Source organism: Mesorhizobium sp. M0152 (assembly GCF_040322415.1).
In the GTDB taxonomy this organism is placed as follows: Bacteria; Pseudomonadota; Alphaproteobacteria; order Rhizobiales; family Rhizobiaceae; genus Mesorhizobium.
The window spans coordinates 1-55,326 of record NZ_JAMYTH010000002.1 but is presented as its reverse complement, the minus strand read 5'-3'; the positions used below and the strand labels follow the sequence as shown (position 1 = coordinate 55,326).

54 protein-coding genes, 2 pseudogenes and 1 riboswitch are annotated in these 55,326 nt (G+C 63.5%); of the genes and pseudogenes, 18 read left to right on the top strand and 38 right to left on the bottom strand.

Annotated features, from left to right (window positions below; all coding sequences use genetic code 11):
• Positions 1-30 precede the first annotated feature (30 nt).
• The 6 genes from NKJ26_RS02445 to coxB form a co-directional block, all read right to left on the bottom strand.
• Entirely contained in the window at positions 31-909 is an 879-nt protein-coding gene (locus NKJ26_RS02445; RefSeq protein ID WP_352598694.1) for a cytochrome c oxidase subunit 3, read from the bottom strand.
• A 1-nt stretch (position 910) separates the two neighbouring features.
• Complete coding sequence (locus NKJ26_RS02440; protein ID WP_352598695.1) at positions 911-1,543, bottom strand: cytochrome c oxidase assembly protein; 633 nt, start codon at positions 1,541-1,543, stop codon at positions 911-913.
• Complete coding sequence (locus NKJ26_RS02435; RefSeq protein WP_502903075.1) at positions 1,543-1,710, bottom strand: cytochrome c oxidase system small membrane protein; 168 nt, start codon at positions 1,708-1,710, stop codon at positions 1,543-1,545. Before NKJ26_RS02435 ends, NKJ26_RS02440 begins: the two co-directional genes overlap by 1 nt.
• Entirely contained in the window at positions 1,707-2,651 is a 945-nt protein-coding gene (locus NKJ26_RS02430) for a heme o synthase (RefSeq protein WP_352598696.1), read from the bottom strand. The genes NKJ26_RS02435 and NKJ26_RS02430 overlap by 4 nt, the downstream gene beginning before the upstream one ends.
• Positions 2,652-2,726: 75 nt before the next feature.
• Positions 2,727-4,379, bottom strand: coding sequence for a cytochrome c oxidase subunit I (gene ctaD, locus NKJ26_RS02425; protein ID WP_352598697.1), 1,653 nt, complete (start codon positions 4,377-4,379; stop codon positions 2,727-2,729).
• 38 nt (positions 4,380-4,417) lie between these two features.
• Entirely contained in the window at positions 4,418-5,434 is a 1,017-nt protein-coding gene (coxB, locus tag NKJ26_RS02420) for a cytochrome c oxidase subunit II (protein ID WP_352693389.1), read from the bottom strand.
• A gap of 259 nt (positions 5,435-5,693) precedes the next feature.
• Here coxB and NKJ26_RS02415 point away from each other — a divergent pair, with 259 nt between their 5' ends.
• From NKJ26_RS02415 to tldD, 3 genes are all read left to right on the top strand, one after another.
• On the top strand, positions 5,694-6,248 hold the full coding sequence (locus NKJ26_RS02415; protein WP_352598699.1) for an invasion associated locus B family protein: 555 nt from the start codon (positions 5,694-5,696) through the stop codon (positions 6,246-6,248).
• 10 nt (positions 6,249-6,258) lie between these two features.
• On the top strand, positions 6,259-6,750 hold the full coding sequence (locus tag NKJ26_RS02410; RefSeq protein ID WP_352693387.1) for a GNAT family N-acetyltransferase: 492 nt from the start codon (positions 6,259-6,261) through the stop codon (positions 6,748-6,750).
• Between the two features lie 86 nt (positions 6,751-6,836).
• Positions 6,837-8,249: a metalloprotease TldD gene (gene tldD, locus NKJ26_RS02405; protein ID WP_352693385.1), complete on the top strand. Its 1,413-nt coding sequence runs from the start codon at positions 6,837-6,839 to the stop codon at positions 8,247-8,249.
• Between the two features lie 252 nt (positions 8,250-8,501).
• Here the strand turns inward: tldD and NKJ26_RS02400 are convergent, their stop codons facing one another.
• Positions 8,502-9,743 (bottom strand): class I SAM-dependent RNA methyltransferase, encoded by a 1,242-nt coding sequence (locus NKJ26_RS02400; protein WP_352693383.1) that lies wholly within the window; start codon positions 9,741-9,743, stop codon positions 8,502-8,504.
• Positions 9,740-10,504: a TlyA family RNA methyltransferase gene (locus NKJ26_RS02395; RefSeq protein ID WP_352693381.1), complete on the bottom strand. Its 765-nt coding sequence runs from the start codon at positions 10,502-10,504 to the stop codon at positions 9,740-9,742. Before NKJ26_RS02395 ends, NKJ26_RS02400 begins: the two co-directional genes overlap by 4 nt.
• A gap of 334 nt (positions 10,505-10,838) precedes the next feature.
• On the opposite strand from NKJ26_RS02395, the gene NKJ26_RS02390 reads away from it, so the two are divergent.
• The 3 genes from NKJ26_RS02390 to NKJ26_RS02380 all read left to right on the top strand — a co-directional run bounded on the left by NKJ26_RS02390 (position 10,839) and on the right by NKJ26_RS02380 (position 13,491).
• A complete protein-coding gene (locus tag NKJ26_RS02390; protein WP_352693379.1) occupies positions 10,839-11,840 on the top strand; it encodes a sterol desaturase family protein in 1,002 nt (333 codons plus the stop codon).
• Positions 11,837-12,985, top strand: coding sequence for a GNAT family N-acetyltransferase (locus tag NKJ26_RS02385; RefSeq protein WP_352693377.1), 1,149 nt, complete (start codon positions 11,837-11,839; stop codon positions 12,983-12,985). Before NKJ26_RS02390 ends, NKJ26_RS02385 begins: the two co-directional genes overlap by 4 nt.
• A 104-nt stretch (positions 12,986-13,089) precedes the next feature.
• On the top strand, positions 13,090-13,491 hold the full coding sequence (locus NKJ26_RS02380) for a GFA family protein (RefSeq protein WP_352693375.1): 402 nt from the start codon (positions 13,090-13,092) through the stop codon (positions 13,489-13,491).
• A gap of 157 nt (positions 13,492-13,648) precedes the next feature.
• On the opposite strand, the gene NKJ26_RS02375 is transcribed toward NKJ26_RS02380, so the two are convergent.
• From NKJ26_RS02375 to NKJ26_RS02350, 6 genes are all read right to left on the bottom strand, one after another.
• Positions 13,649-13,924: a hypothetical protein gene (locus NKJ26_RS02375; RefSeq protein ID WP_352693373.1), complete on the bottom strand. Its 276-nt coding sequence runs from the start codon at positions 13,922-13,924 to the stop codon at positions 13,649-13,651.
• A 140-nt stretch (positions 13,925-14,064) separates the two neighbouring features.
• Complete coding sequence (gene dxs / locus NKJ26_RS02370) at positions 14,065-15,978, bottom strand: 1-deoxy-D-xylulose-5-phosphate synthase (RefSeq protein WP_352693371.1); 1,914 nt, start codon at positions 15,976-15,978, stop codon at positions 14,065-14,067.
• Between the two features lie 146 nt (positions 15,979-16,124).
• The gene (locus tag NKJ26_RS02365; protein WP_352693369.1) at positions 16,125-17,045 is read right to left on the bottom strand and encodes a pirin family protein; all 921 of its coding nucleotides are present in this window, start codon (positions 17,043-17,045) and stop codon (positions 16,125-16,127) included.
• 12 nt (positions 17,046-17,057) lie between these two features.
• Positions 17,058-17,351, bottom strand: a complete 294-nt coding sequence (locus NKJ26_RS02360) for a DUF2277 domain-containing protein (protein ID WP_352693367.1) — start codon at positions 17,349-17,351, stop codon at positions 17,058-17,060.
• 110 nt (positions 17,352-17,461) lie between these two features.
• Positions 17,462-17,713 (bottom strand): exodeoxyribonuclease VII small subunit, encoded by a 252-nt coding sequence (locus NKJ26_RS02355; RefSeq protein ID WP_352598710.1) that lies wholly within the window; start codon positions 17,711-17,713, stop codon positions 17,462-17,464.
• Positions 17,714-17,716: 3 nt separating this feature from the next.
• Complete coding sequence (locus tag NKJ26_RS02350; RefSeq protein ID WP_352693365.1) at positions 17,717-18,643, bottom strand: histone deacetylase family protein; 927 nt, start codon at positions 18,641-18,643, stop codon at positions 17,717-17,719.
• A 387-nt stretch (positions 18,644-19,030) separates the two neighbouring features.
• Positions 19,031-19,209: riboswitch (cobalamin riboswitch) on the top strand.
• Between the two features lie 47 nt (positions 19,210-19,256).
• Between NKJ26_RS02350 and bluB the strand changes: the two are divergent.
• Positions 19,257-19,925, top strand: a pseudogene (gene bluB, locus NKJ26_RS02345) (5,6-dimethylbenzimidazole synthase); the annotation flags it as partial.
• An 83-nt stretch (positions 19,926-20,008) separates the two neighbouring features.
• On the opposite strand, the gene NKJ26_RS02340 reads toward bluB, so the two are convergent.
• Positions 20,009-20,992, bottom strand: a complete 984-nt coding sequence (locus NKJ26_RS02340) for a hypothetical protein (protein WP_352693363.1) — start codon at positions 20,990-20,992, stop codon at positions 20,009-20,011.
• Positions 20,993-21,161: 169 nt separating this feature from the next.
• On the bottom strand, positions 21,162-21,851 hold the full coding sequence (locus NKJ26_RS02335; protein ID WP_352693361.1) for a TetR/AcrR family transcriptional regulator: 690 nt from the start codon (positions 21,849-21,851) through the stop codon (positions 21,162-21,164).
• A gap of 134 nt (positions 21,852-21,985) precedes the next feature.
• Here NKJ26_RS02335 and NKJ26_RS02330 point away from each other — a divergent pair, with 134 nt between their 5' ends.
• From NKJ26_RS02330 to NKJ26_RS02320, 3 genes are read left to right on the top strand one after another with little or no spacing between them, the layout of a single operon-like run.
• Positions 21,986-22,990: an efflux RND transporter periplasmic adaptor subunit gene (locus NKJ26_RS02330; RefSeq protein WP_352598714.1), complete on the top strand. Its 1,005-nt coding sequence runs from the start codon at positions 21,986-21,988 to the stop codon at positions 22,988-22,990.
• A 7-nt stretch (positions 22,991-22,997) separates the two neighbouring features.
• On the top strand, positions 22,998-24,239 hold the full coding sequence (locus NKJ26_RS02325; RefSeq protein ID WP_352693834.1) for an ABC transporter permease: 1,242 nt from the start codon (positions 22,998-23,000) through the stop codon (positions 24,237-24,239).
• Positions 24,236-24,907 (top strand): ABC transporter ATP-binding protein, encoded by a 672-nt coding sequence (locus tag NKJ26_RS02320; protein ID WP_352693359.1) that lies wholly within the window; start codon positions 24,236-24,238, stop codon positions 24,905-24,907. The genes NKJ26_RS02325 and NKJ26_RS02320 overlap by 4 nt, the downstream gene beginning before the upstream one ends.
• 78 nt (positions 24,908-24,985) lie before the next feature.
• On the opposite strand, the gene NKJ26_RS02315 is transcribed toward NKJ26_RS02320, so the two are convergent.
• Positions 24,986-25,594 carry a TetR/AcrR family transcriptional regulator gene (locus NKJ26_RS02315; RefSeq protein WP_352693357.1) on the bottom strand — a complete coding sequence of 203 codons (609 nt, stop codon included), beginning with the start codon at positions 25,592-25,594 and terminating at the stop codon, positions 24,986-24,988.
• Between the two features lie 119 nt (positions 25,595-25,713).
• Between NKJ26_RS02315 and NKJ26_RS02310 the strand changes: the two genes are divergently transcribed.
• Positions 25,714-26,937 (top strand): MFS transporter, encoded by a 1,224-nt coding sequence (locus tag NKJ26_RS02310; protein ID WP_352693355.1) that lies wholly within the window; start codon positions 25,714-25,716, stop codon positions 26,935-26,937.
• 49 nt (positions 26,938-26,986) lie between these two features.
• Here NKJ26_RS02310 and ribB read toward each other — a convergent pair whose 3' ends face one another.
• Both ribB and aroC read right to left on the bottom strand, forming a co-directional pair.
• A complete protein-coding gene (gene ribB / locus NKJ26_RS02305; RefSeq protein WP_352693353.1) occupies positions 26,987-28,087 on the bottom strand; it encodes a 3,4-dihydroxy-2-butanone-4-phosphate synthase in 1,101 nt (366 codons plus the stop codon).
• A 109-nt stretch (positions 28,088-28,196) separates the two neighbouring features.
• On the bottom strand, positions 28,197-29,318 hold the full coding sequence (aroC, locus tag NKJ26_RS02300) for a chorismate synthase (protein ID WP_352693351.1): 1,122 nt from the start codon (positions 29,316-29,318) through the stop codon (positions 28,197-28,199).
• 184 nt (positions 29,319-29,502) lie between these two features.
• Between aroC and NKJ26_RS02295 the strand changes: the two genes are divergently transcribed.
• The gene (locus NKJ26_RS02295; protein WP_352693349.1) at positions 29,503-29,763 is read left to right on the top strand and encodes a DUF1344 domain-containing protein; all 261 of its coding nucleotides are present in this window, start codon (positions 29,503-29,505) and stop codon (positions 29,761-29,763) included.
• Positions 29,764-29,842: 79 nt separating this feature from the next.
• Here the strand turns inward: NKJ26_RS02295 and NKJ26_RS02290 are convergent, their stop codons facing one another.
• The 4 genes from NKJ26_RS02290 to NKJ26_RS02275 form a co-directional block, all read right to left on the bottom strand.
• Positions 29,843-30,430 (bottom strand): histidine phosphatase family protein, encoded by a 588-nt coding sequence (locus NKJ26_RS02290; protein ID WP_352693347.1) that lies wholly within the window; start codon positions 30,428-30,430, stop codon positions 29,843-29,845.
• 52 nt (positions 30,431-30,482) lie between these two features.
• Entirely contained in the window at positions 30,483-31,301 is an 819-nt protein-coding gene (fabI, locus tag NKJ26_RS02285; RefSeq protein WP_027022971.1) for an enoyl-ACP reductase FabI, read from the bottom strand.
• 106 nt (positions 31,302-31,407) lie between these two features.
• Positions 31,408-32,340 (bottom strand): DnaJ C-terminal domain-containing protein, encoded by a 933-nt coding sequence (locus NKJ26_RS02280; protein ID WP_352693345.1) that lies wholly within the window; start codon positions 32,338-32,340, stop codon positions 31,408-31,410.
• Between the two features lie 142 nt (positions 32,341-32,482).
• Positions 32,483-32,944, bottom strand: coding sequence for an RT0821/Lpp0805 family surface protein (locus NKJ26_RS02275; protein WP_352598724.1), 462 nt, complete (start codon positions 32,942-32,944; stop codon positions 32,483-32,485).
• Positions 32,945-33,014: 70 nt separating this feature from the next.
• On the opposite strand from NKJ26_RS02275, the gene pdxH reads away from it, so the two are divergent.
• The gene (gene pdxH / locus NKJ26_RS02270) at positions 33,015-33,632 is read left to right on the top strand and encodes a pyridoxamine 5'-phosphate oxidase (RefSeq protein WP_352693343.1); all 618 of its coding nucleotides are present in this window, start codon (positions 33,015-33,017) and stop codon (positions 33,630-33,632) included.
• Between the two features lie 59 nt (positions 33,633-33,691).
• Here pdxH and NKJ26_RS02265 read toward each other — a convergent pair whose 3' ends face one another.
• Together NKJ26_RS02265 and NKJ26_RS02260 are read right to left on the bottom strand one after the other, a co-directional pair.
• Positions 33,692-34,444 (bottom strand): crotonase/enoyl-CoA hydratase family protein, encoded by a 753-nt coding sequence (locus tag NKJ26_RS02265; protein WP_352693341.1) that lies wholly within the window; start codon positions 34,442-34,444, stop codon positions 33,692-33,694.
• Positions 34,445-34,463: 19 nt separating this feature from the next.
• A complete protein-coding gene (locus NKJ26_RS02260; protein ID WP_352693340.1) occupies positions 34,464-36,233 on the bottom strand; it encodes an acyl-CoA dehydrogenase family protein in 1,770 nt (589 codons plus the stop codon).
• 381 nt (positions 36,234-36,614) lie between these two features.
• Here NKJ26_RS02260 and NKJ26_RS02255 point away from each other — a divergent pair, with 381 nt between their 5' ends.
• Entirely contained in the window at positions 36,615-37,724 is a 1,110-nt protein-coding gene (locus NKJ26_RS02255; RefSeq protein ID WP_352693832.1) for a glycoside hydrolase family 25 protein, read from the top strand.
• A gap of 17 nt (positions 37,725-37,741) precedes the next feature.
• Here the strand turns inward: NKJ26_RS02255 and purD are convergent, their stop codons facing one another.
• Together purD and NKJ26_RS02245 are read right to left on the bottom strand one after the other, a co-directional pair.
• The gene (gene purD / locus NKJ26_RS02250) at positions 37,742-39,019 is read right to left on the bottom strand and encodes a phosphoribosylamine--glycine ligase (protein ID WP_352693338.1); all 1,278 of its coding nucleotides are present in this window, start codon (positions 39,017-39,019) and stop codon (positions 37,742-37,744) included.
• Positions 39,020-39,146: 127 nt separating this feature from the next.
• Positions 39,147-39,968, bottom strand: coding sequence for a phytanoyl-CoA dioxygenase family protein (locus tag NKJ26_RS02245; RefSeq protein ID WP_352693336.1), 822 nt, complete (start codon positions 39,966-39,968; stop codon positions 39,147-39,149).
• A gap of 89 nt (positions 39,969-40,057) precedes the next feature.
• Here NKJ26_RS02245 and NKJ26_RS02240 point away from each other — a divergent pair.
• Together NKJ26_RS02240 and ubiA are read left to right on the top strand one after the other, a co-directional pair.
• Positions 40,058-40,968, top strand: a pseudogene (locus NKJ26_RS02240) (LysR family transcriptional regulator).
• Positions 40,969-41,028: 60 nt separating this feature from the next.
• Positions 41,029-42,012: a 4-hydroxybenzoate octaprenyltransferase gene (ubiA, locus tag NKJ26_RS02235; protein ID WP_352693830.1), complete on the top strand. Its 984-nt coding sequence runs from the start codon at positions 41,029-41,031 to the stop codon at positions 42,010-42,012.
• A gap of 77 nt (positions 42,013-42,089) precedes the next feature.
• Here the strand turns inward: ubiA and NKJ26_RS02230 are convergent, their stop codons facing one another.
• The 3 genes from NKJ26_RS02230 to NKJ26_RS02220 form a co-directional block, all read right to left on the bottom strand.
• Positions 42,090-42,656, bottom strand: a complete 567-nt coding sequence (locus NKJ26_RS02230) for a DUF6101 family protein (RefSeq protein ID WP_352693334.1) — start codon at positions 42,654-42,656, stop codon at positions 42,090-42,092.
• A 185-nt stretch (positions 42,657-42,841) separates the two neighbouring features.
• Positions 42,842-44,272, bottom strand: a complete 1,431-nt coding sequence (locus tag NKJ26_RS02225; RefSeq protein WP_352693332.1) for an FAD-binding oxidoreductase — start codon at positions 44,270-44,272, stop codon at positions 42,842-42,844.
• Between the two features lie 8 nt (positions 44,273-44,280).
• The gene (locus NKJ26_RS02220; RefSeq protein WP_352693331.1) at positions 44,281-45,255 is read right to left on the bottom strand and encodes an L-threonylcarbamoyladenylate synthase; all 975 of its coding nucleotides are present in this window, start codon (positions 45,253-45,255) and stop codon (positions 44,281-44,283) included.
• A gap of 192 nt (positions 45,256-45,447) precedes the next feature.
• On the opposite strand from NKJ26_RS02220, the gene NKJ26_RS02215 reads away from it, so the two are divergent.
• Both NKJ26_RS02215 and NKJ26_RS02210 read left to right on the top strand, forming a co-directional pair.
• The gene (locus NKJ26_RS02215; RefSeq protein WP_352693330.1) at positions 45,448-45,897 is read left to right on the top strand and encodes a hypothetical protein; all 450 of its coding nucleotides are present in this window, start codon (positions 45,448-45,450) and stop codon (positions 45,895-45,897) included.
• Positions 45,898-46,070: 173 nt separating this feature from the next.
• Positions 46,071-46,454 (top strand): hypothetical protein, encoded by a 384-nt coding sequence (locus NKJ26_RS02210; protein ID WP_352598735.1) that lies wholly within the window; start codon positions 46,071-46,073, stop codon positions 46,452-46,454.
• Positions 46,455-46,529: 75 nt separating this feature from the next.
• Here NKJ26_RS02210 and NKJ26_RS02205 read toward each other — a convergent pair whose 3' ends face one another.
• From NKJ26_RS02205 to NKJ26_RS02170, 8 genes are all read right to left on the bottom strand, one after another.
• On the bottom strand, positions 46,530-46,826 hold the full coding sequence (locus tag NKJ26_RS02205) for an ATPase (protein ID WP_352693328.1): 297 nt from the start codon (positions 46,824-46,826) through the stop codon (positions 46,530-46,532).
• 190 nt (positions 46,827-47,016) lie between these two features.
• Positions 47,017-49,719 (bottom strand): glycine--tRNA ligase subunit beta, encoded by a 2,703-nt coding sequence (locus NKJ26_RS02200; protein ID WP_352693327.1) that lies wholly within the window; start codon positions 49,717-49,719, stop codon positions 47,017-47,019.
• Between the two features lie 75 nt (positions 49,720-49,794).
• Positions 49,795-50,187 carry an endonuclease domain-containing protein gene (locus NKJ26_RS02195; RefSeq protein WP_352693326.1) on the bottom strand — a complete coding sequence of 131 codons (393 nt, stop codon included), beginning with the start codon at positions 50,185-50,187 and terminating at the stop codon, positions 49,795-49,797.
• 397 nt (positions 50,188-50,584) lie between these two features.
• Positions 50,585-51,505: a glycine--tRNA ligase subunit alpha gene (locus NKJ26_RS02190; protein ID WP_196807013.1), complete on the bottom strand. Its 921-nt coding sequence runs from the start codon at positions 51,503-51,505 to the stop codon at positions 50,585-50,587.
• Positions 51,506-51,688: 183 nt separating this feature from the next.
• Complete coding sequence (locus NKJ26_RS02185) at positions 51,689-53,464, bottom strand: tetratricopeptide repeat protein (protein ID WP_352693324.1); 1,776 nt, start codon at positions 53,462-53,464, stop codon at positions 51,689-51,691.
• 233 nt (positions 53,465-53,697) lie between these two features.
• Complete coding sequence (locus tag NKJ26_RS02180) at positions 53,698-54,141, bottom strand: DUF1284 domain-containing protein (RefSeq protein ID WP_352693322.1); 444 nt, start codon at positions 54,139-54,141, stop codon at positions 53,698-53,700.
• A 12-nt stretch (positions 54,142-54,153) separates the two neighbouring features.
• Positions 54,154-54,753 (bottom strand): biotin transporter BioY, encoded by a 600-nt coding sequence (locus tag NKJ26_RS02175; protein WP_352693320.1) that lies wholly within the window; start codon positions 54,751-54,753, stop codon positions 54,154-54,156.
• Positions 54,754-54,938: 185 nt separating this feature from the next.
• The coding region (locus tag NKJ26_RS02170) for a transposase (RefSeq protein WP_352693319.1) at positions 54,939-55,326 on the bottom strand (388 nt) is incomplete at its 5' end.

Genomic DNA, 55,326 nt, shown 5'->3' with positions numbered 1-55,326 from the left:
CCTCCCCGGATCGATATCAGCCGACTGGTATCAGTGGGCTTCGATGACCGCGCCGACCGATCCCCAGACGTAGATCGATGTGAACAGGAACAGCCAGACCACGTCGACGAAGTGCCAGTACCAGGCAGCCGCCTCGAAGCCGAAATGCTGCTTGGGGGTGAAGTCGCCCTTCATCGCCCGGATCAGGCAGACAGCCAGGAAGATGGTGCCGATGATGACGTGGAAACCGTGGAAGCCGGTCGCCATGAAGAAGGTGGCGCCGTAGATGGAATCCTTGAAGGCGAACGGAGCGTGCATGTACTCGTAGGCCTGGACCATGGTGAACAGCATGCCGAGGCCGACGGTCAGCACCAGGCCGTTGATCAGCCCCTTGCGGTCGCCGTGGATGAGCGAATGGTGCGCCCAGGTGACCGTGGTGCCCGACAGGAGCAGGATGACGGTATTGTAGAGCGGCAGATGGAAGGGATCGAGAACTTCCATGCCCTTCGGCGGCCAGACGCCGCCGGTAAACGCGGTTCGGGCATATTGCTGCGCCTCGCTCGGAAACAGGCTGGCGTCGAAATAGGCCCAGAACCAGGCAACGAAAAACATCACCTCCGAGGCGATGAACATGATCATGCCGTAGCGCAGGTGGAGCGATACGACGCGCGTGTGATGGCCCTCATGCGCTTCCTTGATCGTGTCGGACCACCAGGCGAACATGGTGTAGAGCACGATTACGAGGCCGATGAAGAACAGCCAGGGATTGGCGATGTTGAAGCCGAAGATCGGAAAGCTGCCGCCCTTCAGGTATTCCATCAGGCAAACGCCGCCGAATGCGGTAACAAGCGCCCCTACCGATCCCAGGAAAGGCCACGGGCTCGGATCGACGAGATGATAGTCGTGATTTTTTGCGTGCGCGTCTGCCATATCAACCCCCGAGATTTCCTTCGGTATCCGAAACTGTCTTGCTATTCACTTTGACCGGCTCCGACGAGGCGACCGGCTTGTTCTTCTCGACCGGGAACATCGTGTAGGACAAGGTAATCGTCTTGACGTCCTTCAGTTCGGGCACGTTCACGATGTCGGGGTCGACATAGAACAGGACCGGCATATCGAGCGTCTCGCCGGGCTTCAGCGTCGTATCGGTGAAGCAGAAGCACTCGACCTTGTTGAAATAGGGACCCGCCAGTTCCGGCTGCACGTTGAAAGTGGCGCGGCCGGTGACGGGGCGATCGAACTTGTTGGTGGCCTGATAATGCGCCTGTACGGTCTCACCGATCTTCATGGTCATCGAGCGCTGGACCGGCTGAAACTCCCAGGGCACGCCGGCAATATTGGCGTCGAAGCGCACCGTGATCTCGCGGTCGAGCACGCGGCCGGCATACTGCTTCTCGACGCGTTGCGTCGTGCCGCCATAGCCTGTCGCCTGGCAGAACATCTTGTAGAGCGGCACCGCCGCATAGGCCATGCCGATCATGCCGCTGAAGAAGGCAAGGCAGACCGCCGCGACGATGCGGTTGCTGTTCCTCCCGGCCGGCTTTTCAGACGTCTCGAGGCTCATCACATCGTGCCCGACAAATTGTGCCCGAACTTCACGATCGTCGCGACATAGAAGATGACGACCAGCACGGCCAGCGCCACGCCGATGGCAACGGAACGGCTGCGCCGGGCCTTCTTCTGACGCTCGGTCAACGTTACCGTCTCGAGCTTTTCCTCGATCATGGTCATACTCCACCCACGGCAAGCGCGCGCTCGAGGACGCTGTCCGCCAGATAGACGGCGAAGATGGCGAAGAGATAGAGCAGCGAATAACCGAACAAGGCCTTTGCCGGCTTCATGACGCGGTCGGTGTCGGCCATGCCGAGCACCTTCCACGCATACCAGACGAAGCCGACCCCAAGCAGCACAGCGGCCACGCCATAGACCGGCGTGGTATAGCCAAGCAGCCATGGCAGCACGCCGACCGGGGCCAGCACCAGCGCGTAGGCGAAGATCTGGCGGCGGGTCGAGGCGTGGCCGGCGATAACAGGCATCATCGGGATGCCGGCGCGTTGGTAGTCCTCGGACTTGAACAGCGCCAACGCCCAGAAATGCGGCGGCGTCCACAGGAAGATGATCAGGAACAGGATCAGGCTTTCGAGGCTGACCGTGCCGGTGACCGCGGCCCAGCCGATGACAGGCGGAATGGCGCCGGCGGCACCGCCGATGACGATGTTCTGCGGCGTCCAGCGTTTCAGCCACATTGTATAGACGACGGCATAGAAGAAGATGGTGAAGGCCAGCAGCGTCGCCGACAGCCAGTTGACCAGCACGCCGAGCGTCATCACCGACAGCACCGAAAGCACCAGGCCGAAGCTCAGCGCCTCGTGCGGCTGGATGCGGCCGGCCGGAACCGGACGGCTGGCGGTCCTGGTCATGACCGCGTCGATGTCGGCGTCGTACCACATGTTGAGAGCGCCCGACGCTCCGGCGCCGATGGCGATCGCCAGGATGGCGATCACCGCCAGCAGCGGATTGATGGTGACGGGCGCCGCGACCAGGCCGACAAAGGCGGTGAACACCACCAGCGACATGACGCGCGGCTTCAGCAGGGCGAAGAAATCGCCCGCCGTCGCTTCCGACATGCGGAAGCCCGCTTCGTCAATGCTGGTTTCGTCGACTAGGGCCATGCGTACTCAAGTCCATTATTCCGTTGGCCAAAACCGCCGGCGTGCCGGCGGTTTCGTATTCGAGCGGGCGCCGCTTCACCTGATCTTCGGCAACTGCTCCCACTGGTGGAAGGGCGGCGGCGAAGGCAACTGCCATTCGAGCGTCGTCGCGCCTTCGCCCCACGGATTGGCGCCGGCGATCCGCTTCTTCTGGAAGGCCTCGAACACGCCGTAGAGAAAGATCGCCACGCCGACGGCCGAAATATACGAACCGTAGGACGAAACCATGTTCCAGCCGGCAAACGCGTCCGGATAGTCGATGGTGCGGCGCGGCATGCCGGCCAGCCCGAGGAAATGCTGCGGGAAGAAGATCAGGTTGACGCCGACAAACGTGACCCAGAAGTGGGTGTTGGCGATAACCGGCGAATACATGTAGCCGGTCATCTTCGGGAACCAGTAGTACCAGCCGGCGAAGATGGCGAACACCGCACCCAGCGACAGCACGTAATGGAAGTGCGCGATGACGAAGTAGGTGTCATGCAGCGAGCGGTCGAGGCCGGCATTTGCCAGCTGAACGCCGGTGACGCCGCCGATGGTGAACAGGAAGATGAAGCCCAGCGCCCACAGCATGGGCGTCTTGAACGAGATCGACCCGCCCCACATCGTCGCGATCCACGAGAAGATCTTCACGCCCGTCGGCACCGCGATGACCATGGTGGCGAAGACGAAATAGCGCTGCGTGTCGAGCGACAGGCCGGTCGTGTACATGTGGTGCGCCCAGACGATGAAGCCGACGGCGCCGATCGCGACCATGGCATAGGCCATGCCGAGATAACCGAACACCGGCTTCCTCGAGAAGGTCGAGACGATATGGCTGATGATGCCGAAGCCCGGCAGGATCAGAATGTAGACTTCCGGATGGCCGAAGAACCAGAACAGGTGCTGGAACAGGAGCGGGTCGCCGCCGCCATCGGGAGCAAAGAAGGTGGTGCCGAAGTTGCGATCGGTGAGCAGCATGGTGATGCCGCCGGCCAGGACAGGCAACGACAAAAGCAGCAGGAAGGCGGTGATCAGCACCGACCAGGCAAACAGCGGCATCTTGTGCAGCGTCATGCCAGGCGCGCGCATATTGAAGATGGTGGTGATGAAGTTGATGGCGCCGAGGATCGAGGAAGCACCGGCGATGTGAATCGACAGGATCGCCAGATCCATGGCCGGTCCGGGCTGGCCGGAGGTCGAGAGCGGCGGATAAAGCGTCCAGCCGCCGCCGACGCCAAAGGCGCCCGGCGCGCTCGGCACGAACATCGAGGTGAGCAGCAAGATGAAAGCCGGAGGCAGAAGCCAGAACGAGATGTTGTTCATGCGCGGGAACGCCATGTCGGGCGCGCCGATCATGATCGGAACCATCCAGTTGGCAAAGCCGCCGATCAGTGCCGGCATGACCATGAAGAAGATCATGATCAGGGCGTGCGCGGTGGCGAAGGCATTGTACATGCTCTTGCCGCCGTCGACCGCGGCATCGCCGTTCATGCCGTAGACCATCTGCGCCAGACCGCTGAAGATCTGGATGCCGGGCTCCTGCAGCTCCATGCGGATGGCGACGGACAGGGCGCCGCCGATGACGCCGGCCATGATCGCGAAGATCAGATAGAGCGTGCCGATGTCCTTGTGGTTGGTCGAATAAACCCAGCGCACCCAACCACGGTAAGGTTTGTGGTCGTGCCCGTCGTGAGCTGCAGCGTCTGCCATGTTCCGCTCCGTTCCCTGATCTTTTCTGGCCGCAGGCTTCAGTTGCCGGCGACAGCTATCTTGTTCTGGCCGTCGACCGCAGCCATCAGCGTCCTGTTGGCGCCGGGCAGATCGGTCTTGGCCGCCGCCAGCCAGGTCTTGAACTGTGCGTCGGAGACCACGCGAATGGCGATCGGCATGAACGCATGGTCCTTGCCGCAGAGCTGCGAACACTGGCCGTAGTAAAGACCTTCCTTCTCCGCCTTGAACCAGGTCTCGTTGGTGCGTCCCGGAATGGCGTCGATCTTGATGCCGAAGGAGGGCATGGCGAAGGAGTGGATCACGTCGGTCGCGGTGACGAGCACGCGGGTCATCGTGTTGACCGGCACCACCAATTCATTGTCGACGGCGAGCAGGCGCGGATAGACCTTGCGATCTTCCTTGCCGGCGGCCGAACGGTCGCCGTCTTGCAGGATGGCGGAGTTGAAGGAGAGCGTGTTCTCGGTCTGATATTCGTAGTCCCAGTTCCACTGGTTTCCGGTCGCCTTGACCGTCAGCTTGGCTTCTTCCGGCGGCGTGTACTGCGCCGTCAGCAGCTGGAACGAGGGAATTGCGAGACACAGCAGGATCACGACCGGGCCGACGGTCCAGATCACCTCGATCAGCGTGTTGTGGCTTGTCTTGGAGGGAACCGGATTTGCGCTCGCGCGGAATTTCACGATGCAGTAGGCGAGGAGAAGCAACACCAGCACGGTGACCGGGACGATGAACCACATCGTGTAGTTCCCGAACCACTCGATCTGCCGCATCATATCGGTCGCCGGCGGCTGGAAGGTCGTCTCCCAATCCACGGGTTGATCGGCGTGAGCGGATGTGCCGGCGAAAAGCGTAATAGCGGCACAAGTGCTTAGAAACTTGGCACTTGCTGGAAACTTGGCGTTTGCCAGGAAATTTCTCATCGCCCTCTTCGTCTCCCAGTTCCTCGCGGCTGTGTGCGCGAGAATAACGAACAATGCCGGGACGGGAATCCCGACAGTTTCAAGCTGGTTCAAACCACACTCTTTTTCCCACCGCAAGAAAGGAGCGGGCGAAACCGTGCGGCATTTTTGCGCGCAAGCCACGATGCACCCTGAAAGGCTGCGGCGACAGCCTCGAATCGCGTATGGTCGGGCTATCACCACATTCCTGTGGGCTCTACGTGCGGGGCGTCGCAATTCGGGCGAAATTGGCAAGGAAAAGCGCCGGGTTGGCTTTTTCAGGGCAGACCGGCCGCGGTCTCGTCCTTTACTTGGCTTTGGCGCGGCTTAAAGTGCCGTGATTCGCAATGGAGCCGTCATGAACTCTTGGCTTTCGGGATTTGGGCTTTCGAGAAGCTTGGCGATGATCCGCTTCCTCGCCGCCCTGTCCGCAATCGGCCTGTCCGCAATGGTCTTTTCAGGCACGGCCAATGCGGCGCAGCCGAGCGGCACCGTGCGCTCGACGCATGGGGCGTGGTCGATCATCTGCGACACGCCCGCCGGCGCCACCTCGGAACAATGCGTGATGATGCAAAACGTCGTCGCCGAGGACCGCCCGGAGATGGGGCTGTCGGTCGTCGTGCTGCGCACAGCCGACAACAAGGCCGAGATCCTGCGCGTGCTGGCACCGCTCGGCGTGCTGTTGCCCAACGGGCTCGGCCTCAACGTCGACGGCAAGGATATCGGCCGCGCCTATTTCGTGCGCTGCTTCCAGGACGGCTGCTATGCCGAGGTCATTCTCGAAAAGCCGCTGCTCGACACGTTGAAGACCGGCACGTCCGCCACCTTCATCGTCTTCCAGACCCCCGAAGAAGGCATCGGCATCCCGGTCGACCTCAAGGGTTTCGCCGACGGTTTTGCCGCCCTGCCCTGAGGCTCCCCGTTTGGCCTTGAAACTGCTCGATCCGGACGACTTCGAGATCTTCAAGCGAATTCGCATGGAGGCCTTGCGCACAGTTCCCGAAGCCTTCGCCAGCAGCGCAGCGGATTGGGAAGGCCTGCCGGACGAGGAATGGCGGCGGCGCCTGACGGACACCCCGGTCGTCGTCAGCTTTCAAGACCAGGAGCCCGTCGGCCTAATGGGCCTGATGCGGCAGCAGGCCAGCAAGATGGCGCATCGCGCCACCATCGTCATGGTCTATTTGCGTGGCTCGGAGCGTGGCGGCGGGCATGCGGTCGCGATGCTCGATCTGCTGCTCGATCACGCCCGCGCATTGGACATAAGGCAGGTCGAACTGGCCGTAAGTGCGGAAAATCAGGCGGCCATCCGATTCTATCTACGCGAGGGGTTTCACGAAATCGGCCGCATACCTGGCGCCCTGCTTCATGAAGGCCGAGAGGTCGACGAAATCATGATGGCGCGACGCCTGGCTTAGCATCTGCCGTATTCGATCGCAAAGATTGCCGAATGGCGCGCTGACGCCTACATGCCGGTAGAACCGCTTACTGAAGGGCACGCGCCATGAACAGCCTGATCGGCCAATTCGACATTTCAGACGATCGCATCAAGCAGATCGTCGCCGAGACCATCAACGGCGCCGACGATGGCGAACTGTTTCTCGAATACAGCGAGAGCGAAGCGCTGATGTTCGACAATGGCCGGCTGAAGACCGCCAATTTCAACACCGACCAGGGTTTCGGCCTGCGTGCAGTCGCCGGTGAGGCCAGCGGCTACGCCCATTCCAGCGATCTGTCCGAAGCCTCGCTGCTGCGCGCCGCCGATGCCGTGTCGACCGTCAAGGGCGGCTATTCCGGCACGCTCGCCGCGGCACCCGCCCGCACCAACCGCCATCTCTATGGCGAAGAGAACCCGATCCCCTCGCCTTCATTCGAGGTCAAGGCAAAGCTTTTGCAGGAAATCGACGCCTGGCTGCGCGCCGAGGACCCACGGGTGCGCCAGGTGTCAGCCTCGTTGACCTCATCTTGGCAGCATGTCGAGATCGTGCGCGCCGACGGCCAAACGGTGCGCGACATCCGCCCGCTGGTCCGGGTCAGCGTCTCGGTCGTCGTCGGCGACGGCGACCGCCAGGAGAGCGGCTCCTACGGCATGGGCGGACGCAAGGCGTTTGGCGACTTCCTGATCGAGGACAGCTGGAAGCACGCCGCCAAGGAGGCGCTCAGGCAGGCGCTGGTCAACCTGGAAGCCGTTCCGGCGCCGGCGGGCACCTTCGATATCGTGCTGTCCAGCGGCTGGCCGGGCGTCATGCTGCACGAGGCCGTCGGCCATGGACTCGAAGGCGACTTCAACCGCAAGAAGACCTCGGCGTTCGCCGGCCTGCTCGGCCAGCAGGTCGCCGCCAAGGGGGTCACCGTCGTCGATGACGGCACCATGCCGGAGCGGCGCGGCTCGCTTACCGTCGACGACGAAGGCACGCCGTCGGCCCGCAACGTGCTGATCGAGGACGGCAAACTGGTCGGTTACATGCAGGATCGCCAGAACGCCCGGCTGATGGGCATGAAGGCGACTGGCAACGGCCGGCGCGAAGGCTACGCGCATCAGCCGATGCCGCGCATGACCAACACCTACATGACCGCAGGCGACATGGAGCCGGACGAGATCATCGCCTCGGTCAAGAACGGCATCTACGCCGTCTCCTTCGGCGGCGGCCAGGTCGACATCACCTCCGGCAAATTCGTCTTCGGCTGCACCGAGGCCTACATGATCGAGAACGGCAAGGTGACGCAGCCGATCAAGGGCGCCATGCTGATCGGCAACGGGCCTGACGCCATGCACCGTGTTTCCATGATCGGCAACGACATGAAGCTCGACACCGGCATCGGCATGTGCGGCAAGGCCGGCCAAGGCGTGCCGGTCGGCGTCGGCCAGCCGCATCTCCGGATGAACCAGATGACGGTGGGCGGCACCCGGGTTTGATTTGTCCGCCGGTCGATTTGTTGCAGTTGGAGTAGCGCTGCCCCTCATCCGCCTGCCGGCACCTTCTCCCCGTATAGGGACGGGGAGAAGACGCAGACCGTGTGCCGGACTCTTCCTACAGCGGGTAATTGGCGACGGCTTTGGCGCAGGGTCCCTTTCTCCCCGTCACTATACGGGGAGAAATGCCCAGCAGGGCAATGAGGGGCGGCGCTGACCGACGACACTACTTATCGACGCGCAGTGCGGCGCGTCCTATCGCCGCCGCTTCGGCTTCTCCAGCAGTGCCACCGCCTCGACATGCGGCGACCAGAGGAACTGGTCGATCGGCGTCACGCTTTTCAGCGCGTAGCCGCCGTCGAGCAGGATGCGCAAATCCCGCGCCAGCGTCACCGGGTTACAGGACACCGCGGCGACGAACGGGACATCCGAGCGGGCTATCTGCTTCGACTGGTCCTCGGCGCCCGCCCGCGGCGGATCGAAGACGAGGCCGTCGAAGGCGTTCAATTCCTTGAACGTCAGCGGACGGCGAAACAGGTCGCGACGTTCGCTCGTCACCCGCTTCAAGCCGGTGGCGAAGCGTGATCCCCGGTCGAGCGCCGAAAGTGCGGCCGCATCGCCTTCCACGGCGTGGACTTCCGATTTCGCTGCAAGCCGGAGCGCAAAGCTGCCGCACCCGGCGAAAAGATCAGCGACCTTCTTGGCGCGCCTCAGATGTCCGCCGACGATATCGGCCATGGCCTGTTCGGCGGCCTCGGTCGCTTGCAGGAAGGCGCCCGGCGGCACGGCAACAGCGACGCTGCCGAACATGACGACAGGCTTCCTTGGTTCGATGATGATCTCGTCATCGATGGACAGCCTTGCAAAGCCTTGAGCCATGACAAAATTGGCCGCGACACGGCGCTGGTGTTCGCCAAGCTTGCCGGAGTCATGAGCGGCCACGTCCAGGCCCGAACCCGTCACGGTGACCGCCAGCCGGAACGATTTGGTGGTGGCGCATATCAAATCGGCGAGCGCCTTCAGCGGGGCGAGCGCGACGACGATCTCGGGCAGCGAGATCGGACATTCCGATATCGAGATGAGTTCCGACGATAGATGGCGATTGAAGCCGAGCAGCATGCCGCTGTCGGTGCGCCGGGCGGCAAGCACGACACGGCGCCGTGTCTGCGGTGCGCAGGCCACCAGCTCGCCGATCTGGCAATCGATGCCCTTGCCTTTCAGGGCGTGCACCACCTTCTCGCGTTTCCACTGGCGATAGGCTTCGGCCTGGAAATGCTGAAGGGCGCAGCCGCCGCATTCGGTGAAGTGGCGGCAGGCGGGATCGACGCGTAGCGGCGAGGCTTCCAGAACCGCCATCAGCGTGGCGCGATCCCTTTCGCGCGCAGCGGTGACAACCTCGCCGGGCAGCGTGAAGGGAATGAACAGATCGCCGCTTTCGGTCTCGGCGATGCCGTCGCCCTGGGCGCCAAGCTTTGTGATGGTGAAGCGCGCGCTCATCGGTCCTTGACCCCACCTAGCAGGAATTCGCGATTGCCGTCGCTGCCTTCGATAGGCGACAGATGCAGGCCGAGCGAGCGCCAGCCAGGCACGGTGTCCAGCCAATCCTGCAACAGGCCGGCGACGCGGGCGGCGTCATACGGATCTTTCAGCAGCCCGCCCTTACCGATTGCCCCCCTGCCGGCCTCGAATTGCGGCTTGACCAGAAACACCGCGGCGGCACCCAGCTTGGCAAAGGCGAGTGCCGGCGGCAGTGCCAGTTTCAGCGAGATGAAGCTGACGTCGGAGACGATGAAATCCGGAATGCGGCCGGCAAGATCGGCGATTGTGAGATCGCGGGCGTTAAGCCCCTCGACCACGGTCACGCGCGCATCCGCGCCAATGTCGGGATGCATCTGGCCGTGACCGACATCGATCGCGGTGACATGGGACGCGCCACGCTCCAGCATCACCTGGGTGAAGCCGCCGGTCGAGGCGCCGATGTCGAGCGCCTCGCTTCCGGCCGGATCGAGTCCGAAATGGTCGAGCCCGGCGATCAGCTTCAGCGCCGCGCGCGAGACATAGCCTTGCGCCGGATCATCGACGGCAATGATGCAGGTGGCCTGAACGGCCTGGCCGGGCTTGCGGGCAATGGCGCCGTCGACCGTTACCGTGCCGCGTTCCACCGCGTCGCGGGCACGCGAACGGCTGGCAAACAGCCCGCGCTGGACGAGCAGGTCGTCGAGCCGCTGGCGTGTGCTGGCTGGCAGAGGCGAGTTCATCGGCCTTCATGGCGAAAGCCGACGGCGATGGCAAGGCGCTAAGCGGGCATCGAAGGGTGGGATTTCGTCTCCATTGCCGCCATCATGCGCGGCAATATTGGGTTTTGAGACGATGCTGGATGGTTCTGTCACGCCCACCATTCTTTTGAAAATCCCTGCGTTGCACTCGTTGGAGGCTGGTCGTCGTCGAAGCACGACACGTCGCCGTTTGCAGACCACTGTTTCGAATTCGAGAAACCCTAAGGAATTATTAACCTATTTTCGTCGCATTTGCTTGAGGACTTCAATGTTATGATCGAGAAGACCGGTAAAACGGGATGAAAAGGCGACAATCTTGGAAACGGCCATCGATATCGTCTACAAGACTCTCGACCGAATTTCCGGTGCCGGGCTGCTGGCGACCGGGCTTCTGTTTCTGACTGCTCTCGCCAGCGCCATCGTCGCCTATTGGCGCACGGTCGAGAAAAAGAGCCTGAAAGAATTCTTCGAGTTCGCGGTCCCGCAGGAAATCATCACTCACCCCTCGGCGAGGGCCGACCTGCTGTTCTGGGTGACGAGGAAGGCCCTGATGCCGTTCCTCATGCTGCCTGCCGGAATCGTTTTCGTCGGCGCCGTCGGTTATGCGACGAACTGGCTGCTTTCGACGCTCCTGGCGATACAGTCGCCCCTGATCGAGGGCCCGGCAGGGCCGGTAACGGTGACGATCTTCACCATCACGATGTTTCTCGCCTACGACATCTCCTACTATCTTTATCATGTCGCCCAGCACCGCTATCCGGTGCTCTGGGAACTGCACAAGGTGCATCATTCGGCCGAGGTGATGGTCGGCATCACCAAGGATCGCGTCCACCCGCTCGACGAATTGATGAACCGAGCCTGGGACGGCGTCATTCCCGGCATCTGCTTCGGCATCTGGTCGCTGGTCTCGTTGAACCTGGTCGAGCTGACGGTCTTCGGCGTCAACGTCTACGTCATACGCAACATCCTGATGATGGATTTCGTCAGGCACACGCATTTCAAGATCTCGTTTGGGCCGCTGAACAACCTGATCTTGTGCCCGCACTGGCATCAGTTGCACCACAGCACGGACCCGCGCCATTACGACAAGAACTTCGGCCTGCTTTTCTCGTTCTGGGATCGGCTCTTCGGAACCCTATGCGTTCCCAGGCCGGACGAGGACTTCAAGTTCGGCTTGATCGAACGCAACGTGCGCGACTATCAGTCGCTGGCGGGCCTCTACATCCTGCCGCTGAAGCGGATATGGCGGCTGATCGCCAGACGCTTCCGAACCGACAAGTCCGAGCCGCGGCAATCGTTGCAAAGGAGCGAGCCTTGAACGCGCCTGTCGTGTACCGGCTGCCGCGAACGCACCGGATCGAAATCGCGACTTCGGCTGCGCGCCTTCAAGAAATCGCCCCCGCCTGGGCGGCGCTCTGGCAGCGCGCCGGCGGCCTCGTTTTCCAGCATCCGGACTGGATCTCGGCCTGGTGGCGCACGACGTCGCATCGGGACCGGCGCGACCTCAGGATCGGGTTGGTCTGGAGAGGCGAGCGGCTCGAAGCCGTCATTGCGCTCGCGACCTTCAGGCGCTCCGGCATCCGCGTCCTGGAATGGGCGGCGAAGGATCACTGCGACTACGGCGATGTCCTGTTTGCTCCCGATGGCGACCCGGACATCCTGCCGCAGCTCTGGCAATGCATTCTCGACCATGGCGGCTTCGACCTCGTCTATCTCAATCGCCTGTTGCCCGATGCCCGGTTCCAGGCCCTGCTCAGTGCTGCCGCCCCGGGCCGCGGCAGGATCTTGCAGCCAAACCACCGCAGCGAGATCAGCTATCGTGTCGCTGGCGCTGGGCAAAGCGGCGCGCAGTGGTTCGAAAGCCAATCGAAGAAGACCCGGCAGAACTATCGCCGCGGCCGCAAATTCATGGAAGAAGGCGGCGCGCTGCGCTTCCGCCTGATGGATGCGCACGAAGCCCGCGAGCCGGTGCTCGAGCGCTTGGCGGCGCTGAAGCGGCTATGGCTTGCAAAGCACGGCCGTGTTTCGGACCTCTTCGACGAAGGCTCCGCCGCTCTGGCGGCCCTGGTCTCGGTCCTGGCCGAACTCGGATTGCTCCGCATCTTCGTGCTCGAACGCAATGACGCGATCATCGCCGTCTCGATCAATTTCGAGCAGTATGGAACGATGATGGCTTTCGTCACAACCTACGATCCGGCCTTCGAGCGGGCCTCGCCGGGCATGGTCTTGATGATGGATTACATCCAGTGGTCGCTTGACCGGGGCTTGACCACGGTCGACTTTCTCTCCGGCGGGGAGGATTTCAAGCGCCGTTTTGCGACGCAATCGGTGATCTTGTCGTCGGTGATGGGTGGGCGAAGCCTGCGCGGACGCCTCGCCGCCCTGGCGGACCGCGCCCGCCACGCCACGAATTCCTGGCGCTCCGAGAAACCGTCGAAACAAGCAGAGCTGGCCGCGGAGTAACATTGCCAGCTTTTTTAGATCGCCTGCATGCGGCAAGCGCGATAAAAATGCCCCTCTCAAGCAGCAGATACCGCTCGTTGGAACCTCGGTGCGGAGGAGGATGGATGCTGACGGGAACCTGCCACTGTGGGGCAACCCACTGGACCCTGGAGGGCGATCCCGGGTCGATCACAGCCTGCAACTGCACGCTTTGCCGTCGCTATGGCACGCTCTGGGCCTACGACTATGTCGACGAACGCGTCCGCGTTGCCGGACCGGTCAGCAGCTATAGGCGCCCCGGAAAGGAAGCGCCTTCGCTCGAAATCCTATTCTGTCCGACTTGCGCCTGCGTGGTCGCCTGGCGAGGCTTGCGCGCAGATTCCTCCGGTCGCACACGCATCGCCGTCAATGTGCGGCTTGCACCACCGGAGGCCGTCGCCGGCTTGCCGATCGACTATTTCGACGGCCTCGACACCTTTGACGACCTGCCGCGCGATGGCCGCTGCGTAGGCGACATGTGGTTCTAGCGCGCGTCGCGTCGAAACGGATTCATGCGACGCGCTCCAGGTCTTTGCTCCATGCATGTCGTTGTCTCGAAACCGGGGTCACTTTTTGAGCGACATGCACTATTTGTTTCACGCATGTCGTTGTCTCAAAACCGGAGCCACTTTTGAGCGACATGCGTTAGAAGATCCTCCGCGAAGCCCGACGCTCGACGGCAGGAGACAGGCCATCGTCCACATCGCCGGCTGCCTCCTTGCGCGGATGCTCGACCGGCGCGGCCGGCGCGATGACCAATTGCGGCACCTGCTTGTAGGAAAAACCGCCGCGGATATCGCCCATCTTGCTGGCGACGATGCCCACCGCCGCTTTTTCGAGATTGCGGTCGTAACGCGTTTCGGCGGCGGCGGGTGCCGCGATGACCGCCAAGACGGCCGCGCCGCATAGAAGCATCTTCATTGTCGTTGTCTCCCTGCCTGGTTCCGATCTAGCAGGGCGCCATTGAAAAACGGCCAAGAGACACGGTAAGCAAAACGCCAAACGGCAGCATTACCAACGCGTTAAGGACGCAAGCCGGGGCATGTCCTTGAGGTTTTGAGTCAGGCGCGCTGGGCGCGGACCGTGTGCCCGAGCGCCGTGAAAACGGTGCGCACGATGCCGGCGGCATCGAGACCGGCATCGGCATACATTTTTTCCGGCTTGGCATGGTCGGTGAACGCGTCGGGCAGCACCAGGGGACGCACTTTCAGGCCGCTTTCCAGCAAGCCCTCATGGGCGAGGAACTGCAGCACATGACTGGCGAAGCCGCCGACGGCGCCCTCTTCCACCATCACCAGAACCTCGTGCGAGCGCGCCAGCCGCCGGATCAGATCCTCGTCGAGCGGCTTGGCGAAACGGGCATCGGCAACCGTAGTGGAAAGTCCAGCTGCGCCAAGTTCCTCGGCAGCCATGAGACAATCCTGCAGCCGGGTGCCGAAAGACAGCAGGGCGACCTTCGTGCCTTCCCTGACGATGCGGCCCTTGCCAAGTTCGAGCACCGAGCCGCGCTCCGGCATATCGACGCCGACGCCGTTGCCGCGCGGATAGCGGAAGGCGATCGGGCCGTCATCATAGCTTGCCGCGGTGCGCACCATGTGGCGCAGTTCCGCCTCGTCGGCGGCCGCCATGACGACGAAGCCAGGCAGTGTTGCCAGGAAAGTGGTGTCGAAGGCGCCGCAATGCGTCGCGCCATCGGCGCCGACGAAGCCGGCCCGGTCGATGGGAAAACGCACCGGCAGTTTCTGGATCGCGACGTCATGGACGACCTGGTCGTAGGCGCGTTGCAGGAAGGTCGAATAGATTGCCACGAAGGGCTTGTAGCCTTCGGTGGCGAGGCCGGCGGCGAAGGTCACGGCGTGCTGCTCGGCGATGCCGACATCGAACGTCCTGGCCGGGAACGCTTCGCCGAACAGGTCGAGCCCGGTGCCGCTCGGCATTGCCGCGGTGACGGCGACGATACGGTCGTCCTCGCGGCCTTCCCTGATCAGGCTCTCGGCGAACACCTTGGTGTAGGCTGGCGCATTGGCCGGCGCCTTGGCCTGCGCGCCGGTGATGACGTCGAACTTGTTGACGCCGTGATATTTGTCGGCGGCGGCTTCGGCCGGCGCATAGCCCTTGCCCTTCTGGGTGACGACATGGATCAGCACCGGGCCTTTGCCATTGTCGCGGACATTCCTCAGAACCGGGATCAGATGCTCCAGATTGTGACCGTCGATGGGACCGATATGATAGAAGCCGAGCTCCTCGAACAGAGTACCGCCCGTGACGTAGCCGCGCGCATGCTCGACCGCCCTGGTGATCGCGCGATCGGCGCGCTTGCCGAGATAGGAGGTCAGTTTCTTGCCGAAGTCGCGCAAGCCGACATAGGCCTTGCCTGAGGCCAGGCGCGCCAGATAGGCGCTCATCGCGCCGGTCGGCGGGGCGATCGACATGTCGTTGTCGTTGAGGATGACGATCAGCCTGGCATCGAGCGCACCGGCATTGTTCATCGCCTCATAGGCCATGCCGGCCGACATCGCCCCGTCGCCGATGACGGCGACGACGTTGTTGCGGCCGCCGGAGAGATCGCGGGCGGCGGCCATGCCGAGACCCGCCGATATGGATGTCGACGAGTGGGCGGCGCCGAACGGATCGTACTCGCTTTCGGCGCGACGGGTGAAGCCTGAAAGGCCGTCCTCCTGCCGCAAGGTGCGGATGCGGTCGCGCCGGCCGGTCAGGATCTTGTGCGGATAGGCCTGATGGCCGACGTCCCAGATCAGCCTGTCATCCGGCGTGTTGAAGACATAATGCAGCGCCACCGTCAGTTCGACCACGCCAAGACCGGCGCCAAGATGGCCGCCGGTGCGGGACACGGCGTCGATCAGCTCGGTGCGAAGCTCGGAAGCCAGTTGCGGCAGATCGCTCTCGGCAAGCGTGCGCAGGTCGGCCGGGATGCGGACCATGTCGAGAAGCGGCGTATGCGGCGTTGCGTTCACGGGTAGGCCTGCTCGGTATGTTCATGGGCGGGATAGGCCGCCGGCCGGCGAAAGTAAATGCTTGGCGGCGGTGCGGATCAGGCTTTAGGTCGTTGTTTCATGCATGTCGTTCTCCCAAAACCGGGGCCACTTTTGGGCGACGTACACTAGCTTTCCGGCAACGGGATGAATTCTTCCTCATCTCCGGGAACGATATCGAAGCGGCCTGTCTTCCATTCCTGCTTGGCCTGTTCGATGCGCTCCTTGGAGGACGATACGAAATTCCACCAGATGTAGCGCTTCGAGCCGAGCGAAGCGCCGCCGAACAGCATGAAATGGGCGCCACCCTGTGACGACACGACGATCTCGTCACCGGGCCGGAACACCAGCAGCCGTTCCGCCGGAAAGACATCGCCTGAAATCGATACCTCGCCTTCCAGCGTGTAGATGGCGCGCTCCTCGGCATCGGGCGGGATCTTCACGCTGGCGCCCGGCGCCAGGCGCAGGTCCGCATAAAGCGTGTCGGAGGCTGTCCTGACCGGAGACCACAATCCCTGGAAATCGCCGATGACGACGCGCCCGCTGACGCCCTCGGCATCGATCGCGGGAAGGCGCAAGGCGGCAGTGTTCTCGAACACCGGCGCCACCTCTTCCTTGTCGTCCGGCAGCGCCAGCCACGTCTGGAGACCGGAGACCGACATCGGCGCACCGCGCAGTTCTTCCGGCGTGCGCTCGGAATGGACGATGCCGCGGCCGGCTGTCATCAGGTTCACGTCGCCGGGCTGGATGACCATCTCGGTGCCGAGCGAATCGCGATGGCGGATCTTGCCGTCGAACAGGTAAGTCACCGTCGACAGGCCGATATGCGGATGCGGGCGGACATCGAGCGCCTGGCCGGCGCGCAGGATCGCCGGACCCATGCGGTCGAAAAAGATGAAAGGCCCGACCAGGCGCCTCTTGGCGGTCGGCAGGGCGCGGCGCACCTCAAAGCCGCCAATATCCTTGGCGTTCGGGATGACCATCAGCTCGATCTGGTCGCTGGCAAAGGCGTCGCCTACTTCGGGATCCTTCCCGGGAAAGAAGCTCATGAACTCTCCTTGTCAGCGACCAATGGCTGCTTGGCCGGATAAGGCAAACCGGATCGCCGCCTTGGCCCGTAGCTTGGCCGCCACTTCTTCGCGATTGCGGGGATGCTGATGGGTTTCGAGCGAATCCAGCAGCTCGCGCGCCGACGCGGCAATGGCCTCGACGGCGTGGTCGAACGCGTGCTGGTTCTGCTTCGAGGGCCGCGTCGTTCCGCTCAGCTTGCGGACAAACTGAAGTGCCGCATCGCGGACTTCGTCATTGGTTGCCGGCGGATCAAAATTGAACAGGGTCTTGATGTTTCTGCACATCGCTTCCTAATCTCCTCTTGCCGTGGAGCCGTTTCAATCGAGACGAGCTTTATCCCTAATCATCATGGTGTCCAAAAGTCGGTGAGACGAGACCGTCGTTGGGGGACGCCTCAATCCGCATCCAGCGGTTCGGTGCCGACAGGCTTGCCGTCGCGCGACAGCCTTATCTTCTCGACCTTGTCCTCGGCGGACTTCAGCAGCCGGTCGCAATGCACCTTCAGCGCTTCGCCGCGCTCATAGATCCGGATCGACTGGTCGAGCGGCACGTCGCCGCGCTCGAGGTCATCGACGATCTTCTCCAGCGCCTCGAGTGCCTGTTCGAAGCTCATCGCCTTGACGTCTTCGTTGGTCGCATCAGCCATCATTCATCCTTTCATCAGTCGCCCGACATGGGCGGCGACCGAAAATGCCAATCCCTGCAGATCGTAGCCGCCCTCGAGCAGGCTGACGAGGCGGTTGCCGCTGTGGCGCGCGGCGCGCTGCATCAGTTGGCCGGTCGCCCAGTCGAAATCGTCCTCGGTCAGATTGATCTCGGCCAGCGGATCGCGATGGTGCGCGTCGAAACCGGCCGAAATGATGATCAGGTCGGGCGCGAAATTGTCTAGCGCCGGCAGGACGCGCGACAGAAAGGCATCGCGAAAGACCTCGCTGCCGGTCTGCGGCGCCAACGGGGCGTTGACGATGTTGCCGGCGCCGGTCTCGGTCTTCGCGCCGGTGCCGGGATAGAGCGGCATCTGGTGCGTCGAACAATAGAGCACCGACGGATCATCCCAGAAAATGTCCTGCGTGCCGTTGCCGTGGTGCACGTCCCAGTCGACGATGGCGACGCGCTCGATGCCATGCTTCTTCTGCGCATAGCGCGCCGCGATCGCAGCGGTATTGAACAGGCAGAACCCCATCGCGGTGGTTTTCTCGGCATGGTGGCCGGGCGGGCGGGCGGCGACGAAAACATTATCGGCGCGATCTGAAAAGACGTCGTCGACGGCAGCGTTGGCGGCGCCGATCGCGGTGATCGCCGCTTGCCAGCTCTTCGGGCTGGCGGTGGTGTCGGCATCGATGCGAGCTATGCCTTCGTCGGGAATGGCGGCGCGCACGCGCGCGACGAAGTCGGCGGGATGCGCGTAGAGGATGGTGGCCTCATCGCCTTGAGGCGCCTTGACGCGGTCGAGCGCGGCGAAGGCTTCGTCATCGAGCACCCGTTCGATGGCGCGCAAACGATCAGGCCGCTCGGGGTGGCCGGGTGGCGTGATGTGCTCGAGAAAGATCGGATGGGTGTAGAGACGGGTGGCCATGTTTTCTATCTAGTGCCCTGACGGCGCAATGGCCATGCGTTGCGGCTTGATGGCTGGGGAAATCGCACCTGCGTCCATTCTTGTCGCCAGGGCACGAATCGGGGTTAGCGGGTTCCTTCGGAGCGTTCGCCGGCGCGCTGGTTTGAGAACCATCAGACGAAAAACCCGCCTGTGCGGTGGGTCATTCGCGCAAATCAGCACCATGGACGAATATCTAGCATAGCGGCGGTCACGGTATCAAGGAAAAAATTCCTACCGTGAACAGCTGCCGGCGCACAAAAAGCTGTCGGCACGACGGCATTGGCCGCCGTCAGGCCTTTTGCCAAGCTGGGTTCGGAGCCCTGTTCATGTCGCCGAGGGGATTGGCGGCGCCGGCGCTTCGTCGTAAGGTCGCGGCCACTGCCTGGTGCCCGCGCAAGCGGGAGAATCGGGAACACGGTTGAACTCCGTGGCGTGCCCAACGCTGTAAGGGGGACCGCGCCGGCAAATGCCACTGTCGATGACGGGAAGGCACCGGACGCGGGTTGATCCCGAGCCAGAAGACCGGCCTGGCAGGCATCGTCATCCGCATGGTCAGGCGGCTGGCATCATAGCAATCGCAAGGGGACAAGCGATGCCGGACACCATGACCGCTCCTATGGGCGATGGATTTGACCAGATGGCGCGCGACGCGGTCTATCGCGCCATGTTCACGCGGCGCGACGTGCGCAGCCATTTCCTGCCCACAGCGCTCGACGACGAATTGCTGGCGCGGCTGCTGCTTGCCGCGCACCACGCGCCGTCGGTCGGCTTCATGCAGCCATGGAATTTCATCGTCATTCGCGATGCCGCACGACGGGCGGAGGTGCGCGACCTGTTCCTGGCGGCGCGCGAACAGGAATTGCCCGCCATCGCGGCAGAGCGGCAGGCGCTCTATCGCAAGCTCAAGCTGGAAGGCATCTGCGAAAGCGCGCTCAACATCTGCATCACCTGCGACCGCGAGCGCTCGAAGAACTCGCCGCTTGGGCGCTGGCACAATCCGGAGATGGATCTCTACAGCACGGTCTGCGCGGTGCAGAATTTCTGGCTGGCGGCGCGCGCCGAAGGCGTCGGCGTCGGCTGGGTCAGCATCATCGAGGCGCAGGCGCTGAAAAGCCTGCTGTCGATTCCCGAGCATGTGACGCCGGTCGCTTACCTCTGCGTCGGCCGCGTCTCGGAGTTCGCGCCAAGGCCGGATCTCGAAACGCATGGCTGGGGGCGGCGGCGGCCGCTGCCCGAATTGATCATGAGCGAGATTTTTGGCGGCCCAGGCGAGGCGCCGCTCAAATCCACCGTGGCGCGCCTCAACCCGGTTAGCCCCGCACCTGCGACCGCCAGCCCCGCGGATCAGGATGTCGCGCCGGCCGTGCCCCAGCGCGAGCCGCCGAAGGAGGCCAGCGCCTTGTCCTTGAGCTCCCTGAACTTCGACGACGCCTCGGCCAGCCGGTCGTCCCAGGCGGGGTCGGGCACCTGGCCCTCGATGGTCTTGAAATAGACCTGCATCAGGCAGGCGATGGCAAAGGGTTCGATGAAGGCCGCCTTGAAAGCCCAGGCGAAAACGATGGCGAGCACGAAAGCCCAGCCGGCGAGTTGGCCGGGCATCAGGAAAAGAATGGCGCCGGCCGGCGCCAGCATCAGCAGGAAAATCACGAAGGAGACGCCCCACATGATGACTGCCAGCCAGACGGCGTTCTTGACCATGGTCTTGCCGTTCTGGGCGTAGAGCACGACACCTTGCCTGGCCGTCTCGAACGGCGAGGACGAATTGAGGCGGATGTTGTAGCCGAGGATGATCTCGTCGACATAGGTCAGCGACAGGCGGACCACCGTGTTGAGGAAAGAGACCAAGCCGCTCAGGCCCGGAATAGGAAGGAAGGCGGCAACGCCGCCGAGCAAGCCGGTGATGGCGCGGATGGCGCCCTTGACCAGCTGGTCGATGACGAAAAGGATGTTGGCCTCGGCGAAACGCTCTGTGACGACTTGCCTGGCATAGGCGATCTGGTTCTGACCATCGGGGACATCCCGGCCGTCGATCAGATGCACCATGACGGCGATATGGCCGGCCTTGACGACATAGAGGATGTATTCGCGGATCCAGTAAACGGCGATCGAGACGACGCCGAAGCCGACCACGCCGCCCCATAAGGCAAAGGACAGCGGCCCGTCGGGATCGGTGGAGATATGGCCGAGACCGTAGCCGACGGAGGCACCCGTTCCCGTCGCCATGATGTAGGCCAGCGTGATGCCGAAATAGACGATCATGCGAAAGACGATGAACGGCCATGTCCGTATCATGATGGACACCGACCTGCCGATATCGAAATCCCACATGCCCCGAATCTCCCGCTGAGAGACTTCTGGTGAGCATGCGCCCAACCCGGCGATTGTCAATCGCGGGACGTGACGCCGCGCAACTGCCGCGATTGAGTGCAATTCCAGGAAAACTGTGAAACGCTTTTCCGTCCGGAAGCGGAACCTCGATCCTGGTAAAGCAAGATGGCTAGCCCGCCTGCAGGAAAGCGCGGGCAAATCCCGGCTCCACGGCTTTGATCGTTCCGTCGGGCAGCTTGAGCAGGCGATCGATCGCGACGCCGTATAGCCTCAGGCGTTCGTCGAGCAGGCGTGCGGCCTCCTCGATGTTTCCTTGGTCGGCCTGGCGCAGCGCGCTATGCATCACGTCGCGAAAGATCAGCCTGATCTGCAGCAGCATGTCGGCGAACGCCAGGGGGTCGGGTACGTCGAAAGCGCCCTCCTCGCTGCCCTTCGCCAGCAGATCAGCGATCAACGGCAGGGCAAGCTGCCTGGCGGCCAGGTCGACCCGGTGGAAGAGCACGACGTTCTCGGGCCGAAACAGGACCGCAAAGGTCGTCCTGAGTTGCGGCGCGAGTTCGACGTTCAGCCGCTGGGAACCTGCGAAAAGCGCGTTGAGCCGGCCGACCGCGTCGAGCGATGGATTGTCGAGCATGGGTTGCAGCTCGGCGAGGCTGTCTCGGGCAAGCCGCGCCGCGAGCGCTTCCAGCAGTGCCTCCTTGGAGGCGAAGTAATGGTAGAAGGCTCCCTTCGACAGGCCGGCCGCGCGGATGATGTCGTTTACCGTCGTGTCGTCATAACCGCGCTCGAAGAACAAGCGCTGTGCGCAGTCGAGAAGCTCGGCGGTGCGTATTTCGGGCGCTTTTCTGGCTCTGGTCAATAAGGTTCCCCCACCGGCGGCTTTCCTGAAAACGTGATCGACGGACCGGAACGCAGCAGCCGACAAGACGTTTTCCGGCACTATAGACCGACGGTCGGTCTGACGCCACAAGTCCCGCCAAAAAGGAGCATTGCATGCGGTTGAGGCGCTGGATTGCGGGTATGATCATCGTTGCGGCGGCGGCAGGCGGTGCCGCAGCCTGGTATTTTCTCAGACCGACACCTGTCTCGGTGGTGACCGCCAAGCGCGGCAACGCCGCCGAGATCGTCTATGCCAGCGGCGCAGTCGAGCCGAAGATCTGGGCCAAGGTGGCGCCGGTGGTGCGCGAGAGGATCGTCGAGCAATGCGACTGCGAAGGATCGCGAGTCGGGCGCGGCTATGTGCTCGCCAAGCTTGACGACAGCGAGGCGAAGGCCGCGCTCGGCGAACTTGAGGCGCGGCGGGCTCTAGCCGAACAGGAGTTCCAACGCCAAACCGTGCTCGCGCAGAAGAATGCCGCGAGCCAGCAGGCGCTCGATCGTGCACGCAGCGAACTATCGCAGACCGAGGCGCTGCTTGCCGCGCAGAAGGCACGGCTTGAGACTTACATATTGCGGGCGCCGGCCCCCGGCGTCGTGTTGAGGCAGGACGGCGAGGTGGGCGAGATTGCCGAACTCGGCACCGTGCTATTCTGGGTCGGCGAGCCGCGTCCGCTACGTGTGGTCGCGGAGGTCAACGAGGAAGACATCGCGCGCGTCGAGGTCGGCCAGCGAGTGCTCCTCAGGGCCGATGCGTTCCTCGGACAAAACCTCCAGGCGATGGTCGACAGCATCACGCCCAAGGGCGACCCGGTGGCGAAAACCTATCGCGTCTACCTGCGCCTGCCGGACGACACGCCGCTGAGGATCGGCATGTCGACCGACGTCAACATCGTCACCCGCGAAGCGAAGAACGCGCTGCTGATCCCCTCGGCTGCGGTCCAGGGGAACTATGTATTCGTGGTCGAAGGCGACCGGGCGCGGCGGCGCGAGATCCGCGCCGGCATCCGCGGCGTGGACGGTGTCGAGGTGTGGTCCGGCATCGGCGAGCAGGACCGGGTCGTGTCGCCCTACCCCGCGGAGCTCGCCGACGGCGCCCGTGTGGCGGCCCAAGGATCATGAGGTGAAGATGCCCCTGATCCTAGACATCGCAATCACGCACATCGCCGGCCGCGGCCGGCAGACGCTCGTCGCGGTGATCGGCGTGGCGGTCGGCGTCGGCTTTTCGATCGCCATGGCAGCGCTCATGCAGGGCGGCCAGGATGACTTCGTGCGCCAACTCGTCGACACCATGCCCCATGTCGACATCACCGACGAGCAACGCACTGCCCGACGCCAGCCGGCCGAGGATATGTTCGACGCTGTCGCGATCTCGGGGCTGAGGCCGCGCGACGACCGCCGCGGCATCATCAACCCGACCGAGGCGACCGCCTGGCTGGAAAGCTGGATTCCCGGACGCTTCGCCCCGAGCCTCAAGACACAAGGCGTGATCCGCTATTCGAGCCGCGAAGTGGGCGCGACAATCTTCGGCGTCGAACCGGAGCGCGAGCCCGGCGTGTCGCCAATCGTGGAGGATTTCGTCCAGGGCAGCTTCGCCGCGCTCGCGGCCGGCGGCAACAACGTGCTTGTCGGCGACACCATGGCGAACCGGCTCGGCGCCGGGCTCGGCGACACGATCACGGCGGTTTCCTCGGAAGGCCAGGCGCGCAATTTCAAGATCGCCGGGCTGTTCCACACCGGCACGACCCAGCGCGACGAGAGCGAGGCCTACATTCTTCTAAAGAATGCGCAGATCCTATCCGTACGGCCGAACGCCATTAACGAAATCCGCATCAAGCTCGACGACCCGAACCGCGCGCCTGCGGTGGCGCGGCGGGCCGAAGCCGAGCTCGGTTACAAGGCCGTGGCGTGGCAGGAGGCCAACGAATCCATCCTCGAAGCATTCGTCATCCGCAACATCATCATGTACACCGTCGTCGGCGCGATCATGCTGGTGGCCGGCTTCGGTATCTTCAACATCATCTCCACCATCACCCACGAGAAGGCGCGCGACATCGCCATCATGAGGTCGCTCGGTTTCCCCGAGGCCGACATGCGCCGGCTGTTCCTGCTGGAAGGGGTGGCGATCGGCGCAGGCGGTTCGGCGCTCGGCTGGGTGCTCGGCTTCGCGATGGTCTACGCGCTGTCGCTGGTGCGCTTCGAGATCGCCGCGACCGGCCAGGAGATGACGCATCTGCCGATCGCCTGGAGCGTGCTGCATTACGTCATCGCCACGGCCTTCGCCGTCGGTTCTGCGGCGGTGGCCGGATATTTGCCGGCACGTCGAGCGGCGATGCAACACCCGGTCGACATCATCCGAGGCGCGACATGACCACGCTGGTCGAGACCGAAGGGCTGACGCGCATCCTGCCGGAAACGGTCCCCGTCACGCTGGTCGAGGACATCACGCTTGAGATCGGCGAGAAGGAGTTCATCGCCGTCACCGGCCCATCCGGCTCCGGCAAGTCATCGCTTCTCTATCTGCTCGGGCTGCTCGATCGGCCGACCCGCGGAACCTTGATGATCGGCGGCCGTGACGCGGGCCCCATGGACGAAAAGGAGCGGGCCAGGACGCGGCTCGAGATGCTCGGTTTTGTGTTCCAGTTCCATTTCCTGCTGCCCGAATTCACGGTGCGTGAGAATGTCGAGATCCCGATGCGCAAGCTCGGCAGATTGGAGCGCGAAAAGATGCGCGAGCGCGCCGGCGAGCTGCTTGGCTCGCTGGGACTTGCCGAGCATCTCGACAAGCGGCCCGACCAGCTCTCGGGAGGCCAGCGCCAGCGTGTGGCGGTAGCGCGCTCGCTCGCCAACGATCCGCCGCTCATCCTCGCCGACGAGCCGACGGGAAGCCTGGACTCGAAGAGTTCCGAGCAGGTCTTCACGATTCTCGAAAAGTTGGTGCGCGAACGTGGCAAGACAGTAGTCGCGGTCACGCACAATATCGACATGGCAGATCGGATGGACCGCCGCCTCCATATTGTCGATGGCAAGATCGAGTGAGGGTGGATCGATCTTCAGGTAAGTGCGGCCGGCAAATGGCGGTTTTCTACGCTCGGCCTGATCTGAACCTCAACACACCTAGACAGCCGGCGGGCCGGGCCTTTTGAGCAAACCCTCGAGCAGCTGCTTGAATGCCGCCACCACCATCTTCGACGTCGCTTCAGGGTCAGTCGAATTGGCGATCCGTTGCGCCGCCTGGCTGCTGGCTCCGTTGATCAGCCGCGAGGCCGTCTCGGGGTCGAGGCTGGAGACGACGACTCCCTCCTGCTGCAGCGTGGCAAGGTGGCCGGTCATTGAAGCGATGCAGGCATTGGCATTCGGCCACTGGGCCGGATCCCCCAGCACGGCCGGGCCATCCCGGAACATAATGCGTTGGATTTCCGGCTCTAGCGCCATCTCGATATAAGTGGTGCATTCATCGACGAAATGCTGCCAACGGGTTGGCGCCCGGGACGCCACTTCGTTCACGCGCGCCGCCATCTCGCCGTCGATCTCGGCGATGACCGCCTGCAGCAGCCCCTTCTTGTCGCCGAAATGGTGGTAGAGAGCGCCGCGCGTCAGTCCGGCCGAGGCGGTGAAATCATCCATCGACGCTTCGGCATAGCCGATTGTACCGAAGGCTTCGCGGGCGGCCGCGATCAGCTTGGCGCGCGTCTCGGCGATCATTTCCTTGCGGGGCTTATGCATGGCTCTGGCCCTATTCACATACGTTGCGTATGCCAATTGACATACGCCGCGTATCATCTATCTAATGCTCATACGCTGCGTATGTAATTGTCGAATCGCCCTTTGTCGAGGAAGCGACCATGCAGAATCCCTATTCTGAAATCTTTCGTGCCCCAGGAGCCAAGGGCTTTGCCGCCGCCGGCTTCATGGCGCGCCTGCCGATCGCCATGGCGCCGATCGGCATCGTGGCGATGCTTTCGCAGACGCGCGGCGAATACTGGCTGGCAGGCGCCGTCTCGGCGACCTTCGCGTTGGCCAATGCGTTCCTAGCGCCGCAAATATCGAGGTTGGTGGACCGCCTTGGCCAGACGCGGATCGTCGTGCCGACCACGATCATCTCCCTGCTCGCATTCGCAGCGCTGATCGCGTCCGCCAATCAGGACTGGCCGGTGTGGACACTGTTCGTGTCGGCGCTGCTGGCCGCTGCCATGCCAAGCATGCCGGCCATGGTGCGCGCGCGCTGGACCGAGATCTTTCGCGGCCGGCCGCAGATGAACACCGCGTTCGCCTTCGAGTCGGCGGCGGACGAGCTGGTCTACATCGCCGGCGCATCGCTGTCGGTGGGCCTTGCTGCCGCACTGTTCCCGGAAGCCGGCATGCTCGTGAGCACACTTTTCCTCGCCTTCGGCTCTACGGCGTTCATCCTGCAGCGCTCGACCGAGCCGAAGGTGCGACCGGTGGACCATGGCTCAAGCGGCTCGGCGATCCGCCTGCGGCCGGTGCAGATCATCACCTTTGCCCTGATCTTCATCGGCGCGACCTTCGCGACGACGGAAGTGAGCACCGTGGCGATCACCAAGGAGTTCGGCCAGCCGGGCGCCGCCAGCCTCGTCATCGGCGTATACGCGCTGGGATCGTTCGTGCTCGGCATCGTCGTCGGCGCGCTCAACCTGAAAGCACCGCTGCAACGCCAGTTGGCAATCGCGATCGCCATCATCGCGGTCAGCACCCTTTTGCCGCTCACCGCCGACGGCGTGCCGCTCCTGGCGCTGACCGTCTTCATCAGCGGCGTGGCGATCTCGCCGACCTTCATCACAGCCTTCGGCCTGATCGAGCGCCACGTGCCGGAAGGGATGCTGACCGAGGGCATCACCTGGGTGATGACCGGCATCGGCATCGGCATGGCGCTCGGCTCCTTCGCCGCCGGCGCGGTTGTGGATGCGTTCGGCGCCCAGAACGGATTCTGGGTCTCGGTGGCGGCCGGCACGATCGCGCTGGTCACCGTGCTGCTGGGTCAGCGCAGCCTTGCCACCCATGAATGCGAGTTGGATGGGTGCGAAGCGGATGTCGTTCCCGCCGAATGATCCATGACGCGCCCGGTTTTGAATGGACCGGGCGCCATTTCTGGTGGGTTCAGAGAATCTCGGTCTTGGCGATGTGGATGCCAAAACCTTCCAGACCGACATAATGGCGTTCGCGCGAGGCGATCAGGTTGATCGAAGAAATGCCGAGATCCTTGAGGATCTGAGCGCCGAGCCCGATCTCGCGCCATTCGTTCTCGCGGCGGCGGGCCTCTTCGTGATCCTCGCGGTCGCCGCTCGCTGGCCGGTTACGCTCCTGGTGGGCGACGCCGACCGAGCCCTCGCGCAGGTAGACGATGACGCCGCGCTTGCGCTCGCCCATGGCCTTCATGATGCCGTCCAGCCGGTGGCTGGTGCCGAAGACATCGGTCACCACATCCTCGGAATGCAGGCGCACCGGCACGTCCTCGCCGTCGCGGATATCGCCATAGACGATGGCGACATGATGCATGGAGTCCCAGGGCAGCGTATAGGTGAAGACCTGCGCCTTGCCGCCAAGCGTGTCGATCTCGGAGCAAGCGACGCGTTCGACCAATGTTTCCTTGCGCTGCCGGTAGGCAATGAGGTCGGCGACCGAAACCTGCTTCAGTCCATGCTCCTCAGCGAAAGCCTGCACCTGCGGGCCGCGCTTGACGGTGCCGTCATCATTGACCAGTTCCGAAATGACACCGATCGGCGGCAGGCCGGCGAGCTTGCAGAGATCCACCGCGGCTTCGGTATGGCCAGAGCGCATCAAGACGCCGCCCTCGCGTGCGATCAGCGGGAAGATATGGCCGGGACGAACGAAATCGGAAGCGCCGACATTGCCGTTGGCGAGATTGCGCACGGTCAGCGTGCGATCCTCGGCCGAAATGCCTGTCGTCGTACCATGCTTGAAATCGACGCTGACCGTGAAGGCGGTCGTGTGGGCCGAATCATTGTCGGCCACCATCGGCTGCAGGTTGAGCCGCTTTGCCTCCTCACGCGGCATGGGCGTGCAGACGATGCCCGACGTGTTGCGCACGATGAAAGCCATCTTCTCGGGTGTGCAATGGACCGCCGCGATGATCAGGTCGCCTTCGTTCTCGCGACCGTCATCGTCCATGACGACGACGATCTCGCCGCGCTCGAAGGCACGCAGGGCTTCGACGATTTTCTTCTGGTCGTAAGACATGGAATGCTCGCTTCTCTCGCAGAGACAGGGGAGTAAGGCAGTAGGGCAGTAGGGCAGTAGGGGAAAAGGAAAAATTTCGCTGTCTCGATGGACGGCGTAGCATACTGCCCTACTGCCCTACTGCCCTACTGCCTTCCCTTCCCGTCTGTCCTCTATGCCGCAGATAATGATCGGCGATGGCGCAGGCAACCATCGCCTCGCCGATGGGCACCGCGCGGATGCCGACGCAGGGGTCATGGCGGCCCTTGGTCATGACCTCGACGTCCTTGCCGTCCTTGTCGATCGACTTTCGCGGCGTCAGGATCGATGAGGTCGGCTTGACGGCAAAGCGCGCAACGATCGCCTGGCCGGTCGAGATGCCGCCAAGAATACCGCCGGCATTGTTGGACAGGAACACCGGCTTGCCGTCATTGCCCATGCGCATCTCGTCGGCGTTCTGCTCGCCGGTGATGCGGGCGGCCTCGAAACCATTGCCGATCTCGATACCCTTTACGGCGTTGATCGACATCAGGCCGGAGGCGATGTCCTGGTCGAGCTTGGCATAGATCGGAGCACCGAGGCCTGCTGGAACGCCGTCGGCGACAATCTCGATCACCGCGCCGACCGAGGAACCGGACTTGCGAATGCCGTCGAGATACTGCGTGAAGACGGGAACGGAGGCGGGATCCGGGGTGAAGAACGGGTTTTGCGCGTCGCCGATGAAATTCCAGTTCCAGTTGGCGCGGTCGATCGACTTCTCGCCCATCGACACCAGCGCGCCGCGCACCACCATGCCGGGCACCACCTTGCGGGCCAAGGCGCCAGCCGCCACGCGCGCGGCGGTCTCGCGGGCCGAGGAGCGGCCGCCGCCACGATAATCGCGTATGCCGTATTTGACGTCGTAGGTGTAGTCGGCGTGACCTGGCCGGTATTGACGGGCGATTTCGCCATAGTCCTTCGAACGCTGGTCGACATTCTCGATCATCATCGAAACCGGCGTGCCGGTGGTGATCATCGTCTCGCCGTCCCCGTCGAGCACGAAGCCCGACAGCACTTTCACCTCGTCCGGTTCGCGGCGCTGGGTGACGAAACGCGACTGGCCCGGCCGGCGCTTGTCGAGTTCGGCCTGGATATCCCGCTGCGTGAAGCGGATGCCGGGAGGGCAGCCGTCGACGACGCAGCCAAGTGCGGCGCCGTGGCTTTCACCCCAGGTGGTGACACGGAAAAGATGGCCGAACGTGTTGTGAGACATCGCAAAGTGCCCTGCCCGGCATCGGAACCGGCTGAAGCCTGCCTTCTATTGGCGTTTTTCACAGGGGTCAAACTGTGATCTGGCGGATTTAGTTTTGACACATTCGGTTGGTTTCTGCTCTCTTCCAACCGCCGTTGAGTATCCGCCGCCACCCAAGGCGGCGTAATGACCAAAGAGGACGATGATGCGTACCCTGATTGGCGTTGTTGCCGCCACACTGCTGCTTTCCACCGCCGCTTTCGCCGGCCAGACCGAAGGCCTGATCAAGAAGGTCGACAAGGATGCGCTGACGCTGACGCTGGACGACGGCAAATCGTACAAGCTGAACGCCGAGTCCGATCTCGACGCGCTGAAGCCCGGCATGGACATCGTCATCGCCTATGATGTGACCAATGGCGAAAACGTCATCACCGACATGGAACTGCCGGACAGCTCGGCCAACTAGCTGCCTGGCGCGGTTGAGCGAAATGCCCATAGCTTCGTCATCCTGAGGCGAAGCTGAGGGTTCGCCCTGCATTGTCGGCCTAAAGCCAGTCGAGGCTCCTGCCTTCGAGCCTCAGCACGCGATCCTGCGGTATCTGCAGATTCGCGGCTTCGTTCTCGGCCATTCCCAGAACGAAGCGGAACAAGGTGCGCATGATGCCGCCATGGGTCACGCACACGGTCTGCCGGTTCAGCGCATCGAACCACGGCTTCACCCGGACGAGCAGCATCTGATAACTCTCCGCGCCCTCGCCGGGCGGCTGAAAGTTCCATTTGTCCAGCGCACGCGTCCTGCCCGCGCCGGGATAGCGCGTCTCGAGCTCGGCAAAGGTAAAGCCCTGCCAATCGCCGAAATTCACTTCGACAAGGCGAGGATCGGTCCGGTAGGCATCCGGATCGAGCTTCATCGCGGCGCGAATGCGCTGCATCGTCTCGCGCGTCCGCCGCATCGGGCTGGCAACGAAGTCGAATTCTTCGGGATTGGAGATCAGGCTGGTCAACCGATCCCCGTTCGCGCTCGCCTGCTCGCGGCCGAGCGCGTTGATGTCGGTATCGGCTTGCCCCTGGAGCCGGAATTCGGCATTCCACGCGGTCTGGCCGTGGCGCACGATATAAACCAGCGGGTACATCAGATCTTCCGGAGGTCGGGCCAGGGCCTGGGCGGAGGATGGGCGGAGGGAGTTAATCCTTGACCGTCGAAATATCAGGCGCGTCGACCGCCTTCATGCCGACGACGTGATAGCCCGAATCGACATGGTGCACTTCACCGGTAACGCCACGCGACAGGTCGGACAGGAAATAGACGGCGGAATCGCCGACCTCTTCCTGCGTGACGGTCTGCTTCAGCGGCGAATTGTACTCGTTCCATTTCAGGATGTAGCGGAAATCGCCGATGCCGGATGCCGCGAGCGTCTTGATCGGGCCGGCGGAAATCGCGTTGACGCGGATCTTCTTGCCGCCGAGATCGACCGCGAGATAGCGCACGCTGGCCTCGAGCGCCGCCTTGGCGACACCCATGACGTTGTAATGCGGCATCACCTTCTCGGCGCCATAATAGGTCAGCGTCAGCAGCGAACCGCCATCGGTCATCAGCGCCTCGGCGCGCTTGGCGATGGTGGTGAAGGAATAGACCGAAATATCCATGGTGCGCAGGAAATTGTCGCGCGTCGTCTCGACATAACGGCCGGTCAGTTCGTCCTTGTCGGAAAAAGCGATGGCATGAACGAGGAAGTCGAGCTTGCCCCAATGGCTGGCGACATTGGCGAAAACTTCATCGAGGCTCGCCGGATCGGTCACGTCGCAATGACCGGCGACAAAGGCGTTGAGTTCCGCCGCGAGCGGCTCGACGCGCTTCTTGAAGGCTTCACCCTGATAGGTCAGCGCAATTTCGGCGCCGTGGTCGACGCAGGCCTTGGCGATGCCGTAGGCGATCGACCTGTTGTTGGCGACGCCAAGAATAAGGCCGCGCTTGCCGGCCATAAGCCCCTGTCCACCCGCCATGTGCGTGCTCTCCGCAAGATTTCTGCTTTGTGGAGAGCCCTATCGCACAGGCACAAAGCCCCTTCAAGCGCTCAAACGGGACAGTTCGGGGGACAAGAGCCGCCAATCAGCCTTTTCGGTTGCGGAACATCGCTTCGAGCGCACTGTCGCCGCCTTCCGGCAGCATGATCCGTACATGGGCGTAGAGATCGCCATGGCCGCCGGCTTTTTCCGGCAGGCCCCTGCCTTTCAGGCGCAGGACCTTGTCCGAACTCGACCACGCCGGGATGTTGACCGCAAGCCTGCCGGTGGGAGTCTCGACCGGCACCTTGGCGCCCAGCACCGCATCGGCCAGCGACACCGGCAGATCGGCATGCAAGTCGCGGCCCTCGATGCGGTACCGCGAATGCCGGCGGATGTGGATCTTGACCAGCGCGTCGCCTGGCTGGCCCGGTCCTTGCTCGCCCTGTCCCTTCAGCCGGATGATCTGGCCCTCCTCGACATAGGCCGGCAGCTTGACCGCCATCTTGCGTCCGTCGGGGAACATCGCCGTCACCTTTTCGGCGTTCGCCGCTTCCTCGACGGTGACATCGAGCGTCACGTTCAGATCGGCCGCGGTGGCCGCCTGGCGGCGGTCGCCCATGCCGGCACCGCGCGTGCCGGAAAAGGCGTCGCCGAAAATCTGGCTGAAAATGTCGCTGTTGCCGTCGAACGGATCGCCGCCCGGACGCCCGGAGCGGAATTCGAAGCGCGAGCCGCCGGCTCCCTGCTGCTGGCGACGGAAACCGGCAAAGGGATCGCCGCCCCCGGCCGCTCCTTCAAAACCCTGGAAACGCGGCTTGCCGTCGGCGTCGATCTCGCCACGATCGAAAGCGGCGCGTGTCTTCTCGTCGCCGACGATCTCATAAGCCTGGTTGGCCGCGGCAAAACGGTCCTTCGCCTTGGGATCATTCGGATTCTGGTCCGGATGATGCTTCTTGGCGAGTTTCCGGTACGCCGATTTTATGTCCTTGGCTGATGCGTTCTTGGCAACGCCCAGCACTTCATAGGGGTCGCGCATGCGTCCTGCCCTGGAATAGGAGTGAGTCCATAGTTGCCCTCTATATGCGCTCGCATAGGAAGAAATTCCAGTGGTGAGCGGTCATTTCAAGGGCCGAATATTAGCATCGAAAATGGAGAATCGGAGCGTCAAAGACGGAAAATCAGAGCGGCTTGAAGTCCTGCATGCGCCAGCCGCCGGCGCTGGCGAGGCACAATTCACCCTCGAACATGACAACGCCGTCGAAGCTTTCGCGCGAGGCCTTGAAGCGGCGGCATGTCTGGCCCCTGTCCTTCAATTCCGCCAGATCGGTGATGGAGCCGCGCGACCCGGTGCCGGCGTTTGCCCACGGCACGGACTGCCCGCCGAGTTGCTCGACGTCGACCGAAGACACGGCATTGCCGATCGTCGTCTGGTCGGAATTGCGATCGGAATCGACCGGTGCGGCTGAAGCCGACGTGCTGCCGGTCAGGATCGAGCGATCGACTTCGGCCTTTTCGAGGCTGAAACCACCGGCACCGCAGGCGGCAAGCGGCAGAGCGACCATCACGATCGCCGCTTTCGTGCTGGCCGAAGCGATAACGCCCCATTGCCTGCTGTCAAAAGCTTGCGCGATACGCGACAATCGGCAATCTCCCCTGCTTCGTAAAATCTGGGCTTCGTAAAATCTGGCTTCGTGACAATTGAGAAAAACTATGAGTGACACTGAGTTAACAAGCGGTGACTTTACCGAGGCCGCCGAGCCGTTTCGCCTCTTTGCCACATGGCTGGACGACGCCACGAAGAGCGAAATCAACGACGCGAACGGCGTGGCACTGGCCACCGTCGACGCCGAGGGCATGCCGGATGTACGGATGGTACTGCTCAAGGGGTTCGATGAAAGCGGCTTCGTGTTCTACACGAATTTCGAGAGCGCCAAGGGCCGCGAAATTCTTGGCAGCATGAAGGCGGCGATGTGTTTCCATTGGAAATCGCTGCGCAGGCAGGTGCGCGTCCGCGGGCCGGTGGAGATCGTCAGCGACGCCGAGGCCGATGCCTACTACGCGACGCGCCCGCGCGGCAGCCGCATCGGCGCCTGGGCCTCGAAGCAGTCGCGGCCGCTGGAAAGCCGCTTCGCGCTGGAGAAGGCGGTTGCCGAATACACCGCGCGCTATGCGATCGGCGAAATTCCACGCCCCAAACATTGGTCTGGCTTCCGCATCGTGCCGCAGACGATCGAGTTCTGGCACGACAGGCCGTTCCGGTTGCACGATCGGGTGGTGTTTTCGCGCAACGCGGCGGGCGGCTGGGACAAGACGCGGCTTTATCCCTGAGGTGCGACCGTGCAGCGATCTCCCCCTCGTGGGGGAGATTGGCACCATTTGGGTCGGGCTTACCCCTTCTTCCTGGTCAGGAACGCCGTCAGCGCGGCGCGTGCTTCGTCGGATTTCAGCCGCTCGCGAAAATGCTCGCTCTCCACCTTGATGCGGGCGACGAGGTCGTCACACGAGCCGCGCATCAGATCGCGCGCAATCTTCAGCGCCTGCGGGGGCTTGGCGGCGATCTGGCCGGCCGCCGCCAGGACCGAGGCCTCCAGCGCGCCCTCCTCGACCACCTCATAGATCAGGCCGGCGGCTTTCGCCCGTTCGGCCGAAAAGCCTTCGCCAAGGCCGAGCAGGGCGAAAGCGCTCTGCCGGCCGAGGATCTGCGGGGCAAGCAGGCTCGATCCCGCCTCCGGCACTAGGCCGAGATCGACGAAAGGCGTCCTGAACACGGTGCGTGGCGTCGCGAAAGTCAGGTCGCAATGCAGGTTGAGCGTGGTGCCGATGCCGACCGCTATGCCATCGACCCCGGAAACCATGGGTTTTTCGACCTTGGCCAGAGCCATCAGGAAATCCCAGACCTCGGTGCCGCCATCGCCACCGGTGGCCACGACCATGAAGTCGCCGAGGTCGTTGCCCGAGGAGAAGGCGCCGGGCACGCCAAGAAAAACGTGAACGCGGATCGCCGGATCGGCATCGCCTTCGGCCAGCGTCTGGGACATGTTGGCATACATGGCCCGCGTCAGCGCGTTCTTCTTGTCCGGACGGTTCATGCGGATGATCTGGATGGCGCCCTGGCGCTCGACGAGGATATGGTCCGTCATGGTGTTTTCCTTTTGGGCGTCAGGCTGAAATCAGCGTCTTGCCGGCAGCGGCAAGGCTTTCGGCACCATCGACAACGCGTTGCTTCAACGCGCTGACCTCGCCGAGCAGGTTTTCGGCGAAGAAGCGGCAAAGCGCGATACGGGCCTGATCGGCGAGTGCCCCTTGCGCCAGATAGGCGCCGCCGGCAGCCAGCGAGATCAGCCTGAGGTAAGGCGTCGCACCCGCCAACCCCTCGTCCGACCGGCCGTCGGCCGACAGTTTCTGGAGGAAGCGGGTTGCTTGCGTCAGATCACCGAGCGCCTGGTCGAGGGCATCGGCCGTGCGGCCAAACCCTTGCAGATTGGAGATACGCACGGCTCCGGCCACCGCCGCCAATTCGTCGACGAAGCCATGCACATGGTCGCCGCCGCCAAGCGGCAGCTTGCGCGTCACCAGATCGATCGCCTGGATGCCGTTGGTGCCCTCGTAGATCGGCGCGATGCGAGCATCGCGGTAGAGCGCCGCCGCACCGGTTTCCTCGATGAAGCCCATGCCGCCATGCACCTGGAGACCGAGCGAGGCGACGTCCACGCCGACGTCGGTCGAGAACGCCTTGGCCAGGGGCGTCAAGAGATTGGCACGGTCGCGCCAATGCACGGCCTCATCGCCGGACGATACGCGCGCCATGTCGATGGCGTGCGCGCAGCAGTAGCTGATGGCGCGCGCCACCTGCGTCAGCGCCTTCATGGTCAGGAGATTGCGCTGCACATCGGGGTGATGGACGATCGGCGCCATGCCGGCGCCGGTGTAGCTCGGCGCCTTGCCCTGGCGGCGCTCATTGGCATAGGCGATCGCCTTCTGGGTGGCGGCTTCCGCGACTGCCACGCCCTGCATGCCGACGGCGAGACGGGCATTGTTCATCATGGTGAACATGCAGGCGAGCCCCTTGTTCTCCTCGCCGATCAGCCAGCCGATCGCGCCGGGCTCGGCACCCGCGAAACCATCGCCATAGATCATGGTGCAGGTCGGCGAGGCATGAATACCGAGCTTGTGCTCAAGACCGGAACAGAAGACATCGTTGCGCGCGCCCAGCGAGCCGTCGTCGCCGACCAGGAATTTCGGCACCAGGAACAACGATATGCCGCGCGTGCCGGCCGGCGCGTCGGGCAGGCGCGCCAGCACCAGATGGATGATGTTGTCGGTGAAATCGTGCTCGCCGTAGGTGATGAATATCTTCTGGCCGAAGATACGGTAGGTGCCGTCGCCAGCAGGCTCGGCGCGGGCGCGCAAGGCAGCGAGGTCGGAGCCGGCCTGCGGCTCGGTTAGGTTCATCGTGCCCATCCATTCGCCGGAGACGAGCTTTTTGAGATATTTGGCCTTGAGGTCTTCAGAGGCGTGCTTGTCGAGCGCTTCGACCGCTCCCATGGTCAGCGTCGGGCCGATGCCGAAGGCCATGGCGGCGGAATTCCACATTTCGAGCGCGGCGACGCCAAGCATGGTCGGCAGCGCCTGGCCGCCAAACTCTTCAGGCCCGGAGAGCGCGTTCCAGCCGCCGTCGATCCAGCGGCGATAAAGTTCCTTCCAGCCGGACGGCGTGATGACGGCAGCATCCTTCAGCACCGCGCCTTGCTTATCGCCGATCTTGTAGAGGGGCGCCACCTCCTCGGTAGCGAAGCGGCCGGCCTCGCTCAGAACGGCATCGACCAAATCCTCGCCGAGATCTCCGAACGTGCCGGCATCGAGGGCAGACTTCATGCCGGCCACGTGCTTCAGCGTGAACGCGATGTCCTCGACCGGTGCCCGATACATGCCGCTATCCTCCTCAGCTCCCACTACCGACCAGCGGCGACGGGGCCGCAAACCGTCCGCCTTGGGGCGGTCTTCCCTTCTTTCTTTTTACGTAAACGTCAAATTTTGTCACGCGGATTTTGCAATCGCCCGCACGTCGATCCGCCGAACCGCCTCAGATCCAGCTTTCGGATCGAAGCATTTCCTTAACCATAGCGGTCCAGGATTTGCCTTTGAACGACGGGGACTCCCTGGTTGAACAGGACGGCGCGCCTCACTCGCTGCTTGAAGAGCGTCGCGCCGACGCTCTTCAAGCCTTTGTCTTCCGTGCATGTCGTTGACCCAAAGCCGCTGCACACTTTTGCGCGACATGGATTGGCGCTTCTCGCCTTGGCGGCGACGATGGCGCTGTCGACAGCAGCAAAGGCCTCGGATTTCTCCGAGCCGTGGAAGGACGCCAACCGCGCCCTGGTCGTTGACGCCTACGAATACAATTCCATCGACTGGGCTCAACTTGCGACAGACAAGCGCATCGCCGGCTTCATCAACAAGGCGTCCGACGGCATGCCGCCGCCCTATTTCTGTTTCGGCGACGATACCGAGGTGAAGCTGTGCAAGGCGTTGTGGAAACGCCATGCGGTGACGCGCGAGCTGTTCCAGACGCGCAAGGTCGTCGCCAAGGCACTCGGCATGAAATGGGGCGCCTACCACCTCGCCCGCCCAGGCAATCCGATCGAGCAGGCCAACAATTTCCTCGATTTCGCCGAACCCGCGCCGGACGACCTGCTGGCTCTCGACCTGGAAGGCAACGATCCCTCGCAATGGATGTCGCTCGACGACGCAGAGGAGTTCGTGCGCCAGGTGCATCGGCGCATCGGCCGCTTCCCGGTGCTCTACACCAACGGCAAGACAGCCCAATATATCGCCGACAACCGCTTTGAATACCGGCTTCTGTCGCGCCTGCCGCTCTGGTACGCGCGCTACAAGCCTGACATCGATGTGCATTTTCCGATGGGCAACTGGCAGGGCTACGCGCTCTGGCAGTTTTCGGCGCAGGCAAATTGCGGCCGTTTCCGTTGTCCCTACCGGGTTGCCGGAACGCCTCACGATATCGACGTCAACGCCGCGCCGATGGATGTCGCCACGCTGCGCCAGCAATGGCCATTCGGCGGGCTGATCGACGTGCCGATCGATTATCTTGCCAGCGTGCCGGTGCCGGTCTCGCGGGAAGCAGCCTTGGCCGGCAAGACAACCATCATCTATGCCGACGTAGCGACGCCGCCGACTTTCGATGAAATCGTGGCTGTGCTCGGTTCGCGCTGGTCGCGCTTCCGCGACGGCTTCCACATGCCTGTCGTGAAGACGGTGCCGCGGCGGCCGGGCTTCGGCATCGTCCAATATGTCGCCTGGAAACGAACCGGACAGCGCCCGCCCGAACAACTCGACGCAGCTTTCGCGGCGGTCGATCCGCTCAGCACTGGTTCGACCGAGATCGATCGCGGCCAGCGGTAAGCCGGCGTCCCGGACTTTCAGCCTGCCTGTTCACGCGCCACGGCCTGCCAGCCAATGTCGCGGCGGCAGAACCCATCAGGCCAGTCGATCCGGTCGAGCGCGGCATAGGCCCGTCCCTGCGCCTCGCCGACCGTACCGCCGGTCGCGGTGACATTGAGGACGCGGCCGCCATTGGCGACCAGAGCGCCGCCGTTGATGGCCGTGCCGGCATGGAAGATCTGGACGTTGTCGCTCGCCGCTTCTTCGACGCCGCGGATCACCGATCCTTTTTCCGGCGTGCCGGGATAGCCCCTGGCCGCCATCACCACTGTCAGTGCCGCCTCGTCGCGCCAGCGTATCGACGTGTGCGCAAGCTGGCCATCGGTCGCCGCATTGAGCAACACCAGCAGATCGTCCTTCAGCCGCATCATCAGCACCTGGCATTCCGGATCGCCGAAACGGGTGTTGTACTCGATCAGCTTCGGCCCGTTGTCCGTGATCATCAACCCGGCGAAGAGGATGCCGGCGAAGGGCGCTCCCAGTTCGGCCATGCCGCGCATGGTCGGCTCGATGATCTCGCGCATGGTGCGTTCGATCATCTGCGGCGTCATCACCGGGGCCGGCGAATAGGCGCCCATGCCGCCGGTATTGGGGCCGGTGTCGCCATCGCCGACGCGCTTGTGGTCCTGTGCGGTGCCGAAGGGAAGTGCTGTGGTGCCGTCGCAGAGGCAGAAGAAGCTCGCCTCCTCGCCGGTCATGAACTCCTCGACCACCACCTCCGCGCCGGCGGCGCCGAAAGAACCGTCGAAACAGGCGTCAAGCGCGGCGAGCGCCTCATCCTGCGTCATGGCGACGGTGACGCCCTTGCCGGCGGCGAGCCCGTCGGCCTTGATCACGATCGGCGCGCCCACCTTCTCGACATAAGCTCTCGCCGAAGCCAGATCGGCGAAGCGGCCATAGGCGGCGGTAGGGATGTTGTATCTGGCGCAGAGGTCCTTGGTGAAACCCTTCGAGCCTTCCAACTGCGCGGCGGCTTTGGATGGACCGAAGATGCGGATGTTCTCGGCGCGAAGGTCGTCGGCAATGCCTGCGACCAGCGGCCCTTCAGGGCCGACGACGACGAGGTCGATTTTTTTGTCCTTGCAGAAGGCGGCGACGGCGGCGTGATCGGCGATGTCCAGCTTCACCAGTTCGGCCTCGCTGCCTATGCCCGGATTGCCGGGAGCGGCGTAAAGCTTGGTCAGCAGCGGCGAAGCCGAGAGCTTCCAGGCCAGGGCATGTTCGCGGCCGCCGGAGCCGATCAACAAAACGCGCATGCCCATGTCCCTTCATTCCACGACAGGGACTGCGCTATTGCTCTCAGGGCAGCGGGTCAAGACCTTTGGCTCGATCGACCGCCGTTGGGCACCGGAACGTCGCGCGGCCGCGACGTCCCAGGCCAATTCAGCCCTGATAGACGATCGGGAACCAGTCCTCGCGCAATTTCTGTCCCGGTTGCATGCCATGGCCATGGTAGGGCGGCGATGTGCGGCCGGGCCGCTCGACATAGTGCGCATCGTCACCGACCCAGCGCAGCGACAGCGCCCGGCGCCGCGCCGCAGTGAGGTTGCCGCGCGCGCCATGCGCGGTCCTGAAGTCGAACAGGATGGCGTCGCCCGGCTCCATCTCCCATTCGAGCACCTTCATCGACGGATCCTTGTCGGGATCCGGCACCGGCAGATAGTCACCCTCGCCGGCATAGAAATTGCCGTCGTCGAGCCAGCGCACCGGGAGTATCATCTTGTCCCATTTGTGCGAGCCGGCGATCAGCCGCAACGTCGCTTCCTTCACCGGGTCGATGGGGATCCAGAAGCTTACCGTCTGCCGGCCATCGACGAAGTAGTAGGGAATGTCCTGATGCCAGGGCGTCGGCTTCTGCGTGCCAGGTTCCTTGACCAGGACGTGGTCGTGGAAGAACTGCGCGGTGCGCGACTGCATCGCCGCCGCCGCCAATCGGGCTGCGGGCGATTCCCGGACCAGCTTGGCGAATTCGGGGATGCGCTCCCAGTTGCAATAATCGTCGAAGAAACTGCCGCGGCCATTGGCGATATCCGATGCCGTGGCGCTGCGGTTCTGCATGTTGCGCTCGATGCCGGCGGCGATCGTGTCGACCCAGCCCTTGAACGCGCCGCGGATGCAGATCGCGCCGTCACGCTGGTAATCGGCAATCGTGTCCCCATCGATCAGTCCGGCATCAATTGTGCGGGTCGCAACTTGGGAAGCCATGGTGTCCTCCTTTCAGGATCGGCCGACTATCGCAACCCCAGCTTATTCAGTAAAATAATAACTTCGCATCCGACGCATAGACCTGGACTATGAGCATCACCCTCACTCAACTGCGCTATCTGGTCACCGTCGCCCGCCAAGGCAGCGTCACCGGCGCGGCCAGGGCGTTGAACATTTCGCAGCCGTCGATCTCGGTGGCGATCGACGCGATCGAAAAGGACTTTGGCCAGAAGCTCTTCGTGCGGCAACGGGGAAGCGGCGTTTCGCTGACCTCCTTCGGCCGCACTGTGGTGGCGAAGGCAAGGCAGGTTCTTGCCGAGACGGACGAACTCATGGGGCTGGGTTCGCGCAAGTCCGCGGTCGCCGGCGAGTTGACGCTCGGATGCTTCGAGGACCTGGCGCCCTATTTCGCGCCGGGTCTCATCCGCGCCTTTTCGGAGCGCTATCCTGCCGTCGAAGTCATCATCGGCGACGAGACGTTCGAAACGCTCGGGCGGCGCCTTGGAGACGCCGCCATTGATCTCGGCCTCACCTACGATCTCGGCCTGCCGTCGCATTTCGCCCGCATCCTTTTGCACGAGTTGCGGCCGCATGCGTTGCTGCCGGCGGGCCATGCGTGGCGGATCGCCCCGAGGTCAGCCTGGCTGATCTCGCCGCCTATCCGCTGATCACCACGGACCAGCCGCATAGCTGGCAGCATATGCTGGATCTGTTCCGCAGCCGAGGCCTCTCGCCGGTGGCGGATAGGGCGACGAGTTCGTTCGAACTCCAGCGCAGCATGGTGGCGAATGGCTTCGGCGTCGCCGTCAGCTACACCCGCCCGCACGGCGACCGCAGCTATGACGGGCTGCCCCTCATCTGCAAGCCGCTGTCGGATCCGCTGCCCATGCAGCGGATCATCCTCACCCACGACACGCACCAGCGCGTGTCGAATGCGGCGCTGGCATTCGTGGAGGTGGCCAAAGACTGGTTCGCCACGCGCGAAATCTTTGCCTCGTGACGAACTGACCGGGCCCGCTTGCCGCTTGACGGTTTCCGCCGCGGCTGCCACTCCATGATCATGGAACCTGTCCAGTCGAAAGCGGCCCAGGGCCGTGTCGCCGATGCGCCGAACGGCAGCTGGGTCTACCGCGTGCTGCCGCGCTCGATATGGCCCTATGCACAGCTTGCCAGGTGGGACAGGCCGATCGGCTGGCAGCTGCTGCTGTGGCCGTGCTGGTGGTCGGCGGCGCTTGCGGCGAGCGCCTATCCGCGCCCCGGCGATCCGCTGCTCTCGCTGTTGCCGGCGCCACTGTATCTCGTGCTGTTCCTCATCGGCGCGATCGCCATGCGCGGCGCCGGTTGCACCTACAACGACCTTGTCGACGAGGACATCGACAACAAGGTCGAGCGCACGCGCTCGCGGCCGCTGCCGGCGGGCAAGGTCACACGCCGGCGGGCGTGGCTGTTTCTCGTCCTGCAGGCGGTGGCCGGGCTGACGGTGCTGCTGCAATTCAACAGCTTCGCCATTCTGCTCGGCATCTGTTCGCTGGTCGTCGTCGCCATCTACCCATTCATGAAGCGCATAACCGACTGGCCGCAACTGGTTCTCGGCCTCGCCTTTTCCTGGGGCGCGCTGATGGGATGGGCGGTCGAGTTCGGCGATCTCGATGGTCCGGCCGTCATGCTCTATATCGGGTCGATCCTGTGGGTCATCGGCTACGACACGATCTACGCGCATCAGGACAAGGAAGACGACGCCATTGTCGGCGTGCGCTCGACGGCGCGCCTGTTCGGCGAAAACACCAAATCGTGGCTGGCGGGGCTCTATGGCGGAACGCTGATCTGCTTCGCGATTGCCTTTGCGTCGGCGCAGGCTCCGGTGGTTGCGCTGGCCGGCCTGATCGCCGCCGGCGCCCACATGGCCCGGCAGATCGCGGTTCTCGACATCGACAATCCGGACCAGTGCCTGCGGCTATTCCGGTCGAACAACCAGGTCGGCTGGCTGATCTTCCTCGGCCTGATCGGCGGCGCACTGTGGGTGGCGTTGAAGCCGCTGGTGTAGTCTTCTTCTCCCCGTTCTACGGGGAGAAGGTGGCGGCAGTGTCGGCGGTTTCGCCAATCGCCAGCGCGATAGGCAGACTATTCCCGCGAAATGATCTCCTGGCCGCCGATGACCAGCCTCAGGCCAAGGTCGCCGGTCCTGCGGCGGGCAAGGAAGCGCGGGCGGCGCGTGGTCGAAACCCGGCCCTTGCGGCGCCCCTGCGGCGGCAGCGTCTTGATGGCGGCGCCGAGCGATTCTTCAAGAGTGCGGGCGACGCCGTCCGATTCGATCAGGAGCATCGGCAGGCGGTAGGCCTCGGCCCAGGCGCGCCAGTCGGCTGCGACATCGTCGAGGTCGTCGGCCACCAGCAGAGGCACCGACAGCATCGGATCGTTGTGCAGAAGTTCCAGGGTCACCGTGACATTGCCGTCCGGGTCCTCCATCGCGCGGGCGGCCACGCCGCGGAACGCGTTGGCGGGCAGAGCGATGATCGCCGGCACGCCGCTCATTTCGAGCAAGCGGCGGATCACGGCGCCGCGATGGTCGATAGTGAAGGTCACGTCGCCATAGTCGTCGCGCGTGGCGTAGGTCACCATTTGCGGCAGGCGGAATGGGTCGAGGCGCATGTTGCGTCCGGCCCAGACTGGCTTCAGTCCGGTGTTCATCGAGTGCCTTCCTGTCTGTCTCCTGAGAGCCGGTGTCCGGTTCTCTCCGGGCCGGTTTTTCCAGCCTCGCTTGTGTGGAAACAGTAGCGCGGGCTCCTTACCGCCCCGCTTAAGAAAGTCGGTTAAATTTTGCTGATCTCAGGGATGGTTATCGGAATGCCACCAGCCACAAGATGCTGAAAGGATCAGATAACCTTACCGGGATTCATGATGCCGGCCGGATCGAAGGCAGCCTTCACCCGGCGCATCAGATCGATCGCCACCGGCGGTGCGGTGGCGATCAGTTCGTCCCGCTTCAACTGGCCGATGCCATGCTCGGCCGAGATCGACCCGTGCAGGCTGCGCACGACGTCGTGCACCGCCTTGTTCATGGTGTGATAGAGATCGAGAAACGCCTCGTCGTCGCCGTCGATGGGCCGCGAAATGTTATAGTGCAAGTTGCCGTCGCCCATATGTCCGAAGCAGACGACGCGCGCGCCGGCACTCACCGACGCCACCGCGCCGGCAGCCTCTTCGATGAAGCGCGGAATAGAAGCGACCGGCACCGAAATGTCGTGCTTGATCGAGGCGCCCTCCGGCTTCTGCGCTTCGGGCAGCACCTCGCGGAAATTCCAGAAGGCGTCGCCTTGGGCGATGCTGGCCGCGATCACGGCATCGCCGACGAATTCCTGCTCGAGCCCAGCCGAGAGCACGTCCTCGATCAACGCCCGCGAATCGTCCGATGAACGGCCCGACGAAATCTGCATCAGCACATACCATGGCCAATCTTGCGCCAGCGGCCGCGTAACGCCCTGGGCATGCGCCAGCGTGAAGTCGTATGGCCTGCGGCCGATCAGTTCGAAGGCGGTGAGTGCGGCCCCGGCGCGGTCCATGGCCAGGCCGAACAGGGAAAGGGCGGCCTCGGGCGAGGACAGGCCGACGAACGCGACATCGCGCCCTTTCGGCTTCGGGAACAATTTGAGCACGGCAGCGGTGATGACGCCGAGCGTTCCCTCGGCGCCGACGAACAGGTCCTTCAGGTCGTAGCCGGTATTGTCCTTCTTCAGCTTGCGCAAATCGTCGAACACTTCGCCGGTGGGCAACACCACTTCTACGCCAAGACAGAGCTCGCGCGCATTGCCATAGGCGAGCACGCCGGTGCCGCCGGCGTTGGACGACAGATTGCCGCCGATCTGGCAAGACCCCTGCGCGGCCAGCGACAGCGGGAACAGCCGGTCGACGCTATCGGCCGCCTCTTGCAGCGTCTGCAGGATGACGCCGGCCTCGACCGTCACCGTATTGGACAGGACATCGATCTCGCGGATGCGGTTCAGCCGTGACAGCGACAGGATGATCTCGCGGCCGGATCCGTCCGGCACCTGGGCGCCGACCAGCCCGGTGTTGCCGCTCTGCGGCACGACCGGGGTTCCGGTTTCGGTCGCCAGCCGCATGATCCGGCTGACCTCGTCGACGCTGCCCGGCCGCAGCACCAGCGATGTCGCGCCATGCCAGAGTCCGCGCCGTTCGATGAGATAAGGCGCGATATCCTGCTCGTCACGCAGCGCATGTTTGTCGCCGACGATCGCCGCGAAACGGTCGATGAGAGCGGGATCGAGTTTCTCTGAAATTTCGGTCATGGCGAAAACTATGTTGCTGGCGGGATGTTGTCACGAGGGGCGGCCGCGCGCGACAGCCGATCGTTGATCGCCTCGCCGAGCCCTTCGAAGGGCACAGGCTCGACGGCGATGGTGCGCGGGCCGCTGCGGTCGAGTTCCTGCATATAGGCGAAAAGATTGCTCGCCGCTTCGCGCAGGTCACCCGCTGCGGAGAGATTGCGGAACGCGGCAGCATGCCGCCAGCCTTGCGCTCGCTGGCTGCCGAAGGCGAGCAAGGCTTCGCCCTCACCGACCGTGCCGGCGTTGAGCCGCATCGCGGCCCCCGGCGCATAATGCGAGGCAAGCATTCCGGGCGCCTCGACGCCGGCGGCCCCTCCGCGCAACAGCTTCATGCCGATCGCCGCTTCGATCTCCTCGGCGGCGATGCCGCCGGGCCTCAGCAGCCGCAAGTTCTCGCCTTCGGCCTTGACGATGGTCGATTCCAGCCCGACCGGCGTTGCGCCGCCGTCGACCACCAGCTTTATGCGCGCACCGAGATCCGCCGCCACCGCTTGCGCCGTCGTGGCGCTGATCTTGCCGGATGAATTGGCGCTCGGAGCGGCAAGCGGGCGGCCAAGCCTGGCGATGAGGTCGCCGCCAAAGCCCTTCGGCATGCGCAAGGCGATCGTATCGAGCCCGGCTGTGACCAGCGGATGGATGCCGTTGCCGGGCCGCTGCGGCAGCACCAGCGTCAGCGGACCGGGCCAGAAGGCAAGCGCCAGCTTCCTCGACAACGGATCGAACAAGGCGATGCGCTCGGCCATCGCCATGTCGGCGACATGGGCGATCAGCGGGTTGAAGCGCGGCCGCCCCTTGGCCTCGAAGATGCGCGCCACGCCAATGCCATTGGTGGCATCGGCGGCCAGCCCGTAGACCGTTTCCGTCGGAATGGCGACGACATCGCCACCCCTAAGCAGCGTCAGCGCCCGCTCCAGAGCTTCGCCGACGGCAAGTATTTCAGCCACTCTCGTCACCTCACAGATGAGGGGTGCGTAGTACGATGGTGGCCGTTGGGCAAGTCAGCTGTTGGGCAAGCCGGCTGCCGAGCAAGTCGGGCGTTGGCGAATTATCAATCCCTAAAATGCTATGTTTTCGCGAAAGCCGGGATCAATTCCGGTCCGTTATCATCGCGCTTCTGGGCAATGGGGAGCCATATCATGTCTTTGCGTATATTGCTGGGGATCGCCCTGGCCGCGGCGGGCGGCACGGCCCAAGCTTCGTCGCTGATCTTTCCCGGCGCGCCGGCCTCGACGCCCTCCGTCCTCCTGCTGCAGGCAGCGGCCGCTGACAAGGCGAGCGATGGGCAATCGGTCGTGGCGCTCGGCGAGCCCGACGTCACCTATGAAAAGGTGGCGGCGATCCCCCACGCGCCCGCAGCCCGGCACGGGTTCGCGCAGAGCCCGATGATCATTCGTGGCGGCGTCGCCGGCGGTGCTTTCTCGACACCGGCCTCTGGCCAGGCACCAGCCGCAGCCGCCGTCCCTGCCACAGCGACGGCTTCCGCAGCCCCTGCGGCGGGCGAACAACAGAAGAAAACCACCCCCGCGGCAGCCGCCCCGGCACCGGTGGCACAAGAGCCCGCTCCCGGGGTCGGCCAGGTCAAGTAATGCCTTGCGTGGATAACAGATCGCCAGCAGCCGGCTGGATTGACGGCGGTCCGGCGCCAGGCGCACCATTGCCGGGCAAGCCCGTTCCGGCATCACTCGCGGCCTGCGCTGCCGCCTGGATTTTCGCCAGCGGCTCGGCAGACGAGATATGGTTTGGATAAGGGGGGTTGACCATGAATACACTGAGAAACGTTGCCATAGCGGGACTTCTTCTGGCGTCGTTGCCGGGAACGGCCAATGCCGATGAGATGCTGGGATCCTATGTGGCGCGTATTTCCGATCGCGATCACCAGGCAAGTGATGGCTATGCGCTGGACGGCGCGGCGCAGATGGTGCGGCAGGACCGCGCCAACTGGCACAAATTCCATCGCCGCGACAGCGATGATGAGGGTGACGGCTGGTTCAGGACCAACGACCAGCGCGCCGATCTGCAGCGCATGCTGGAACGTCCCCGCGCCATGAGCGGCTCGACCAGGCGCGCCATCGTCAATGGCGAACCGCTGATCCAGGTCGACGTCTTCGAAAACAGCGTGCGCGTCAGTATCCTCGAGAACTGACCGTATCCGGCAACGCTGAAAAAAAGGGCGGCGCGTCAGCACCGCCCTCTCTTCCGGCAAAGCCGGATTGAAATCTCAGGCGGCGACGTCCTTGTCGTCGTCTTCGGACTCACCTTCCTCGGACTCGTCGTCCTCGGACTTGTCGTCGTCTTCATCCTCATCGTCACCCGAGAGAGTGGCGGCTTCGGCGTCGTGGGACTCTTCGCCTTCATCGTCGTCTTCATCGCCGTCCTCGTCGTCGTCAGACTGATCGGCGGCTTCGACCACCGCAGCGGCGGCATGGTCGAGGTTGGTTTCGGAAGCGGATTCAAGCGCCTCGGCGGGGGCCGAGGTTTCTTCTTCTGTCACTTCGATTTCGTGATCGGAATTCATGGAAGCCTCCGTGGTTGGGGAAGTGGGGTCGGGGAACATGTCCCTTTTGCCACGGAGAGATCATCGCCATATGACTGTAAGCCGGCTCGAACGGCTCGCCGGAAGATATTTTTCTTGGGCCCCTACGGCCTGTTTTGCCCGAGCATGATCTTGTCCGAAAACCGGTTCCCACTTTCCGGGATCATGCTTTTCAACCAGCGATCTTCGAGAAATCCGCGACCTGACCGGTGGCGGCGCGGATGCGGCCGAGCAGCGCCAGGCGGTTGGCGCGCACCGCCTGGTCCTCATCATTCACGAGAACACGTTCAAAGAATGAATCAACCGGTTCGCGCAATGCGCTAAGCGCCAGCATCGCGGCGGAAAAGTCTTCGTTTTGAATCGCTTCGCCGGCTTGCTTCTCGGCATGATTCACCGCCGCAAACAGCGATTTCTCGGCATCCTCTCGGAACAGCGCCGGCTCGACGGTGTCGGCAACCGCCGTTTTCTTCTTCTCTTCGGCAGCCAGGATGTTGGCCGCACGCTTGGTGCCGGCGAGCAGGTTCTTGCCATCCTCGGTATCGAGGAAGGACCCCAGCGCCTCGACGCGTCGGACGATCCGCAGCAGGTCGTCATTGGACGATTGGCCGATCTCCCCCCTTGTGGGGGAGATGCCCGGCAGGGCAGAGGGGGGCGTCTCGCGCTGAGGGGTCGGCGGGACAGCGCCCCCCTCTGTCGGCTTCGCCGACATCTCCCCCACAAGGGGGGAGATTGGGCGCGAATCCGCCGACAGCACCGCGTCGATCAAGTCGTATCGTGCACCTTGGTCGCGCAGATAGACTTTCAGGCGGTCGTGGAAGAAGGCGAGAAGGTCTCGGTCCTTAGACCTTCCGTCGCCGACAACCGCTTGTGCGGTCGCATAGTCGCCGCCCGACTTGGTTTGCTCTTCAACGTGCCTTCGCTCGATTTGGCCTTCGATGATTTTTCGATGTTCTCCTATGATCGAAAGAAGGCTTACCGGCGTCTCACTATCCAACACCAATCTCACCACACCCAGCGCAGCCCTCCTCAGCGCATAGGGATCCTTCGACCCTGTCGGCTTTTCATCGATGGCCCAGAAGCCGACCAGCGTGTCGAGCTTGTCGGCAAGCGCGACAGCGACCGACACCGGATCGCTCGGCACATAGTCGGACGGGCCTTGCGGCTTGTAATGCTCCTCGATGGCGGCGGCCACTGACGGATGCTCGCCCTGGAGCAGTGCATATTTGCGCCCCATGGCGCCCTGCAATTCCGGGAACTCGCCAACGACTTCGGTGGTGAGATCGGCCTTGGCCAGCACGGCGGCGCGAGCGGCGAGCGCGGCAATCTCCCCCCTTGAGGGGGAGATGTCGCCGAAGGCGACAGAGGGGGTCGGCACGACGGGGCGCGACGCTCCATCTCTAACGGAAGAGGCCGGCGCTTCACGCGAGGCGACCCCCTCTGGCCTGCCCGTCCTCCGCAGCTGCAGCGCAGCTGCTGCGGAGGGTGGACCGGCCATCTCCCCCTCAAGGGGGGAGATCGACTGCGCCACGATCGGCGCCAGCTCTTCGGCCAGCCGCTTGATCCGCTCCACCCGCTCACCTTGCGTGCCGAGCTTGGCGTGGAAGGTCACATTGAGATGGTCGAGACGCGCCATGCGCTGGTCGAGCGGTTTCTTCAGATCGAGCCCGAACTTTTCAGCCGATGGCTTGAGCTCACCAAGGTCAGGCAAATCGCCCTGGTCGGTCGTCCAGAAATACAGCGCGTCGGACAGGCGGGCGCGGACAACCTTGCCGTTGCCGTAGGCGATCTCCTTGCCGCCATCCTTGGCCTCGATGTTGGCTGTGAGGATAAAGCGGTTGGAAAGCTGGCTGATCTCCCCCCTCGAGGGGGAGATGGCCGGCAGGCCAGAGGGGGTCGGTTCGACCGGGCTCGGCGCAGATTGCGCCAGCGCTTCACGCGAGGCGCCCCCCTCTGTCGGCTTCGCCGACAACTCCCCCTCAAGGGGGGAGATCAGGCGCGATGTCACGAAACATTTCTGGTTGGCGCGGATGGTCAGCCGGATCACCTCGGCCGGAATGGCGAGGAAATCCTGCTCGAATTCGCCCATCAACACCACCGGCCATTCCACCAGGCCGGACACTTCCTCCAGCAGCCCCTCGTCCTCGACCAGATCGAATCCGTTGGCGAAGGCCAGGTTTCGCGCATCGGCAAGGATGATCTCCTTGCGCCGGTCGGCGTCGAGCACGACCTTCGCCGCGTCCAGCTTGCTCACATAATCGTCGAAGCGGCGCACGGTGATGGCATCAGGCGCATGGAAGCGATGGCCGTAGGTGATGTTGCTCGACCGAATGCCGTCGATCTCGAAATCGACCACCACCGGCTCCTCGGTCTCCGGCCCGAAGGTGCACAGGATGGATTGCAATGGCCGTACCCAGCGCAGCGAGCCGGGCCTGGCCGAAGCCGGTCCCCAGCGCATCGACTTCGGCCAGGGGAAATTGCGGATGATATCAGGCACCAGCTCGGCGATGATCTCCTCGGCCGCCCTGCCCCGCTTCGAAATATGGGCGACATAGAAGTCGCCCTTCTTGGGGTCTGAATGGACATGCGCCTCGGCGACCGATGAAAGCCCAGCCTTGCGCAGGAAACCCTGGACGGCCTGGTCCGGCGCCGTCGTCGAGGGCCCCTTGATCTCCTCGCTTATATCCTTCGAGCGCGCGGTGAGGCCCCTGATATCAAGGGTCAGGCGCCGCGGCGTCCAGTACTCGCGCGCCGCCTCATAGGTCAGCCCAGCCTCGACCAGACCGTCGGCCAGCATCTTCCTCAGATCGCCCGCCGCCTTGCGCTGCATGCGGGCAGGGATTTCCTCGGAGCGAAGTTCTAGAAGCAGGTCGGGCATGCGTAGCTCCTCACCCTCCCCTCGATGGGGAGGGTCGGCGCGTTAGCGCCGGGGTGGGGTGGCGGCGTCTCGGTCTCAAGCGCCTTCGGCGCCTCGCAGGCCAAGGTGTGATTTTCGTTCTTCCACCGCCGCATAGATCGTATCGAGCACGGAATCCAGTTCGTTTTTGATTTCATGGTTCCAGAAGCGGATGACGCGGTAACCCTGGTTCTCAAACCATTTTGTTCGAAGCTCGTCATGGCGCTGTTGGTCGTCGAAACCATGGTGGGCGCCGTCGACTTCGACAATCAGCTTCAGCCGGTGTGAGATGAAGTCGGGGAAGTAAATACCGATCGACGCCTGTTTGCGGAAATGCGTGCCCTCGACGGGTATGCGCCAGAGATGCCGCCACAATATGCGCTCCTCATCGGTCATTGCCGCACGCAGCCGTTGTGCGGACTGCAACTTGAACCGATCGAGTTTCGGCATGGGAAATCGCGCTATCACCCCCACCCGCCGCTTCGCGGCGACCTCCCCCATCAAGGGGGAGGTAAGAGGCCATAGCAACTCGGTTGGCCGCTGTCACCCTTTCCAGAAATTTTAGCCGTCTTGTCGGGGCGGGACGATCCCGCTCGTCCTTGGGTCAAAGATTTCCATGAACCGAACGCAGCGCTGGAGCGACCCACGCTCAGGCAGAGAACTATTGGCTGAAAACCATGAAAACGGCATCGAGACTTCTGCAGATCCTCGCGCTCAGCGCCTGCTTCACGGCGCAGGCCCACGGCGCCTTCTCGATGCCGGGCGTGCGACAGGCATTGCGTACAATGGCTGGTCCTCTATCGCCGATCAACACTTCCCTCGAATTGATGACGGAGGGTGCCTGAACTCAGGCCGCCAGCCCGCCGGCCCGCGTCAGCAAAAACGCCTCGCCGCAGGCTTTCGCCAAATTGCGCACCCGCAGGATGTAGCTCTGCCGCTCGGTGACCGAGATCACGCCGCGCGCGTCGAGCAGGTTGAAGACATGGCTGGCTTTGATGCACTGGTCATAGGCCGGGAAGACCATGCGGTGCATCGGCGAATTGTCGTTCGACGCCGGCGCGCCGGCATCGAGCAGCGCCTTGCATTCGGCCTCGGCGTCCTCGAAATGGCGCAGCAGCATTGCCGTGTTGGCGTGTTCGAAATTGTGGCGCGAATATTCCTGCTCGGCTTGCAGGAAAACGTCCCCATAGGTGACCTTGTCGGCGCCCTCGCGGCCATTGAAATTGAGGTCGTAGACATTGTCGACGCCCTGCACGTACATGGCCAGGCGCTCAAGCCCGTAGGTCAGCTCGCCCGCCACCGGCGCGCATTCGATGCCGCAGACCTGCTGAAAGTAGGTGAACTGCGAGACTTCCATGCCGTCGCACCAGCATTCCCAGCCAAGCCCCCAGGCGCCCAGCGTCGGGCTTTCCCAATCGTCCTCGACGAAGCGGATGTCGTGCAGCAGCGGATCGACGCCGATCGCCGCCAGCGAGCCGAGATAGAGCTCCTGCAGGTTAGGCGGGTTCGGTTTCAGGATCACCTGGTATTGGTAATAATGCTGCAGCCGGTTCGGGTTCTCGCCATAGCGGCCGTCCTTGGGACGGCGCGAAGGCTGGACATAGGCGGCGTTCCAGCGCTTTGGCCCGAGCGCACGCAAGGTCGTTGCCGGGTGAAACGTGCCGGCGCCGACCTCCATGTCGTAGGGTTGCAGGATGACGCAACCATAGTCGGCCCAGTAATTGTGCAAGGTCAGGATCAGCCCCTGAAACGAGCGGCTGGGATGCATATGGGCGGGAATTTCAATCGTCACGGCAGCCTCCGGCAGGATGCGGCACCTCGTAGATGCCCGGCCGGCAACCGTCAAGGCAAAGGGGTCAGGCCCTTGCAGGGGCAATCGCTTCAGATTTGCGCCGCCCCTCATCGAGGGGCGGCGCTAGCTTCGACAATTCGTTCGTGAATCGATTGCCCGTCAGCCCTTCGGGGCGGGCACCGGTTCGGGCTTGACCTTCGGGCTTTCCTGCGCCGTGTTGGATACGATCGGCGGCAGGCCCTTCATCAGCTTCTGCTGCAAGGCGGCGAGCACGCCGGGATCGGGTTTCAGGTCACGCGCCTGGTTCCACTGAAAGGTTGCCTCCAGCTTGCGGCCGACGCGCCAGTAGGCATCGCCGAGATGGTCGTTCAGAACCGGGTCCTCCGGCTTCAGCGACACGGCGCGCTGCAACTCACGGACCGCGTCGTCGAACCTGCCGAGCCGGAAATAGGCCCAGCCCAGGGAATCGACGATGTAGCCGTCGCTCGGCCTGAGATCGACGGCCTTCTGGATCATCGCCAGGCCTTCCTTGAGGTTCATATTCATGTCGACCCAGGAATAGCCGAGATAGTTCAGCACCTGCGGCTGGTCGGGCTGCAGCTCCAGCGCCTTGCGGAAATTCGGCTCGGCCTTCGGCCATTCCTTGAGGCGCTCATAGGCGATGCCGCGCTGATAGAAGATGTTCCAGTTGGCGGCGGTCGGCGTCTTCAGCGCCTCGACAGCCTTGTCGTAGAGATTGGCAGCCGAGCGGAAATCGTCCTTCGACGAATAGACCCCGCCGAGCGCCAGATAGGCGCGCATATCGTTCGGATGGGCGTCGATGAAGGCCTTCAGATGGGTGATGGCCTCATCGTGGCGGTCGAGATCGGCAAGGTTGAGGCCAAGCTGGAGGTCAGACAGCTGCTTCAGCGGCGAAGAGGCGGGGATGCGCCGGTAGAGCGCAATGGCGCCCTCGCCGTCCTTCAACTGTTCGGAGACGGCGGCGAGTTGCACGAGGGCCGCGTCGCTGTCGGGCTTGAGCGCCAGCGCGTATTGCAGGTAGAGGCGGACGAACGGCTCGCCGCCGCCGCGGTTGAGCGCGGTGGCAAGGTCAAGCAGTATCTCCGACGCGCCATCCGACGGGCCTACAATGAGGGGCTCGATCTTGTCGCCCTTGCTGATTCTGTCGCGCAAGGCGACGATTTCCAGCTTGCCCGGCGAAAACGCCTCGGCCTGATCGAGCACCGATATCGCCTTTGCCTTGTCGCCCTTGCGGGCCAGGAAGGAGGCATAGGCCTGCGCGTTGCGCATCCAGGTCTCGGGGGCCGCACCGCCGGCCGCCGTATCCTGCATCGTCGCGGCGTAGATCGCGTCGGCCTTTTCAGGCATGCCAGAGGCATCGGCGATCAGCGCGCGATGGAAGGACTTGAACAGGCCGAACCAATCGGGTCCCTGAAGCTTGTCGATCGAGGCCATCGCATCGCTAGGCTGGCCAGCGCCTTGCTCGGCCCAGCCGGACATGACCCCGGAGATCAGCCGGTCGAGATCGGATTCCAGCGACAGCTTGAGCCAGTATTGCGCCTTGGTGAAATCCTTCTTGTGGAAGGAATCGACCGCGAGCGCCAGGCGCGAGAAGCGCTCGACATCGGGAACTTCCTTGAGCTTGTCGGCATAGACCAGGGACTCGTCGAAGCGGCCTTGCGCGATCAGCGACAGCATCAGGCTCTGCTGCAGGGCGGTGTCGCCCGGATTGAACGCCAGGGCCTGTTTGTAATAGGCGATGGCGCCGTCGAGATCGTTGTCGCCTTCGGCGATCCGGGCTGCCAGATAGGCGCCCGAGAACGAGGTGATCTTGACCGGTTCGCTGGTTTGCTTGGCATAGGCCGGCAGAGCCGAGATCGCCATGCCTGTCACAATTACCAGCCTTGCCAGCCAGCGTGCACGTCCTTGCTGCATCATATCCCTTTCAGCCGCGCGCCATCTCCGCGTCAGCGGGATCGACGTAGACTCGAACTTTGACTCGATCTTCGGGGCAAAGCATGGCCTTTTTGGGGTCGGGCTTCAATCCGCTTCCAATTCACAATCGGGGCACCCGATTAACAAAACATGGTGGAAGGATCGTTTTCGCCTTCGAGGCTGGACTTGGGCGCTGCGCGGAACCGGGACGTGCAGGAGATATCAGCGCCATGTCAGCGCTTGCCCGGCAAAGCCGACCGCCGTACCCGGATATCGCGATACCCACCAGCCGCGACCGTGCCGCACAGCGCGTTCCATCCGCAGCCTTCGCAGGCCTTGCGCACGAGGCCGGCCGAAAACGCCTCGCGCATCCGCGCCAAGGTTGCCGAATCGAGGTCGAGGCGGTCGCCGATCCGGGTTGGCCGGGCCAGCAGATCCCCCAGGTCTGCCGCTGCCTGCCGGTCCCGCTCGGTCGCGCTTTCGCCCAGGCAGTGCGGTTCCGGATCCTCGAGCAAAGGGGCGCAGACATCGTCGGGCCCGGAAACGAGGAGAATGTCCTCGCCCCGGCCCAGCCGCTTCGCGATCCCGTCATAATTGGCAGTGAAAGCGGGGCTGTATCCCTTGCCCACATAGGTGAGCAGGCAAAGGAGGTGATGGGCGCGCAGCCTGATCGTCATTCGCGGCTGTTCTTACGGCTTGAGATCGGTCGGCTCCGGCCTGTAGCCTGAAAACAGCTTGAGCGTCGCGGCGCCGAGCGCCGATTTGAGCAGGCCGCCGAGCAGAAAAGGCAAGAAGCCGAAGGTGATGGCCTGTTCGGTGCCGATCATGACGGCGAGCCAGATCGTGCCGAGGACCAGGCAGGCAAGATTGCCCAGCAGCATGGCGGCGAAGGCAAGCACCACCCTGTTGCCGTTCCAGCCGCGTTCGGCCAGCCAGCCGACAAGTGCGCCGACGACCGGAAAGGCGAAGAGATAACCGCCTGTCGGACCGACGAAATGCGACAAACCGGCCGCCCCACCGGCCAGGACCGGAAAGCCCACCGCGCCTTCGACCAGCCAGGCGGCGATGGTGACCGCGCCAAGCCGCCAGCCATAGAGCGCACCGATCAATGTCACGGCAAAGGTCTGCATGGTCACCGGGACCGGCACCATCGGCACTTCGATGTAGGACGACAGTGCCAGAAACAGCGTGCCGAGCACGACGGCTCCGACCTGCCAGCCGAGCGCGCGATCCTGGAGCCTGAGCGGGCTGAAAGAGGCCTTGCGGGACGAGAATGCGATGTTTGCCATTGGATTCCTTCGATCGATTTGAATTATAGATAATTTCCGACTTCGATCTATTATCGAATCCACAATTCTCCGGAGTTAGCAAGCCTTCGCTGTGCAAAGGGCGATCCAACGCTCTCTGATTTTGCGCAATTTGGACGGAAAACCGTTCCCGTTTTTCCTGGAGTTGCTCTAGGGGCTGTTGAGAATCATCGAGAATTGATGACGGCAGCGCATGCGTAGATCATCGCGGAGAAGTTGCGATCGGTTTTCTCGCTGCGCATTGCGATGCCTTTGAATTCTTTGAGCTTCGCGAAGAAGTTCTCGATGAGATGGCGCCATTTGTAGATTTCGGCGTCGATGCTGATGGGATTTTTTCGCTGCGGACGTTGGGAGATGATGATCTTGGTTCCGCGTTGGTTCATCTCATCGATGATCCAATTTGAATCGAAGGCCTTGTCGGCAAGGATGGTATCGAAACCGACGCCATCAATCAGCGGCGCAACACCGACTGTGTCATATCGGTTGCCTGGCAACAGATGAAAGCGCACGAGATTGCCAAGAGCGTCGGTCAGAGCGAGGATTTTAGTTGTCCAG

Excerpts from the sequence above, each read along its gene's own strand:
- NKJ26_RS02195 (WP_352693326.1), bottom strand. The coding sequence starts at position 50,187 with ATGCCGAAACTCGATCGGTTCAAGTTGCAGTCCGCACAACGGCTGCGT.
- NKJ26_RS02190 (WP_196807013.1), bottom strand. The coding sequence starts at position 51,505 with ATGCATCCCAGCCGCTCGTTTCAGGGGCTGATCCTGACCTTGCACAAT.
- NKJ26_RS02330 (WP_352598714.1), top strand. The coding sequence starts at position 21,986 with ATGCGGTTGAGGCGCTGGATTGCGGGTATGATCATCGTTGCGGCGGCG.
- NKJ26_RS02290 (WP_352693347.1), bottom strand. The coding sequence starts at position 30,430 with ATGTACCCGCTGGTTTATATCGTGCGCCACGGCCAGACCGCGTGGAAT.
- NKJ26_RS02175 (WP_352693320.1), bottom strand. The coding sequence starts at position 54,753 with ATGGCAAACATCGCATTCTCGTCCCGCAAGGCCTCTTTCAGCCCGCTC.
- NKJ26_RS02255 (WP_352693832.1), top strand. The coding sequence starts at position 36,615 with ATGGCGCTGTCGACAGCAGCAAAGGCCTCGGATTTCTCCGAGCCGTGG.
- NKJ26_RS02415 (WP_352598699.1), top strand. The coding sequence starts at position 5,694 with ATGAACTCTTGGCTTTCGGGATTTGGGCTTTCGAGAAGCTTGGCGATG.
- NKJ26_RS02265 (WP_352693341.1), bottom strand. The coding sequence starts at position 34,444 with ATGACGGACCATATCCTCGTCGAGCGCCAGGGCGCCATCCAGATCATC.
- NKJ26_RS02350 (WP_352693365.1), bottom strand. The coding sequence starts at position 18,643 with ATGGCCACCCGTCTCTACACCCATCCGATCTTTCTCGAGCACATCACG.
- NKJ26_RS02435 (WP_502903075.1), bottom strand. The coding sequence starts at position 1,710 with ATGACCATGATCGAGGAAAAGCTCGAGACGGTAACGTTGACCGAGCGT.
- NKJ26_RS02440 (WP_352598695.1), bottom strand. The coding sequence starts at position 1,543 with ATGAGCCTCGAGACGTCTGAAAAGCCGGCCGGGAGGAACAGCAACCGC.
- NKJ26_RS02380 (WP_352693375.1), top strand. The coding sequence starts at position 13,090 with ATGCTGACGGGAACCTGCCACTGTGGGGCAACCCACTGGACCCTGGAG.
- ctaD (WP_352598697.1), bottom strand. The coding sequence starts at position 4,379 with ATGGCAGACGCTGCAGCTCACGACGGGCACGACCACAAACCTTACCGT.
- NKJ26_RS02215 (WP_352693330.1), top strand. The coding sequence starts at position 45,448 with ATGTCTTTGCGTATATTGCTGGGGATCGCCCTGGCCGCGGCGGGCGGC.
- NKJ26_RS02225 (WP_352693332.1), bottom strand. The coding sequence starts at position 44,272 with ATGACCGAAATTTCAGAGAAACTCGATCCCGCTCTCATCGACCGTTTC.
- NKJ26_RS02315 (WP_352693357.1), bottom strand. The coding sequence starts at position 25,594 with ATGCATAAGCCCCGCAAGGAAATGATCGCCGAGACGCGCGCCAAGCTG.
- NKJ26_RS02400 (WP_352693383.1), bottom strand. The coding sequence starts at position 9,743 with ATGAGCGCGCGCTTCACCATCACAAAGCTTGGCGCCCAGGGCGACGGC.
- NKJ26_RS02365 (WP_352693369.1), bottom strand. The coding sequence starts at position 17,045 with ATGAGCTTCTTTCCCGGGAAGGATCCCGAAGTAGGCGACGCCTTTGCC.
- NKJ26_RS02445 (WP_352598694.1), bottom strand. The coding sequence starts at position 909 with ATGGCAGACGCGCACGCAAAAAATCACGACTATCATCTCGTCGATCCG.
- NKJ26_RS02355 (WP_352598710.1), bottom strand. The coding sequence starts at position 17,713 with ATGGCTGATGCGACCAACGAAGACGTCAAGGCGATGAGCTTCGAACAG.
- NKJ26_RS02360 (WP_352693367.1), bottom strand. The coding sequence starts at position 17,351 with ATGTGCAGAAACATCAAGACCCTGTTCAATTTTGATCCGCCGGCAACC.
- NKJ26_RS02260 (WP_352693340.1), bottom strand. The coding sequence starts at position 36,233 with ATGTATCGGGCACCGGTCGAGGACATCGCGTTCACGCTGAAGCACGTG.
- NKJ26_RS02320 (WP_352693359.1), top strand. The coding sequence starts at position 24,236 with ATGACCACGCTGGTCGAGACCGAAGGGCTGACGCGCATCCTGCCGGAA.
- NKJ26_RS02230 (WP_352693334.1), bottom strand. The coding sequence starts at position 42,656 with ATGAACACCGGACTGAAGCCAGTCTGGGCCGGACGCAACATGCGCCTC.
- ubiA (WP_352693830.1), top strand. The coding sequence starts at position 41,029 with ATGGAACCTGTCCAGTCGAAAGCGGCCCAGGGCCGTGTCGCCGATGCG.
- NKJ26_RS02395 (WP_352693381.1), bottom strand. The coding sequence starts at position 10,504 with ATGAACTCGCCTCTGCCAGCCAGCACACGCCAGCGGCTCGACGACCTG.
- tldD (WP_352693385.1), top strand. The coding sequence starts at position 6,837 with ATGAACAGCCTGATCGGCCAATTCGACATTTCAGACGATCGCATCAAG.
- aroC (WP_352693351.1), bottom strand. The coding sequence starts at position 29,318 with ATGTCTCACAACACGTTCGGCCATCTTTTCCGTGTCACCACCTGGGGT.
- NKJ26_RS02375 (WP_352693373.1), bottom strand. The coding sequence starts at position 13,924 with ATGAAGATGCTTCTATGCGGCGCGGCCGTCTTGGCGGTCATCGCGGCA.
- NKJ26_RS02200 (WP_352693327.1), bottom strand. The coding sequence starts at position 49,719 with ATGCCCGACCTGCTTCTAGAACTTCGCTCCGAGGAAATCCCTGCCCGC.
- NKJ26_RS02280 (WP_352693345.1), bottom strand. The coding sequence starts at position 32,340 with ATGCGCGACCCCTATGAAGTGCTGGGCGTTGCCAAGAACGCATCAGCC.
- NKJ26_RS02205 (WP_352693328.1), bottom strand. The coding sequence starts at position 46,826 with ATGAATTCCGATCACGAAATCGAAGTGACAGAAGAAGAAACCTCGGCC.
- NKJ26_RS02245 (WP_352693336.1), bottom strand. The coding sequence starts at position 39,968 with ATGGCTTCCCAAGTTGCGACCCGCACAATTGATGCCGGACTGATCGAT.
- ribB (WP_352693353.1), bottom strand. The coding sequence starts at position 28,087 with ATGTCTTACGACCAGAAGAAAATCGTCGAAGCCCTGCGTGCCTTCGAG.
- NKJ26_RS02430 (WP_352598696.1), bottom strand. The coding sequence starts at position 2,651 with ATGGCCCTAGTCGACGAAACCAGCATTGACGAAGCGGGCTTCCGCATG.
- fabI (WP_027022971.1), bottom strand. The coding sequence starts at position 31,301 with ATGGCGGGTGGACAGGGGCTTATGGCCGGCAAGCGCGGCCTTATTCTT.
- NKJ26_RS02340 (WP_352693363.1), bottom strand. The coding sequence starts at position 20,992 with ATGTGGGATTTCGATATCGGCAGGTCGGTGTCCATCATGATACGGACA.
- purD (WP_352693338.1), bottom strand. The coding sequence starts at position 39,019 with ATGCGCGTTTTGTTGATCGGCTCCGGCGGCCGCGAACATGCCCTGGCC.
- NKJ26_RS02210 (WP_352598735.1), top strand. The coding sequence starts at position 46,071 with ATGAATACACTGAGAAACGTTGCCATAGCGGGACTTCTTCTGGCGTCG.
- NKJ26_RS02295 (WP_352693349.1), top strand. The coding sequence starts at position 29,503 with ATGCGTACCCTGATTGGCGTTGTTGCCGCCACACTGCTGCTTTCCACC.
- pdxH (WP_352693343.1), top strand. The coding sequence starts at position 33,015 with ATGAGTGACACTGAGTTAACAAGCGGTGACTTTACCGAGGCCGCCGAG.
- NKJ26_RS02185 (WP_352693324.1), bottom strand. The coding sequence starts at position 53,464 with ATGCAGCAAGGACGTGCACGCTGGCTGGCAAGGCTGGTAATTGTGACA.
- NKJ26_RS02325 (WP_352693834.1), top strand. The coding sequence starts at position 22,998 with ATGCCCCTGATCCTAGACATCGCAATCACGCACATCGCCGGCCGCGGC.
- NKJ26_RS02310 (WP_352693355.1), top strand. The coding sequence starts at position 25,714 with ATGCAGAATCCCTATTCTGAAATCTTTCGTGCCCCAGGAGCCAAGGGC.
- NKJ26_RS02180 (WP_352693322.1), bottom strand. The coding sequence starts at position 54,141 with ATGACGATCAGGCTGCGCGCCCATCACCTCCTTTGCCTGCTCACCTAT.